This window comes from Weissella uvarum (genome assembly GCF_016908785.1).
Classification (GTDB): Bacteria; Bacillota; Bacilli; order Lactobacillales; family Lactobacillaceae; genus Weissella; species Weissella uvarum.
In genome coordinates this window covers 1-40843 of record NZ_JAFBEO010000009.1, presented here as the reverse complement: position 1 = coordinate 40843, position 40843 = coordinate 1, and the positions used below count along the sequence as shown (strand labels likewise).

Annotated in this window: 38 protein-coding genes, 2 tRNA genes and 1 riboswitch; of the genes, 34 read left to right on the top strand and 6 right to left on the bottom strand. The window is 40.6% G+C overall.

What is annotated here, in order from left to right:
* Positions 1-22: 22 nt before the first annotated feature.
* A tRNA-Glu gene (locus JOC36_RS08400) sits at positions 23-94 on the bottom strand.
* A 160-nt stretch (positions 95-254) separates the two neighbouring features.
* Between JOC36_RS08400 and JOC36_RS08395 the strand changes: the two genes are divergently transcribed.
* From JOC36_RS08395 to JOC36_RS08280, 24 genes are all read left to right on the top strand, one after another.
* Complete coding sequence (locus tag JOC36_RS08395; RefSeq protein ID WP_205146047.1) at positions 255-1751, top strand: helix-turn-helix domain-containing protein; 1497 nt, start codon at positions 255-257, stop codon at positions 1749-1751.
* Positions 1752-2058: 307 nt separating this feature from the next.
* Positions 2059-3264, top strand: a complete 1206-nt coding sequence (gene coaBC, locus JOC36_RS08390) for a bifunctional phosphopantothenoylcysteine decarboxylase/phosphopantothenate--cysteine ligase CoaBC (protein WP_205146046.1) — start codon at positions 2059-2061, stop codon at positions 3262-3264.
* A gap of 1 nt (position 3265) precedes the next feature.
* Positions 3266-4429 carry a hydroxymethylglutaryl-CoA synthase gene (locus tag JOC36_RS08385; protein WP_205146045.1) on the top strand — a complete coding sequence of 388 codons (1164 nt, stop codon included), beginning with the start codon at positions 3266-3268 and terminating at the stop codon, positions 4427-4429.
* A 118-nt stretch (positions 4430-4547) separates the two neighbouring features.
* Positions 4548-4991, top strand: coding sequence for a nucleoside 2-deoxyribosyltransferase (locus JOC36_RS08380; RefSeq protein ID WP_205146044.1), 444 nt, complete (start codon positions 4548-4550; stop codon positions 4989-4991).
* Between the two features lie 96 nt (positions 4992-5087).
* A complete protein-coding gene (locus tag JOC36_RS08375) occupies positions 5088-5975 on the top strand; it encodes an N-acetylmuramoyl-L-alanine amidase family protein (RefSeq protein ID WP_338061851.1) in 888 nt (295 codons plus the stop codon).
* A gap of 292 nt (positions 5976-6267) precedes the next feature.
* Positions 6268-7575, top strand: coding sequence for a histidine--tRNA ligase (hisS, locus tag JOC36_RS08370; protein WP_205146043.1), 1308 nt, complete (start codon positions 6268-6270; stop codon positions 7573-7575).
* A 3-nt stretch (positions 7576-7578) separates the two neighbouring features.
* The gene (gene aspS / locus JOC36_RS08365; protein WP_205146042.1) at positions 7579-9384 is read left to right on the top strand and encodes an aspartate--tRNA ligase; all 1806 of its coding nucleotides are present in this window, start codon (positions 7579-7581) and stop codon (positions 9382-9384) included.
* Positions 9385-9414: 30 nt separating this feature from the next.
* Positions 9415-10296: a YitT family protein gene (locus JOC36_RS08360; RefSeq protein ID WP_205146041.1), complete on the top strand. Its 882-nt coding sequence runs from the start codon at positions 9415-9417 to the stop codon at positions 10294-10296.
* 100 nt (positions 10297-10396) lie between these two features.
* The gene (gene rpsU, locus JOC36_RS08355; protein ID WP_042493485.1) at positions 10397-10582 is read left to right on the top strand and encodes a 30S ribosomal protein S21; all 186 of its coding nucleotides are present in this window, start codon (positions 10397-10399) and stop codon (positions 10580-10582) included.
* Positions 10583-10651: 69 nt separating this feature from the next.
* Positions 10652-11095, top strand: coding sequence for a GatB/YqeY domain-containing protein (locus JOC36_RS08350; RefSeq protein WP_205146040.1), 444 nt, complete (start codon positions 10652-10654; stop codon positions 11093-11095).
* An 86-nt stretch (positions 11096-11181) separates the two neighbouring features.
* A complete protein-coding gene (locus JOC36_RS08345; protein WP_239517572.1) occupies positions 11182-12159 on the top strand; it encodes a PhoH family protein in 978 nt (325 codons plus the stop codon).
* 13 nt (positions 12160-12172) lie between these two features.
* Positions 12173-12655 carry an rRNA maturation RNase YbeY gene (gene ybeY / locus JOC36_RS08340; protein WP_205146039.1) on the top strand — a complete coding sequence of 161 codons (483 nt, stop codon included), beginning with the start codon at positions 12173-12175 and terminating at the stop codon, positions 12653-12655.
* The gene (locus JOC36_RS08335; protein ID WP_420825624.1) at positions 12633-13034 is read left to right on the top strand and encodes a diacylglycerol kinase family protein; all 402 of its coding nucleotides are present in this window, start codon (positions 12633-12635) and stop codon (positions 13032-13034) included. The genes ybeY and JOC36_RS08335 overlap by 23 nt, the downstream gene beginning before the upstream one ends.
* Positions 13035-13064: 30 nt before the next feature.
* Positions 13065-13970, top strand: a complete 906-nt coding sequence (gene era / locus JOC36_RS08330) for a GTPase Era (RefSeq protein WP_205146037.1) — start codon at positions 13065-13067, stop codon at positions 13968-13970.
* Positions 13971-14053: 83 nt separating this feature from the next.
* On the top strand, positions 14054-14842 hold the full coding sequence (recO, locus tag JOC36_RS08325) for a DNA repair protein RecO (protein WP_205146036.1): 789 nt from the start codon (positions 14054-14056) through the stop codon (positions 14840-14842).
* 257 nt (positions 14843-15099) lie between these two features.
* Positions 15100-16026 (top strand): glycine--tRNA ligase subunit alpha, encoded by a 927-nt coding sequence (gene glyQ, locus JOC36_RS08320; protein ID WP_205146035.1) that lies wholly within the window; start codon positions 15100-15102, stop codon positions 16024-16026.
* Between the two features lies 1 nt (position 16027).
* Complete coding sequence (gene glyS, locus JOC36_RS08315; RefSeq protein WP_205146034.1) at positions 16028-18109, top strand: glycine--tRNA ligase subunit beta; 2082 nt, start codon at positions 16028-16030, stop codon at positions 18107-18109.
* 155 nt (positions 18110-18264) lie between these two features.
* Entirely contained in the window at positions 18265-19212 is a 948-nt protein-coding gene (locus tag JOC36_RS08310; RefSeq protein ID WP_205146033.1) for a TerC family protein, read from the top strand.
* 111 nt (positions 19213-19323) lie between these two features.
* Complete coding sequence (locus JOC36_RS08305) at positions 19324-20352, top strand: lactonase family protein (RefSeq protein ID WP_205146032.1); 1029 nt, start codon at positions 19324-19326, stop codon at positions 20350-20352.
* 13 nt (positions 20353-20365) lie between these two features.
* Positions 20366-21544: an AI-2E family transporter gene (locus tag JOC36_RS08300; protein ID WP_205146031.1), complete on the top strand. Its 1179-nt coding sequence runs from the start codon at positions 20366-20368 to the stop codon at positions 21542-21544.
* A gap of 98 nt (positions 21545-21642) precedes the next feature.
* Complete coding sequence (locus tag JOC36_RS08295; protein ID WP_205146030.1) at positions 21643-22158, top strand: tRNA (cytidine(34)-2'-O)-methyltransferase; 516 nt, start codon at positions 21643-21645, stop codon at positions 22156-22158.
* Positions 22159-22171: 13 nt separating this feature from the next.
* Positions 22172-24958 (top strand): DNA translocase FtsK, encoded by a 2787-nt coding sequence (locus JOC36_RS08290; RefSeq protein WP_205146029.1) that lies wholly within the window; start codon positions 22172-22174, stop codon positions 24956-24958.
* 83 nt (positions 24959-25041) lie between these two features.
* Entirely contained in the window at positions 25042-25941 is a 900-nt protein-coding gene (locus tag JOC36_RS08285; RefSeq protein ID WP_205146028.1) for an ABC transporter ATP-binding protein, read from the top strand.
* Positions 25941-27170: an ABC transporter permease gene (locus JOC36_RS08280; protein WP_205146027.1), complete on the top strand. Its 1230-nt coding sequence runs from the start codon at positions 25941-25943 to the stop codon at positions 27168-27170. The genes JOC36_RS08285 and JOC36_RS08280 overlap by 1 nt, the downstream gene beginning before the upstream one ends.
* 33 nt (positions 27171-27203) lie before the next feature.
* Here the strand turns inward: JOC36_RS08280 and JOC36_RS08805 are convergent, their stop codons facing one another.
* Positions 27204-27338 carry a hypothetical protein gene (locus JOC36_RS08805; RefSeq protein ID WP_275585888.1) on the bottom strand — a complete coding sequence of 45 codons (135 nt, stop codon included), beginning with the start codon at positions 27336-27338 and terminating at the stop codon, positions 27204-27206.
* Between the two features lie 139 nt (positions 27339-27477).
* Between JOC36_RS08805 and uvrC the strand changes: the two genes are divergently transcribed.
* Both uvrC and obgE read left to right on the top strand, forming a co-directional pair.
* Positions 27478-29262, top strand: coding sequence for an excinuclease ABC subunit UvrC (gene uvrC, locus JOC36_RS08275; RefSeq protein ID WP_205146026.1), 1785 nt, complete (start codon positions 27478-27480; stop codon positions 29260-29262).
* A gap of 103 nt (positions 29263-29365) precedes the next feature.
* Positions 29366-30676, top strand: a complete 1311-nt coding sequence (gene obgE, locus JOC36_RS08270) for a GTPase ObgE (RefSeq protein ID WP_205146025.1) — start codon at positions 29366-29368, stop codon at positions 30674-30676.
* A gap of 433 nt (positions 30677-31109) precedes the next feature.
* On the opposite strand, the gene JOC36_RS08265 is transcribed toward obgE, so the two are convergent.
* The 3 genes from JOC36_RS08265 to JOC36_RS08255 form a co-directional block, all read right to left on the bottom strand.
* Positions 31110-31490 (bottom strand): DUF805 domain-containing protein, encoded by a 381-nt coding sequence (locus JOC36_RS08265; protein ID WP_205146024.1) that lies wholly within the window; start codon positions 31488-31490, stop codon positions 31110-31112.
* Positions 31491-31544: 54 nt separating this feature from the next.
* Positions 31545-32108 (bottom strand): hypothetical protein, encoded by a 564-nt coding sequence (locus tag JOC36_RS08260; protein ID WP_205146023.1) that lies wholly within the window; start codon positions 32106-32108, stop codon positions 31545-31547.
* A 163-nt stretch (positions 32109-32271) separates the two neighbouring features.
* Positions 32272-32751, bottom strand: coding sequence for a hypothetical protein (locus JOC36_RS08255; protein ID WP_205146022.1), 480 nt, complete (start codon positions 32749-32751; stop codon positions 32272-32274).
* A gap of 284 nt (positions 32752-33035) precedes the next feature.
* On the opposite strand from JOC36_RS08255, the gene JOC36_RS08250 reads away from it, so the two are divergent.
* From JOC36_RS08250 to JOC36_RS08240, 3 genes are all read left to right on the top strand, one after another.
* Positions 33036-33536, top strand: coding sequence for a GNAT family N-acetyltransferase (locus JOC36_RS08250; RefSeq protein ID WP_205146021.1), 501 nt, complete (start codon positions 33036-33038; stop codon positions 33534-33536).
* Between the two features lie 115 nt (positions 33537-33651).
* Positions 33652-34335, top strand: a complete 684-nt coding sequence (locus tag JOC36_RS08245; RefSeq protein ID WP_205146020.1) for a YigZ family protein — start codon at positions 33652-33654, stop codon at positions 34333-34335.
* 13 nt (positions 34336-34348) lie between these two features.
* The gene (locus JOC36_RS08240; protein ID WP_205146019.1) at positions 34349-34996 is read left to right on the top strand and encodes a DUF1361 domain-containing protein; all 648 of its coding nucleotides are present in this window, start codon (positions 34349-34351) and stop codon (positions 34994-34996) included.
* Between the two features lie 36 nt (positions 34997-35032).
* Here the strand turns inward: JOC36_RS08240 and JOC36_RS08235 are convergent, their stop codons facing one another.
* Positions 35033-36253, bottom strand: a complete 1221-nt coding sequence (locus JOC36_RS08235; protein WP_205146018.1) for an MFS transporter — start codon at positions 36251-36253, stop codon at positions 35033-35035.
* A gap of 186 nt (positions 36254-36439) precedes the next feature.
* Positions 36440-36538: riboswitch (purine riboswitch) on the top strand.
* Between the two features lie 66 nt (positions 36539-36604).
* On the opposite strand from JOC36_RS08235, the gene guaB reads away from it, so the two are divergent.
* The 5 genes from guaB (at position 36605) to JOC36_RS08210 (ending at position 40720) form a co-directional block, all read left to right on the top strand.
* Positions 36605-37756, top strand: a complete 1152-nt coding sequence (gene guaB, locus JOC36_RS08230) for an IMP dehydrogenase (RefSeq protein ID WP_205146017.1) — start codon at positions 36605-36607, stop codon at positions 37754-37756.
* Between the two features lie 135 nt (positions 37757-37891).
* Positions 37892-38482 (top strand): Holliday junction branch migration protein RuvA, encoded by a 591-nt coding sequence (ruvA, locus tag JOC36_RS08225; protein ID WP_205146016.1) that lies wholly within the window; start codon positions 37892-37894, stop codon positions 38480-38482.
* A 12-nt stretch (positions 38483-38494) separates the two neighbouring features.
* A complete protein-coding gene (ruvB, locus tag JOC36_RS08220; protein WP_205146015.1) occupies positions 38495-39508 on the top strand; it encodes a Holliday junction branch migration DNA helicase RuvB in 1014 nt (337 codons plus the stop codon).
* The gene (queA, locus tag JOC36_RS08215; protein WP_205146014.1) at positions 39508-40575 is read left to right on the top strand and encodes a tRNA preQ1(34) S-adenosylmethionine ribosyltransferase-isomerase QueA; all 1068 of its coding nucleotides are present in this window, start codon (positions 39508-39510) and stop codon (positions 40573-40575) included. Before ruvB ends, queA begins: the two co-directional genes overlap by 1 nt.
* A 73-nt stretch (positions 40576-40648) precedes the next feature.
* Positions 40649-40720, top strand: a tRNA-Gly gene (locus JOC36_RS08210).
* Positions 40721-40843: the final 123 nt, after the last annotated feature.

Genomic DNA, 40843 nt, shown 5'->3' with positions numbered 1-40843 from the left:
CCAGAAAATAAAAATGATAAAATAGCTCATCAGGGAGTCGAACCCTGGATGCCGGTGTGAAAAACCGGAGTCTTAACCGCTTGACCAATGAGCCAAAAAATATTATAAATAACAACAAGAGATAATATACCAGATGGTTAACGTGTATGCAACCGTTTATTTAAGGTTTATTCATTTTAAATGGTGCTAGTTAGCGAAAGTTAGATGTTGGGGCTATTGGGATTATCTGAAAGAATCGATTTGGGGAAAATGTTGTGAACAAATTAAGATGGGTTTTAGACCGTCCAGAACAAGATATCGTAAAATTAAATGATTACCTATTGTCACGTCTGGATGATGTGGTGCCTGTGTCGACTGTGATGCATGATTTAGCTTGGTCGCGTTATCGTGTTTTGGTAACTTTAGATACGCTAATTAATGATCTTGGATTATTGCATGATGGCAGTCAAGCTAGGTCTAAGTTTGAATTGGATGGTAAGTTAATTAAAATTAATCATAGCGTTCAGATTAATACGCAAGCGTTAGAGTATTACTATCGTAAGCGTTCGATGACTTGGATACTGCTTTTGGAGATGTTAACTGAGCAAGTTGATTCGTATGAAGATTTTGCTGAACGGCATCATGTATCAGTTGCGACTGTGCGTTCTGCAAAACATAAAATACAGGATGCTTTTGCGAATCAAGAAATCGAAGTTAGTAAAAACAATCGCATTGTGGGAAATGAATTAGTAGTTCGAACCTTTTTTATGCAGTTGATTGGTTACTACCATGCTGATTTAGAAGTTTCAATCATTCAATCTACACCGCAGGCTGAACTTATTAACCAAAGTATGAAAGAAAAAATATCTGAAATTTATGGTTTGTCTGACAATATGGCAATCCAGTCGGGCATGAATTTACGCGTGTTGATTTGGTTGATCCGTGTACAAAACGGCCATTATTTGCACCAGCAAGATTTACCCAATATTTTGACACCAGTTGAAGAATGGCCTGATTATTATCAACGGCTTGCTGAAGAATTGACGGAAGTGATGCATGAATTCGCTGATTTGCCAGCATCAGCTTATCGAGTAGAAGTTGCTTCGGCAGTTATGATTTTCTTTACAACTGGGTTGGTGACTGAATTACCAAATAATATGTTTACGAAGCAAACACAGAAGCATTTGGAGAAGTTTCGCGAAACGGTTGCCAGTGAGTATCAGTCATTTTTTCAGCATCCCATCACGCAGAGTCGTTTAGATCAAATTGATCGGCAGGCCTTGAGTCCTAATTTGCGGGTGTTGTATTTTATGAAGGATCTTGTCCAAAATTCATTGGATTTAGGGGTGCTCGAACAAAATTTTCCAATTCATGCGCGCTTTACTGAACGGGTCATGGATCAGCTAGCCAAAGTATGGCATATCAATGATGCGGAAAAGTTCAAGCGGGTGCAGTTTGAGGATTATTTTAATACATTTATGCTTAATATTATCCCATCCGAAGCGTTACCACCGGTTAAGGTTGCCATTGGATTTGTGAATCATCCGCAAATGAAGGATTTAGTTTGTATGCAACTTGAACTAAATCGGACCGTGAATTTTGAATTTGTTGAGATTGGAGAGCCAGCAGATTTATATATTTCAGACATTGTATTTGACAAGGAAGCAAATATTCCAGGCTATACTTGGAACATTTATCCCGATAATTATACGTTGAACCATTTTATGCAAGATGCCCTGCAAATTGAATTACAACGTTTTGACGAAACATAGAATTTGTATAGTTCATGGCGTTTACGTGTTTTTTGCGTGATTTTTTTTAAAAAACAAAAAAATCACTGTGGCCTGTTAAGGCAGCCTCCGCTATGCTAGAAGACATCACATGCTTGTATTTTAAGCGGGGGACCAGAAAATGGGGTTTAGAATAAGGCCTGTGTACTTTGGGATGTCGTATTGAGTTAAATTGGAATTGTAAATTCCTTAGGACCACTGGATGGTCCTTTTTTTATTGTAGAAAAAACGCGTGGAAGCGCGGATAATGGTAAAATAGACTTTGAAAAACAAAAAAGGATAGGATGCCATGATAGCTGGAAAGAAAATTGTCTTAGTGGTAACAGGGGGCATTGCAGCCTATAAAGTTATTACATTAGCACGTTTATTAGGTAAAGCAGGTGCAGACGTGCGGGTGGCAATGACCTCGGTGGCGACCGAGTTTGTGACACCTAAAACGTTTAGTGTGTTAACCAAACATGAAGTGCTAGTTGATTTATTTGATGAGCCTAATCAAGCTGATATTAAACATATTGAATGGGCGGATTGGGCAGATCTAATAGTGGTGGCGCCGGCTACAGCCAACTTTATTGGTAAAATGGCGCAAGGGGTTGCGGACGATGCGGCGTCGAGCATGGTTATGGCGCGTCATAGTCCCATCGTAATTGCACCAGCCATGAATTCAAACATGTATCAGAATGAGGCTGTTCAACGTAATTTAAAGTTGCTCGCTGCGGACGGCGTCAAAATTATTGCCCCTGCAACTGGTCAATTAGCTGAAGGATATGCTGGAACCGGTCGTTTACCCGAACCAGAAAAACTATTTGATGAAATCACCATGTTCTTAGCGCAAAGAACGGGGCGCTTAGTTGGTAAGCGGGTTGTTGTAACAGCTGGGGGAACTCAGGAAGCGATTGATCCGGTTCGCTATATCGGAAATCATTCTTCAGGAAAGATGGGCTATGCGTTGGCTCAAGCGGCAGCAGAAGCGGGGGCTCAGGTTGAACTCATTTCGACGGTTGATTTACCTGTGCCACCAACTGTTAAGCTGATTCCGGTACAATCAGCGTCTGAAATGTTTAAAGCTTTAGATGAACGCTTTGAGATGCTTGATATTTTGTTTATGGCGGCCGCGGTTGCGGATTATCGGATTGCAAAACCCGCCGATCAAAAGCTCAAAAAGCACGCTGATCATACTGGATTAACTTTAGAATTAGTAGAAAACCCCGATATTTTGGCTACTTTGGGAGCAAAGAAAACGCACCAATATTTGGTGGGATTTGCTGCTGAAACTGAACATTTGATGGAACATGCAAACGCTAAATTAACTAAGAAACATGTTGATTTGTTAATCGCAAACAACGTGGCAACACCAGGTGTTGGTTTTGGTTCTGATCAAAATGAAGTGACCTTACTCTGGCCGGAGAGTGAACCAGAAAAATTACCTGTTGCGGATAAATTAACGCTTGCCCGCACAGTTATGGATAAAGTTATCACACAATTAAAGGAGCAATAACATGCAAGTTGGAATTGATAAAATGAGTTTTTTCTCGACTGATTACTATATTGATATGGTTGAGTTAGCCAAAGCGCGTCAAGCCGAACCAGATAAGTATTTGATTGGCATCGGGCAGACGGAACAAGCTGTGGTGCCAGCGACTCAAGATATTGTTACTATGGGGGCCAATGCTGCTGATCAAATGTTAACGGCTGCAGATCGCCAAGCGATTGAAGAAGTGATTGTGGCGACTGAATCGGGTGTTGATCAATCTAAATCGGCAGCGGTTTATTTACAACGTCTTTTAGGTATTAATCGTTATGCACGTACAATTGAAATGAAGCAAGCCTGTTATTCGGGAACGTATGCCTTAATGCAAGCACGTGACTATGTGACTTTGCATCCAGAGGCTAAAGTGCTGGTTGTGGCCTCAGATATCGCACGCTATGGCATCGCAACTGGTGGGGAAGTAACGCAAGGTGCTGGTGCCGTAGCGATGTTAGTAACAGCTAATCCAAAAATTGCAGTGATTAATCAAGACAATGTCTTCATGTCGGATGAAATTATGGACTTTTGGCGACCTAACTATTCAACAACTGCAGTTGTTGATGGAAAATTCTCGGCTAATGTCTATCGTGATTTCTTTAAGGAAGTCTGGGAGCGTTATCAAGAAAAAAATCATCAGACTTTAGCTGATTTTCATGCTTTAGTTTTCCACTTGCCATATACCAAAATGGGGCTTAAAGCTCTTCGGGATGTTTTGCCAGAAGCCGATGAAGATAAGCAAGCACAATTAATGGAGGCGTTTGAAGCCAGCCGTGTTTACAATAAGCGGATTGGAAACCTATATACAGGCTCGGCATACCTTAGTTTGATGTCGTTATTAGAAAACGATCCAACGTTACAAGCAGGGGATAAGCTTGGTCTATTTTCATATGGATCTGGTGCTGAAGGAGAGATGTTCTCGATGACCCTTCAAGCCAATTATCAAGATGGTTTAGTGGCTAATCAATTTGCTGACTTATTTAATCGACGTCAGAAGGTGTCAATCTCCGAATATGAGCAGATGTTTAATGATTTATTATTTGGATCGGAAGATCGAGAACTTGATACTTCAGCTGATGTAGCTAAGTTTGTCTTAGCAGGTCTTAAAGATCAAAAACGGCAATATATCGAACGATAAAACGCGAAATGTGGTTAAAGTTCACTTTTGAATCTAAATAGTGAATTATGTATTTGGTTAATTCGGATTTTTTGTGCTAGAATGAACTTATCACATTATATTTAAGGGGTTTTAATTCATGAAACATGTTTACTTAGCTGGTCCTTTTTTCGATGCAGAGCAAATTGAACGGATTGAGCGGATGGAAACGGCGTTAACAAACAATGACACAGTTGCTGATTTTTTTAGCCCGCGTTCAGAAAATTGTGAAGAGTTTGAAATGGGAACACCTGAGTGGGCTAAGGCGACTTTTAAAGTCGATCGTGATCATATTGATGGCGCTGATGTTGTCGTTGCCGTAATTGATTATGAAGGTGAATTTGTTGACCCAGGTACTGCTTGGGAAATCGGCTATGCCAATGCAACTGGTAAACCAGTGGTGCTGGTCAAAGAAAAGCCAAATGGTAGTGTTAATTTGATGATGGCTGTGCCAGCGCACGCTGTATTGTTGCATGTGTCGGATGTTGCACAATACGATTTCGATCAAATGCCAGAAATTCCATGGACTGGCGATATGTTCTAATTAGCTAAAAACACCGTTTAGGTGTTTTTTATTTGGCCTGAACTTGTTATGATTTGAATAGCAATTTAATAATCTAAAATAAAGAAGGATGCGCCGATGACATTGAAAAAAATTGGCCATATGATTCATGCGTGGCTCGTTAAATTTTGGGTGCCCTTATCAATTGTTGTTGCACTCGTAACTGTTGCGATTGGTACAACCATGGTTTTACTCCATCGTGAACAAGTTACCGTCAAAATTGAAAATATTCCAATTCACTCTAAAAAAGGTCCAACAGCGCCAACGGTCGGGGTGCTAAAACCAGGTGAGCATTTGCAAATTTTGCAACGAACTGGGGGCTGGTATCAGGTTCGACGGGAAAATGAGTCGAAAGCTTGGGTTGCTGGGTGGTTAGTTGAGCGCTCAAAACCACTCAATAAATTAACGCCATTATCGGAGTCAACAGTGGTGCTAGATCCTGGGCACGGTGGGTCTGATTCAGGGGCTTTATCGACCAATAACAAATATGAAAAAAATTACACATTAGCCTTAGCGAAACGTGTAAAAAAGCAATTGGAAAAACGTGGTACCCGTGTGATTATGACCCGCTCAACAGATAAGCTGGTGCCGTTGGCTGAAATTCCTGAAATTGCTGAGCGTAATCAAGCGGATTTGTTCATCTCATTCCATTTTGATTCAGCGCCAGAAGCTAATAGCGCCTCTGGATATACAACGTATTATTATCATAAAAAGAACCAGTCAAAGCGGTTGGCTCAAGCAATCAATCAAGCTATTAGTCCTAATATGCCTGATGATATGCATAATAAAGGCGTTGATTTTGGGGATTATTTGGTCTTGCGTGATAATTCTGTGCCAGCCATTTTAATGGAAAATGGTTATATTAACTCTGATCGGGATTTCAAACACATGCAATCAGCAAGTTATCAAAATAAGATTGCTAAAAGTATCCCAACAGGGTTAGAAAACTATCTCGAAACACGTTAGCTAGGGCTTGACTAGTTTAGTTGCCTAAGCGATAATAATTAAGATATATGAACCGATGACAGAGCAAATCTAATTTTGAAATTTTAAGCGAGTGAAAGTTGGTGCGAGTTTCACACTTTCGATTTAGAGGGACACTCTGTAGGTCGCATTGCGCGCGTTGATACCTCGTTACGGTATGTAAAGTTCCAAGCAAGGTGGTACCGTGCAGTAATTGCGCCCTTGATAGCAGTCAATTGAACTGCTATCAGGGGTGCTTTTTTTCGGTTAATTCATGAAGATGAGAGGAAAAAAGATGGCAAAACAAGGATTTCAAAAGCCTAAGGGCACTGCAGATTTATTACCCGGTGAGTCATATAAATGGCATTATGTAGAGGAAACAGCACGCTTGTTGTTTGCTGATTACCAATATCAAGAGATTCGAACACCAATCTTTGAAAATTTTGATGTATTTGCACGTTCGGCAGGAGATACTTCTGACGTTGTTACGAAAGAAATGTATGACTTTTATGACAAGGGTGATCGACACATCGCCTTACGTCCGGAAGGAACTGCTGGCGTAGTTCGTGCGTTTGTTGAGAATAAGTTATTTGGTCCAGAATTTAAAAAACCCTATAAGGCTTTTTATATTGGACCAATGTTCCGCTATGAACGTCCACAAGCAGGCCGGATGCGTCAGTTTCATCAAATTGGGGTTGAGGCGATTGGATCAGAGGACCCTGCTTTGGATGCAGAAACGATTGCAATGGCCGTTGATTTCTTCAACACATTAGGCATTTCGGACTTGAAGGTAACGATTAATTCATTGGGCGATGCAGAATCACGTGAGGCTTATCGTCAAGCGTTAATCGCCTATCTAACACCGCTTAAGGACGAACTCTCACATGATTCGCAAGTCCGTTTAGATCAAAATCCATTGCGCGTTTTGGACTCAAAGGATGCCCACGATCAAGAATTGGTTGCGAATGCGCCATCAATTTTGGACTTTTTAACACCTGATGCACAAGCACACTGGGAAAAGGTTCAAACATATTTGGATGCCTTAGGTGTTGATTATGAAATTGATGCCAATACCGTTCGTGGCTTGGATTATTATAATCATACAATTTTTGAAATTATGACCCAGAGTCCGGCTCTTGGTGACGGCTGGACAACTATTGCTGGTGGTGGCCGTTATGGTGGCTTGGTGGCTGAATTTGGTGGTCCAGAGTTACCAGGGGTTGGCTTTGGAATTGGTTTAGAACGCCTAATGCTTTTGCTAGAAAACGATAGTGCTATTTTGCCAAGTGAGCCAACGCTTGATGTTTATGTGGCTAACCAAGGTGAAGGTACGGACATTGTTGCGATGCAGATGCTACAGGCTGTCCGTTCATTCGGTTATAGTGCTGATCGTGATTTCCAAGCTCGGAAACTTAAGGGACAATTTAAGGCGGCTGATCGCGAACAAGCACATTATATGATTTTAATTGGGGAACGTGAATTAGAACAACAAGCAGCAACATTGAAAGATCTTCGGTCGGGTCAAGAACAACAAGTTAAGTTGACTGATTTGTACACTGCTTTGCCTGATTATTTAGAAGTTGCAACAGACGAAGAGGAGTAAGACATGAAGCGAACAAATTATGCAGGATTGATTGATGAACAATATGAGAACCAAACGGTTACTTTAGATGGTTGGGTCCAAAAGCGCCGTGATTTGGGTGGCTTAATTTTTATTGATTTACGTGACCGTGAGGGACTCGTGCAATTAGCTTTTTCAGATGAAATTTCAAAAGATGCTTTAGCCGTTGCTGAAACAGTGCGTTCAGAATATGTCATCGAAGTAGAAGGTGTGGTTAAGCGCCGTGCTGAAGGTGCGATTAACGAAAACCTGCATTCTGGAAAAATTGAAGTACAAGTTTCACATATCGAAGTATTGGCCGAAGCGAAGACAACGCCATTCTTGATTGAAGATGGGGTCGATGCATCTGATGAAACTCGTTTGAAGTATCGTTATCTTGATTTGCGCCGTCCGGAGATGCAAAAGAATTTACGCATTCGTTCAAAGATTACAGCAGCGACTCATGAATTTTTGGATGCTGCTGGATTTATCGATATTGAGACACCTTATCTAGCTAAATCAACGCCTGAAGGCGCTCGCGATTATTTGGTGCCATCACGGATTTATCCCGGAGCTTTTTATGCTTTGCCACAATCACCACAGTTGTTTAAGCAATTGTTGATGGGGGCTGGCTTTGATCGTTATTACCAAGTTGCGCGTGCGTTCCGTGATGAAGATTTGCGTGGTGATCGGCAACCAGAATTTACGCAACTTGATTTGGAAACGTCATTTATGAATCAAGAAGAGATTCGTGAATTAGTTGGTCAATGGGTTGCAGCTGTTATGAAAAAGACTGTGGACTATGATTTGAATCCAGAAGACATCCCAGTTTTAACTTGGGAAGAATCAATGCGTCGTTTTGGTACTGACAAACCTGATATGCGTTTTGGCATGGAATTACAAGATTTGTCTGAATTAATGGCTGATTCTGAATTTGGTGTATTTGCTAAAGCGATTGAAAACGGTGGCATGGTGAAAGCAATTGTCGTACCGGGTGGTGCTGATCATTATTCACGTAAGGAAATCGATAAACTTGCCCAATATGTGGAACGCTTTGGAGCAAAGGGCTTGGCTTGGTTAAAGGTCGCTGATGGCTCAGTGACAGGTTCAATTGCTAAGTTCTTGACTGAAAAATCAGACGCCTTGCTCCAAGCAACGGGGGCTAAAGATGGTGATTTGATTCTATTTGCAGCTGATCAAGAAAATGTTGTTAATCCAACGTTGGATGCGCTTCGCCGTATGACAGCTGAAGCGATGGATTTGGTTGATAACTCTAAGTGGGCCTTTGCTTGGATTATTGATTGGCCACTATTTGAATATCAACCTGAAGAAGATCGTTGGATTGCAGCACATCACCCATTCACAATGCCAAATGAAGAAGATTTGCCTTTGATGGCCACTACCGAAGGTGCCCACAAAGCCCATGCGCAATCATATGATTTGGTTTTGAATGGGTATGAACTGGGTTCTGGTTCAATTCGTATTCACCGGATGGACATTCAAAAACAGATGCTCTCGGCCTTAGGCTTTACGCCTGAATCAGCCGATGAAGCTTTTGGCTTCTTGCTTGAAGGAATGGAATATGGCTTCCCACCAATGGGTGGGATTGCCTTAGGTCTTGATCGCTTGGCAATGCTACTAGCTGGTCGTGATAATATTCGGGACGTGATTGCCTTCCCTAAGAATTCAAAGGCAACTGAGCCAATGACCGATGCGCCAACGCTTGTTTCTAAACAACAAGTTGAGGGTGACTTAGGTTTGACTGCGCCAGATTATGCTCATAATGATGCGCCTAATTTGGCAGAAGAGTAACTTTGAGCCAGCGAGAAAAGGGGCGCTAAAATGACGCAGATAATGCTATATTTTGATCGACATGAATATGCGGCGCGAATTGTTGCTGCGCTAGTTTATGCTTTAACCTCAGCGATTGCAATTAACTTTTTTTGGACACCAGGACACATCTATTCTTCAGGATTTACTGGTTTGGCGCAGATTTTAAATACTGTTGGTTCGCGTTATTTTCATTTGAATTTACCAATTGGATTGCTCTTGCTATTGCTCAACGTACCAGTTTTACTATTGGGGTATCGAAAATTGGGCTACCGTTTTACGATGTTTACGGCGATTGCATTAGTTTTGGCTGCACTCGCAATTCGGTTTGTGCCAACGCCGCCAACTAATTGGACGCATGATTCGTTGCTACTAGCCATTTTTGGTGGTGGAATTAATGGATTTGGGACTGGTTTTGCCTTGCGGACAGGACTTTCTACGGGAGGCCTTGATATTATCGGTATCGTGGTGCAAAAGAAGTGGGGCCTTCGCATGGGGGCAGTCAACTTAACCTTTAATTTCATTATTCTCTTAACTGCTGGCTATTTGTTCGGACCGGAATATGCCCTTTATACAGCAATTTCGCTAATTGTGAATGCCTATATGATTGACAATGTTTATACACGTCAACAAAAGCTACAAGTCATGATTGTGACGGAACATCCTGATAAGGTTATTGATATGTTACAACAGAATATTCGACGTGGAATCACGATTGTACATGATGTTGAAGGTGGCTACAATCATCATGAAAAAGAGATTCTCTTTACTGTGATTTCAGCCTATGAACGTTATGACTTTCGAGATGCGTTAGAACAAGCGGATCCAAAAGCGTGGTCATCAACTTGGCGGATTGAGCATACCATTGGTAGATTTTTCGAGCCAAAGCTATAAAATGTATTTGACTTGTTGAGTGATTCTGGTAAAATAAATTTGAACAAAGTGTGCGACATTAAAAGTTGAATTCTTCACACGTGAAGGGAGGGTAAACATTATGGCAAAGACTGTTGTTCGTAAGAATGAGTCTCTTGACGATGCTCTCCGTCGCTTTAAGCGTGGTGTATCAAAGGACGGTACTCTCCAAGAATACCGTAAGCGTGAGTATTACATCAAGCCATCAGTCCAACGTAAGTTGAAGGCTGAAGCTGCTCGTAAGCGCAAGAACAAGAAGGGACGCTAAAACGTTCTGGCCGGGCTACCTTTTTTTGGTGGTCCGGTTTTTGTTATATTAAAAAAGAGGTGACTTAAAATGAGTTTGACAGAACAATTAAATGCTGACATGAAAGTAGCCATGAAGGCGAAAGATAAAGAAACATTAAATGTGTTACGGATGCTTAAGTCTGATTTGGCGAATGAACAAATTAAATTAGGCCATGATTTAGACGAATCAGAAGAACTTGCGGTTGTGTCTCGTGAGATGAAACAGCATGTTGAAGAAAAAGAAGCTTATGAGGATGCTAGTCGCGCTGATTTGGCAGAAAGCTTGGCAGCTCAAATTGAAGTACTAAAGCGTTATATGCCTGAACAATTATCAGAAGACGAAGTACGTCAAATTGTTGAGGACACGATTAAAAAGGTTGGTGCCACAAGTAAAGCTGATTTAGGTAAGGTCATGGGAGCTTTGATGCCACAAGTCAAGGGAAAAGCTGATGGCAAATTAGTGAACCGCTTAGTTCAAGAACAATTGGGCTAATTTTTCCAAACCCGGGGATTCATCCCCGATACATAGACAATTAAGGTATAATAGAGATACGAATAAGCAGTAAAGAAGGTATATTTTTGACAAGTACAGTTGAAAAGCAGTATCAATTTGAAAATCCAGAACAAGAAATTGGGTTAGTGGGTCCTCAAGATGCCCATTTAAAATTAATTGAAGAAGGTCTTTCAGTTCAAATTACCGGAATGGGTTCACGTTTGAAACTTACAGGGGATGACCAAGCAGTTGACCAAGCATATGCAGTCATCGATGAATTGTGCTTTTTAATTAAAAAAGGTGTTCGAATTACACCAGCTGATATTGTCTCAGCTATGAATATGCTGCAACGCGGGACCTTAGCTTATTTTACGGATATGTATACTGAAACAGTGATTCGGGATGCAAAGGGCCGTTCAATTCGTGTTAAAAATTACAGTCAGCGTGAATATGTGAATGCGATTAAACATGCTGATGTGACCTTTGGGATTGGACCGGCCGGTACTGGGAAAACCTATTTAGCAGTTGCTATGGCGGTAGCGGCACTTAAACGGGGTGATGTTGAACGTTTGGTTATTACCCGACCAGCTGTTGAAGCTGGAGAAAGTCTAGGATTTTTACCTGGTGATTTAAAGGAAAAAGTCGATCCTTATTTGCGACCAATTTATGATGCTTTGTTTGCCATTCTTGGGAAAGAACATACGGAGCGTTTAATTGATCGGGAAGTTATTGAAATTGCGCCACTGGCTTACATGCGTGGCCGTACTCTGGATAATGCTTTTATTATCTTAGACGAGGCTCAAAATACGACGACGCAACAAATGAAAATGTTCTTGACCCGTTTGGGCTTTGGCTCAAAAATGGTTGTGAACGGGGATGCAACCCAAATTGATTTACCAAAGCAGACGCGTTCTGGACTCTTACAAGCACAAAAAATTTTAGCAGATGTGCCCCACATCCAAATGGTCACGTTTGATGCGGGTGATGTTGTTCGACACCCTGTGGTGGCTTCAATTGTTGCAGCTTATGATCGTGCTGATGCGCATGCGAATGATGAAAAATAATGAGGTGAAATAAATGGATTTAGCATTGATTGATGAATCAAAGCCTGGACTATCAGAAGAACACTTGCAATTAGTACATGATGTGCTTAATTATGCCGGTAAGGCTTTGGATTTGCCAGATAATACTGAAATGTCGGTGACTTTTGTCAATAATGATGAGATTCAACGATATAATCGAGAATATCGGGGCCTTGATAAACCAACGGACGTTATTTCATTTGCGATTGAGGATGACGACGATGATTTGCCTTTGATGTTAGATGAAGAAATGCAAGCTGAAATACCTAAAAATATTGGTGATTTGATTGTTTCCGTTGATAAAATCGGCGAACAAGCTGAATATCTGGAGCATTCATGGGAACGAGAATTAGGATTTTTGGTCGTGCATGGATTCTTGCATTTGAATGGTTATGATCATATGCGTAGTGAAGCTGATGAAAAAGAAATGTTTGATTTGCAACGAAAGATTCTAGATGACTATGGACTCACGCGATAAAACAAATTCAGACCATCAAGTCACTAAAAATCGCCATTTTTTGCAAGCATTGCGCCACGCCGTTGATGGAATCAAAGAAGTGCTAACGCATGAACGAAATATGCGCTTTCATTTTTTTGCTGCGGTTGTGGTCGTAATTGCGGGCTTGTTTTTGGGAATTGGTCGGTCTGATTGGATTTGGATAACGATTGCGATTGCTATGGTGATTATGGCAGAATTTGTTAACACGATGGTGGAAGCGATTGTTGATTTAATCGTGGGGACGACATATGCCCCCTTAGCGAAAGTGGCCAAGGACGTTGCAGCCGGTGGTGTGTTAGTTGCGGTAGGCACAGCGGTTATCATTGGTTGTTTAATTTTTTACCCCTATATATTTTAATATGAGAAAGTAAGATGAGGATCTAAAAGCATGACAGAAGAATTTAAATCTGGCTTCGTGGCAATTGTTGGCCGTCCAAATGTTGGAAAGTCAACGTTGTTGAATAAAATGATTGGCGAAAAAATTGCCATCATGTCGCCTAAAGCACAAACAACCCGAAACAAAATTCAGGGAATTTATACGACGGATGAAGGCCAGATTGTGTTCATTGATACACCAGGGATTCACAAACCTCAAAATGGGCTTGGTGATTTTATGATGAAGACAGCCAACTCTGCGTTGCATGAATCTGATATGATTTGGTTTGTGGTCAATGCGGATGAACCTAGAGGTGCAGGGGATGATTTTATTATTAACCGCTTGAAGGATGTTGATACGCCAATCTATTTGGTAATTAATAAGGTTGATTTGGTTCAGCCAGAGACGCTTTTGCCAATGATTTCTGATTATCAAGACCAACTTGATTTTGCGGAGATTTTCCCGATTTCAGCTCGTCAAGGTGATAACGTTCAAGCATTGATTGATACTACTATGGATCAGTTACAACCGGGTCCACAATATTATCCTGAAGATCAAATTACCGATCATCCAGAACGCTTTATCATGGGTGAATTGATTCGTGAAAAAGTCTTACAATTGACACGACAAGAGGTACCACATTCTGTCGCTGTCGTGATTGATAATATTGAACGAGAAGGTAATGAAAAATTACATGTACAGGCCACAATTGTGGTTGAACGTCCGAGCCAAAAGAACATCATTATTGGTAAGGGTGGTAGCATGATTAAAGAAATTGGTACTCGAGCTCGTAAGGATATTGAACGGCTCTTGGGTAGCAAGGTTTACCTAGAACTATGGGTAAAGGTTGAAGAGCGTTGGCGTGATAAACCGCAAGCTTTGCAGTCATATGGATATAAAGAAGATGCCGATGTTTAAAATCTTCGGCTAGAAGAGAAATCGTTGACCTCGTCTGCGATTTCTTTTTTGATTGGATTACCTGGGTGGAAGGAGGTATCATTTTGGCAGATATTTTTAATGGACTCGTTATTTATCAACGGCCCCATAAAGAAACTGATTTGATGGTTAAGATTTTAACGCGTGAATTTGGTAAACGGATGTTTTATGTGCGTCATGGTAAGGCGAAACATTATCAATACGCTGCGGACATTCAACCGCTTACTTCGGCGAAATATGAAGGAACGATTAATAAATCGGGACTCAGCTTCATCAATGACGTCAAAGAAAGTCACCTGCCGCGTATTTTTTTGGAAGATGTTGAAAAGAATGCTTATATGACCTATATTTTGGGATTGATTGATGCCGCTTATGTCGACAATCAGCCCATTCCACAATGGTTTGATTTAGCGCAAACCGCTGAAGATAAAATGGTAGCGGGTTTTGACGCACAGGCATTGGCAAATTATTTTGAAATTCATTTATTACCTGATTTTGGAATTCAGTTAGAATGGCAAGCCTGCGTTGTTTGTGGCCAAACAACGGGGCCAATGGATTTTTCTGAAAAATACCATGGTGTTTTATGCCAGAATCATTGGTCAGTTGATGAATATCGGATGCAAATGGATCCTAAAGCATTGCATGTTTTGCAACAACTTGCGCGCGTCGAGCTAAAGCAAATCCATTCCCTTGATTTAAAGCCTGCAACTAAGCGTGAAATGGCCCGTTTGTTGGACAAGCTTTATGAAGAACAGGTAGGGGTACAATTACGAGCTAAAGGCTTTATTCATGATTTACATAAATGGGATCAACGCCTGGCCCAACGCAAAGATAAAAGTCAGCGAACTGATTGACCTTTAAAAGCGGTGCGAGTAAAATACTAGTATAGCGATGAAGACAGAATAAATTTAATGAATTGTTCAGCAAGTTACCGTTGATGTGAGGGTAATCAAGAGAGTTAAATTGGGCGCTGTTGGAGCGACAAAACAATTAAAACGAAGCTGCCGAATTTGATTCGGAAGTAGGGTGGAACCGCGAGTTAATCGTCCCTACATCAATTGCCTAGGTAATTGGTGTAGGGTTTTTTAATGCAGAAAAGAGAGGAAATGGCATGACAGAGAAATTGAGTGTGCAAGACATTATTTTGACTTTGCAGAAGTTTTGGGCTGATCAAGGAGCAATGCTCATGGAAGCCTATGATACTGAAAAGGGTGCTGGAACAATGAGCCCCTATACATTTTTACGTGCAAATGGGCCAGAGCCATGGCATGCCGCCTATGTTGAACCTTCACGTCGTCCGGCGGATGGTCGTTATGGGGACAACCCAAACCGGCTCTATCAACACCACCAATTTCAAGTGGTGATGAAGCCATCGCCTGATAATATTCAAGAACTTTACTTGGATTCATTAAAAGCACTTGGGATTGATCCATTGGAGCATGATATTCGTTTCGTCGAGGATAACTGGGAAAACCCATCAATGGGTGCTGCCGGTATTGGTTGGGAAATTTGGTTAGATGGGATGGAAGTTACCCAATTTACTTATTTCCAACAAGTTGGTGGAATCCAAGTTGATGCAGTAACTTCAGAAATCACCTATGGTTTGGAACGCTTGGCTTCATATATCCAAGATGTGCCAACGGTATATGACCTTGAGTGGGGAAATGGTGTTTCTTACGGCGACATCTTTAAGGAACCAGAATTTGAACATTCAACTTACTCATTTGATGAATCTGATTCAGACATGCTTTTGCGTCACTTTAATGAATATGAAGCCGAAGCACAGCGCGCTTTGGCAGCAAACTTAGTACACCCTGCCTATGATTATATTTTAAAGGCATCACATACCTTTAACTTGTTAGACGCCCGTGGTGTTGTATCTGTTACAGAACGGGCCAAATACTTGAGTCGTATTCGTAAGATGGCGCATCAGGTTGCCGAAGAATTCATTGCCGAGCGCAAGAAGTTAGGCTTCCCATTGTTGAAGGATGAAAAGCTACGCGAAAAGTATTTACCAGCAGATGAGGAGGTTAAGTAAAATGGCTAATTATTTACTAGAAATTGGTTTAGAAGAAGTCCCAGCTCATTTGGTGACGCCCGCTGTTGAACAATTAGTGCAACGGATGGATGATTTTTTAAATGACCATCGCTTGCAACATGGTGCGATTAAACCTTATTCAACACCACGTCGTTTGAGTGTTTTGGTGGAAGATATTGCTGAAAAAGCTGATGATCTGCAAGAAGAAAAGAAGGGGCCGGCTAAGAAAGCAGCCTTGGACGCAGATGGTAATTTCACGAAGGCTGCTCAAGGTTTTGCTCGTGGTCAAGGACTTACGACAGATGACATTACTTTTAAAGAATTCAATGGTAATGAATATGTCTATGTGACAAAATTTGAAGAAGGTCAACCTGCTAGCGAAGTGCTTAAGGGTGTCCATGAAGTGGTTGAAAACATGACTTTCCCAACGACAATGCGTTGGGGTCGGCATACCTTTGAATATGTTCGTCCTATCCGTTGGATGGTGTCATTGTTAGATGATACAGTTGTACCATTCAATGTTTTAGATGTTACAGCTGGTCGGACATCACGTGGTCATCGCTTCTTAGGCCATGATGTCGAAATTGCGAATGCTACGGACTATGTCGATACATTAGCAAGCGTTTACGTTCAAGCAGATGCACAAGCACGTAAAAATGCAATTAAGGATCAAATTAGTGCCATCGCAAGTCAAAATGGTTGGCAAGTTGTACCAGATGAAGATTTGTTAGAAGAAGTTAATAACCTGGTTGAATATCCAACAGCTTTTGCGGGTAACTTTGATGAAAAGTATTTGTCATTGCCAGATGAAGTTTTGATTACCTCAATGAAAGAGCATCAGCGTTTCTTCCACGTGACGAACCAAGATGGTCAACTTTTGCCACACTTCATTTCAGTACGCAATGGAAATGATCAACATTTGGATAACGTGATTGCTGGAAATGAAAAGGTTTTGGTGGCCCGGCTTGAAGATGCAATGTTCTTCTATGAAGAAGATCAAAAGCATGATATCGATTACTACAACGATAAATTAAAGCATGTATCATTCCATGCGAAGCTTGGTTCAGTGTATGACCATACGCGTCGTGCCAAAGCGATTGCCCATCTGATTGCAGATAAGCTTAAGTTTAATAACGATCAACAAGCTTTGCTTGATCGCGCTGGCTCAATTTATAAGTTTGACTTGATGACGGGCATGATCGGTGAATTTGACGAATTACAAGGTGTTATGGGTGAAAAGTATGCCCTTATCTTTGGAGAAAACCCACAGGTTGCCCAAGCAATTCGGGAGCATTACATGCCAATTAGCGCTGGTGGCGAATTACCAGCGAGCGACTTGGGTAAGGTCTTAGCCTTGGCAGATAAGTTAGATACGATGCTTTCATTCTTTGCGGCTGGTATGATTCCATCAGGTTCAAATGACCCATATGCTTTACGTCGTGCCGCCTCAGGTGTTGTCGCAATTTTGGCTGATAACGATTGGAATCTTGATATTGATGCCATCTTAAACGAATTTATTGCGCAAATGGCTGCGCATAATGATACGTTAGGGCTACCGGATGTGGTCGCTGCTAATTTGACTGGTAGCGTTGCTTCAGTTGTTGATTTCTTAACCGACCGTGTTGTTAAGGAAATGCAAGACCAAGGTATTCGTCATGATGTGATTAATGCTGTTACGCAAAACAACTTTACAAGCACTACCCAAATGTTTAAGTCAGCTAAAGCTTTGTTGGCACATCAAAATGATGCTGACTTCCGTGATGGGGTTGAAGGTTTGACTCGAATTATGCGTTTGACAACCAAGAATCAAACGAATGCAGTGGTTGATCCAAAGTTGTTTGAAAATGATGCAGAAAAGGCTTTGTATGAAGCAAGTCAACCAATTGCCGATTTGCAAGATACGGATGATGTTTTGTCAGCATTACTCAACTTGGCACCACAAATCGATGCTTACTTTGACCAAACGATGGTCATGGTTGAGGATGATGCAATCAAGCAAAACCGCATTGCAACCTTGCAAGGCGTTGCACAACAAGCAGAGCGTGTCGCTAATTTCATGGAATTAGATGTAAAAAGTAATTAATACAAAAAACTAGCTCTGCGGAACTAGTTTTTTTGTCATATAATTGTTAATTGGCCTTAAAGTTATTGTTTCATCATTTAAAGAAAATTAGGTATAATAACCTAGTTAGGAATAATTGTGGAGATTCCTTGTGTCAAAGATAAAGGATATATAAATTGTCAGTAAGTATTGGATATTGGATTGGTTTTTTTGTTTTTGTGGTGATTATGCTCGCCCTAGATTTGGGCGTCTTTCACAAAGGAAATGAAGAGCCAAGCGTAAAATCATCATTACTTTGGAGTGCCTTTTGGATTGCATTAGCTTTCATTTTTGCTGGTGGGGTTTGGTATCTTGGCGGTCGTGATCATGCGGTAGATTTCATTACCGCCTACTTGTTAGAAAAATCGTTGAGTATTGATAATCTCTTCATTTTCATTTTGGTGTTCAGTTATTTCAAAATTGCACCAAAATATCAGCATCGAATTCTATTCTGGGGTGTCTTTGGGGCCCTAGTGATGCGGGTAATCTTCATTTTCGGAGGAGCCGCATTATTACATCAATTCGAATGGTTAATGTATTTGTTCGGAGCTTTCTTGGTTTATACCGGAATCAAAATGTTCTTTGAAAAAGATGAAGATCAAGATTTGAACGATAGTGCCATGATTAAGTTTTTCCGAAAGATTTTGCCGTTGAAAGAAAATGCGACTGAGCCACACTTTATTGTCAAAGAAAATGGTAAAAAGTATGCGACACAGTTTTTGTTAGCATTGCTCTTTATTGAAGCTTCCGATTTACTTTTTGCGGTAGATTCAATTCCAGCCGTCTTAGCAGTTACTCAAGATACGTTTATTGTTGTCACGTCGAACATTTTTGCGATTATGGGATTGCGTTCACTGTATTTTGCCCTTGCAAGTATTTTGCCAATGTTTAGGTATATTAAATATGCCTTGGCGGGTATTTTAGCGTTCATCGGTTTGAAGATGATTGTCAACGAAGGTAGCAAGATGTTAGGGAGCTCATTTGCCATTTCAAATATGTTATCACTTGCAGTGATTGTCACCTTCTTGACGGTGGCAATTGTCGCTTCGGTGGTTGTGTCACGTCGTGAAGCCAAGCAATCGTAAATGATGTTTAGAAAGAGCCTAAGTAGTTTAGGCTCTTTTTTGTGCAATAAAATTAAAAAAGATTATGCTATAATGTAAATTATTGAACAAAGAAGAAATGAGGACTGAGAGATGTCAAAAAAGGTGTTATTCGGAAGTTATACTAAGCGTGTTTCTAAAGGAATTTATCAAGCTGACTTTGATGAGACAACTGGTAAGTTAAGTGGAATGACGGCAATTGCTGAAATTGGCTCACCAACTTACTTAGCTTTGAGTAAGGCCAATCATCTTTATGCCGTCGATAAAAAGGACCAAGAAGGCGGAATCGCTGTCTATGACTATACGCCAGGCGGTGTTAGTCTAAAGCAAGAAGTCTTAACCGAAGGTGCTTCACCAGCTTATGTGGCGGTCGATGAGGATCGGCAATTGCTTTATACGGCAAACTACCATAAAGGAACCGTCGAAGTTTACAAAATCGCAGCAGATGGGCAAATTACATTGACTGATTTATTCCAAGGTAGTGGCTCTGGGCCACGCCCAGAACAAGGTAGTTCACATATGCATTTTGCTAATCTAACACCTGATCAACGCTTAGTCGCGGTTGATTTAGGGGCTGATAAGGTGTATACCTTTGATGTATCTTATGAAGGTAAACTTACACAGGTTGCAGTGTTTGAGACGACCGCTGGGTTTGGACCACGACATATTCGTTTTAGTCCAGATGGACAAACTGCATATTTGTTAGGAGAATTGGCTTCTGAGTTATCTGTATTGCACTACAATCAAGCAGATGGAACATTTGTGCTTTTGCAAACAGTTGCCACGCAACCTGACGATTGGGATGCGCACAACGGGGCAGCTGCGATTTACTTATTAGCTGATGGTAAATTTATTTATACCTCAAATCGTGGCCACAATTCATTGGCGGTCTTTGCAGTGAACGCAGATGGAAAGATTGCTGAGCGTATCCAATTGATACCAACAGAAGGTGATTTTCCACGTGATTTCGCACTTGCACCAGATGAAAAATATGTCATTGCGACGAATCAAAATACCGACAATGCAACTGTCTATCGCCGGGATGTCCAGACTGGGCTTTTGACTTTACAAGAAAAAGATATTGCGGTACCTGAACCAGTTCGGGTAATGTTTGTCGATTAATACAGGAGAAATAATGGAAAAAAACGTCAAACGACAAAAGTCGTGGTTTTATCAATGGTTTTTGAATAATAAAACGGTAACGGCCCTTTTGGTGATCTTATTGCTTTTGGCCGTAGTCTTCATGGTTTCAAAGGTTAGTTTTATCTTTGAACCCCTCAAAGTGATTTTTGCTGCAGTGGGGGCACCGATGATTATTGCTGGAATCTTTTATTACTTTATGAATCCAACAGTAGATTTTTTAGAACGCAAGTTAAATATTAAACGAACTTGGATTATTTCAGTCATGTTTTTGCTCTTACTCGGGTTAATTGTCTGGGGACTTGCCGTCTTTATTCCATGGCTAGGTAGTCAGATTAGTGATTTCATCAAGCAAATTCCAGGTTACTGGGCGATTATCACAAAGTTTGGTGATGAAATCTTGCGTGGTGATAAATATCCGCAATTAAATAGTATTGTGAATGATGTGAACAATGATTTGAGTAATTGGTTCAAGAATTCATCGACTGAATATGCTAAAAAGGGTGTAAGCAGCGTTTCAAATATTGTTAGCACGATTGCTAAAATTGGGGTGAGCCTGGTGACTTTCCCTGTGATTCTGTTCTACATGCTTAAAGATGGTCATCGCATGCCAGACTACTTAACGAGTTTGGTACCAACAAAGGTGCAAAGCTCATTCAAAGCGACGTTGCATGATATTAATAAGCAAATCTCAAACTATATTCGTGGACAATTGTCAGTGGCATTTGCGGTAATGATTATGTTTGGAATCGGCTTTACAATTATTGGGTTGCCATATGGTTGGTTATTAGCCGTAATGGCAGGGTGCTTTAACTTAATCCCATATATCGGATCATTCTTGGCAATGTTACCAGCTCTAGTTGTTGCCATTTCAGTGTCGCCACTCATGTTGGTTTATACCATTATCGTCTTTGTGATTGAACAAGCTTTGGAAGGTCATGTCATTTCACCAAAGCTGTTGGGAGATTCATTACAAATTTACCCAGTGACAGTCTTAGTTGTTTTGCTTTCAGCCGGAAACTTGTTCGGACTTCCAGGAGTGATTTTGGGAATTCCGGGCTATGCGGTCCTAAAAGTTCTCGTAACTAAGTTGTATCATTGGTGGCGGCATGCTTCAGGTTTGTTTGATGACGAACAAGCCGAAGCAACTAAGCAAACTCAGGATGCCCATTAATGGCACTTAACAGTTTAATTAAGATTTAGAGTTATAGCACGAACGCTAATAGAGTTCGTGCTATAATTTTTGTTTAGATATTATTATAGGAGCAAGTCATGAGTACAAATCATATTGTCTTGTTTGAGCCATTGATGCCAGCCAATACTGGTAACATTGCCCGGACAGCGACCGGAACAAATACAAAATTACACTTGATTGAGCCATTAGGGTTCGATTTAGATGATAAGCACGTTAAACGTGCAGGGTTAGATTATTGGGATTCAGTCGAGTTGACGGTTCATCCTAATTTACCTGCTTTTATGGATACTTTGACGGCAACTGACGAATTATTTTTAATTTCTAAGTTTGCTCCACGATCATATCACCAGGTGGATTATACGAACCCTGATCATGATTATTATTTTATGTTTGGTAAGGAGACGACAGGATTGCCAGAGACTTTCATGCGTAAGCACGCTGACCAAGCTTTACGAATTCCCCAAAATGATAACCATATTCGTTCGTTAAACTTAGCAAATACGGCAGCCATCGTGATTTACGAAGCTTTACGCCAACAAGATTTTGCTAATTTAGATTTAACGTTTGATTATGACTACGATAAATTAAAGTAATAAAGGAGGCATTATGGCTGAAAGCAAAAATAAACGCCCAGCCAAAAAGCAGCAAACTCCCAAATCAAAAAAGGCAACGAAGACGACGCCAAAGAAACAACCCAAGAAAAATACGCAGCCACGTAAAAAAACATCAAGTAAGAAGAAGCCTTCTTGGTTAGCCCAACATTGGAAACAATTGGCAGCCTTGGTTGGTGTGTTGATGTCCTTAATAGCGATCAGCCATTTGGGCTTATTAGGTAAGCTATTAGCGAATATGATGCGTTGGATGATTGGTGGCACATATCAAGTCTTCTTATTGGTACTGATTGTGCCATTATTAGTTGTTGTTGCCTACAACCAATGGCCCCGTAAGTTTACACGGAATCAATACATTGGTTTTGGGATGTTTTATGCCGGGCTCTGTTTGGCGGGATCAATTCTATTGTTCTCAAAAATGAATGTTCATATTGATTTAATGAGTCATATCAATACTTTCATTCAACAAGATATTAATAATCGTGCTGTTTCAACGCCAGTTGGCGGCGGGATGCTCGGGGCAGCGTTATACCAATTAATGTATGTCTTGATGGGAAACTTTGGTTCATGGTTGTTAGCAATTCTATGTATGCTTGGTGGGGGTGTGATGTTATTCAACATTCCACTCAAAGAAGTATTTGATAACTTCTTCAACTTAGCAGAAGGAACTGGTGATTATGTTCAAGTAAAGGCTAATAATGTCCACGAAACAGTGAGCGAAAAGGTCACAGATTATAAAACACGTCAAAAGCATGCCATGAATGATGTCTTTCAAGATGATCCCTTTGGTGCGATGAACGAACAACAGACTCGTCAAGCTGAACAAGCAGGGTTACCTGATGCCACTTTGGCACATCTGACACCAGAAGAGCCTGTGGATGATGATCAAGCTAAGGACGTTGAGCCAGAAGTGACAAGTACAGAATTTAAGATGCCAGAAATTGTAGCACCAGCGCCACATGAAAAAGAACCAGATGTACAAATGGCTCAAGCACCTAGTCCAACTGAGGTGGCACCATTGCCAAGCGATGAGGATGAGCCACCAGTTACATTAGCCGAAAGTGATTTTAATGCGGATGAGGTTGTTCAAAACTTTGACCAACCGGTTGAACCAGTAACGTATGGTGATGAAGCGGCAGCAGAACAAACTGATGAACCATTAACGCACGCTGATATTCTTGGTCAAGCGGTACCACAAGCGGCATCAACGCAAAATGCAGGTGCGGTGGGACATGTTGAACCGAAAACGACTAGCGAACCAGTAGCAGATGTTGATGCAAGTGGTCTCGGCACGGTTATTGATGATGCTCATTACCAGTTGCCATCAACTGATCTCTTAACTGAAGTTGGTTCAACTGACCAAACGGCAGAGCGGGATGCTTTAAATGAGAAGGCTCGGATTTTACATGAGACTTTGAAGAGCTTCCATATCAATGCAACGGTTGAAAAGGTTGTCTTAGGTCCAACGGTGACACAATATGAAATTAAACCGGCGGTGGGTGTGAAAGTTTCCAAAATTCAGAATTTAGCTGATGATTTAGCCTTATCGCTCTCGGCTAAGTCATTGCGGATTGAGGCACCAATTCCAGGTAAAAATGTGGTCGGAATTGAAGTAGCCAATGATCAGCAAGCCACGGTTGGCTTTAAGGATATGGTTGAGGAAGCTGGTATTGATACTAAGCATCCATTGACGGTACCAATTGGGCGAGGCGTGACAAGTGGTGTCGTTAAGATGGATTTGACCAAGATGCCCCATTTGCTAATTGCTGGATCGACTGGATCAGGTAAGTCGGTGGCAATTAACGGTATTTTGGCTTCAATTTTGCTTCAAGCTAAACCAAGTCAAGTGCGTTTGATGTTGGTTGATCCAAAGAAGGTGGAACTATCAGTTTATAATGATATTCCACATTTGATTACACCAGTGGTCTCTGATCCAAAGAAGGCCGCCTTAGGTTTGAAGAAGGTTGTGGCTGAAATGGATCGACGCTTTAAGTTGCTAGCTGATGAAGGGGTTCGAAACATTGACGGTTATAACCGTTATGTTGAAAAGCAAAATGCTAAGGATCCTTCAACTCAGTTACAAACGATGCCATATTTGGTTGTTGTGATTGATGAATTGGCTGATTTGATGATGACTTCATCGGTTTCCAGTGATGTTGAAAATGCGATTGTCCGAATTGCTCAACTAGGACGTGCGGCTGGAATCCATATGATTGTTGCCACTCAACGTCCATCAGTTGATATTATTACTGGTTTGATTAAGGCCAATGTGCCATCACGAATGGCCTTTGCGGTTTCATCTGGTGTGGATTCACGGACGATTTTGGATCAAAATGGGGCTGAAAAGCTCTTAGGTCGTGGAGATATGTTGTTTGCGCCAATCGGTGCCAGCGGCCCACAACGAGTTCAAGGAGCCTTTATCTCTGATGAAGATGTTGAAAATCTAACTGACTTCATCAAGGAACAAGGAGAAGCGCAATACGATGAAAGTATGGCCGTTTCAGATGCAGAAGTTCAATCGATGGAAAGTGGCGGTGACGGTTCTGGTAATGAATTAGATGAATTGTGGGATGATGTGCTGGAGTTTGTCCTCCGTGCGGGTGGCGCTTCAACATCATCAATTCAACGTCATTTTAAAATTGGCTATAATCGAGCTGGTCGGATTATTGATGATATGTCTGACCGAGGCTTAGTTGGTCCACAAAATGGTTCAAAACCACGTGAAATTAATTTTACGGCTGAAATGTTACCGTCGCTAAAACGTTCAGCTCAAGCAAAATAAACAGATAACGGATGATGTTGGGCTTTCAACACCGTCCGTTTTTGCTATAATTTGATTAACTACAGGAATCGAGACGATGACGAATGATTGAATTAACAAATTTAACGAAACAATTTGGTGACAAAACAGCAGTACAGTCACTTAATATGCAAGTTCAACCTGGGGAAGTCATGGGGTTGATTGGACAAAACGGTGCGGGCAAGACGACGACTTTTCGGATGATTTTAGATTTTATTCAACCAACTGAGGGGACTGTCCGTTGGAATGAAGAGCCAATTGATAGCCAAAAACGACAAAAATTAGGCTTTTTACCAGAAGAACGTGGACTTTATCAGAAAGAAACTGTTGAAAATCAAGTGCTTTATTTTGCAGAACTCCATGGGATGAAGCGAGTTGATGCACGTATCGCTTTACAAGATTGGATGAAACGCTTGAATGTGGTTGGAAAAATGTCTGATAAGGTACAGTCATTATCCAAAGGAAATGCCCAAAAGATTCAATTGATTGCGACGGTTATTTTTCAACCAGATTTTTTGATTTTAGATGAACCATTTTCAGGACTTGACCCAGTTAATACTGAATTAATGATGGAAGAAATTTTGAATTTGAAAGCACAAGGCGCCATGATTATTTTTAGTTCGCACAATATGGCAGGGGTTGAAAAATTGTCAGATCAAATTACGATGTTGCGGCATGGTGAAACCGTCTTGCAGGGACGTCCAAGCGAAATTCGCAATCAATTTGGACGCACGAATATTTATTTGGAAGCGCCAGTTAGTGATGAAGCCTTATTAGCAATTCCGGGTGTAGAAAAACTTGAGCAACAAGGCGCTGGGCGCCATTTGCAATTGCGAGATGAACAAGCGGGACGCCAAGTTTTTGAAGTTGCAACGGCGGACGGATACATTCCTGTCTTTGCACAAGAGCCACCAACCTTGGACGCTATTTTCCGAGAAGAAGTTGCAGCGGGGGAACGACAATAATGCAAATGAAACAGTTATTGATTGTCATGCGACAGACATTTTTGTCGCGACTAAAGACAGCTGGATATTGGTTACTCGTACTGACACCAGTTTTGATTGTAGCAGCCATTGCTGGGGTTGTATTTTTAATGCAAGCGACGCAAAACAATACACCCGCCCAAGTTGGAGTAGTGCAATCGAAAACCTTGTCGCGTGATTTAGATCAAGATAAAGCCTTGCATGTTAAAGCAATCTATTATCTCAATGCAACTCAGGCTAAAAAAGCATTAGATAAGGATCAATTGGATGCGATGTTAACGGAAAAGCAAGGTAATTTTGTGTTAACCAAACGTGCCGATGGTCAAACTTTGAATCAAGCAACCTTGAAGAACGTTTTAGCCAAATATAATACCACACGCCGTGCCCAGCAACTGCACTTAAAAGAGCGTGATGTTGATACATTAACCCAGAGTCCAAAAATTCAGACACATGTACAAAGCAAGAAAGGTGTAAATCAAAACGGAGACAATAGTACCGCTAATTATACGTTCGCAGTTGCTTTGGGAATTTTAATTTTCATGTTCTTAACGTCTTATGTTGGGATGATTGCCCAAGAAATTGCTAACGAGAAGTCTTCACGAATTATGGAAATCTTATTAGCTGCCACATCCCCAGGGGTGCAATTCTTCGGTAAAATTGGTGGAATTGGTTTATTAGCTGCTTTGCATGGGCTGATTTATGTGGTGCTAGGCTTAGTAGTTAGTGTTTATCTACCGAAAATTCCACAGTTGCAACAAGTTAATCAGGTCTTACAGGGCATTGATTGGAATTTTGCTTTGATGACCTTACTGATTGTGTTTGTGTCTATTTTGCTGTATATGGTCTTAACGGCGATTGTTGCCGCAATGGTAAATGATTTAAGTCAGGTCCAGCAGGCGGTAGCACCGGTGACTTACTTATCCATGTTTGGCTACGTTTTGACGTTCTTGATTAATGGTCAGCCCCACAATGTCTTTTTAAATGTTGTGTCCTATTTGCCATTCTTCTCGCAAACATTGATGCCAGCTCGATTAGGGTTACAGTACGCTTCCATGCCAGAAGCCTGGATCGCCCTTGGCTTAGAGGTCGTGGCCCTTTATCTTTTAGCAAAATACGGTTTACGGGTATATAAGCAAAACGTCTTAACTTATCGTGAAGGTAATATTACGAAAATTGCTTGGATGAGCTTGAAAGGGCTCTTCAAGTCATAAAAAAAGATGCACTTCATTGAAGTGCATCTTTTTTTAATCTTTGTCTTTATCAGTATTCTTTTTATTCAAGAAATCTTTTGCGCTATCATCTGAATCCAAATCAGGAATTGTAAAAGTTTCTTCCATGTTTTTACCAAGTTCGTCTTGGCGGCGTGTAAGTAATCCCATCGTCGTTCACCTACCTTTTAAATTCATATTGCTATAAGTGTAGCATTTTTGTCCTGGTTTTTAAACCGGTAAGATGTTTAGTTAAACCGAATATGGTGTATAATAGTATCAGCACTTTTCGTGAAAGGAGGTCAATGACATGGCTTCAGAACATATTGAGCAAAAGCTCGCCTTATTACCAGATTTGCCAGGTTCATATCAAATGAAAGATATTAATGGCAAAATTATCTATGTTGGTAAGGCTAAAAATTTAAAAAATCGTGTTCGTTCGTACTTTAAGAGTGAACATACTGGAAAAACGGCTGAATTGGTGAAGAATATTGCTGATTTTGACTATATTGTCACGAGCTCAGAAAAAGAATCACTCTTACTTGAAATTACGTTGATTCAAAAATATCAGCCATACTATAATATCCGTTTGAAGCGGGGGACGGGTTACCCTTACATTAAGATTACGAACGAACGTGATCCGCAAATTAAGCTGGCTAGTGAAGTTGAAAAAGACGGGGCTCATTATTTTGGGCCTTACCCAAATGTTTATGCGGCTGAAGAAACCGTGCATTTTTTACAGAAGGTTTATCCATTACGCCGTTGTAATGGTTATCAAGGCCGGCCATGCTTGTATGCGAATATGGGACAGTGTCTGGGAGCTTGTTATCGTGAAGTACCCAAAGCTGAATATGATGAGCAAATTAAGCATATTCAATCATTTTTGAATGGCGATACCAAAAAAGTTACCCAGCAATTACAGGCTAAAATGCAAACGGCCTCTGAAAATTTGGAATTTGAACGAGCCGCTGATTTAAGAGATCAGTTAAAGTTTATTCGAACAACCGTTGAGAAACAAAAAATTATTTCAAATGATGGGACCCCACGTGATTTAATTAATTTTTATATGGATAAGGGGTGGCTTTCTGTACAAGTCTTCTTTATTCGTCAATCACGCTTAATGAAGCGTGAAAAACGATTATTTGCAATTGTTGATGATGTGAGTGAAGAGTTAACGAGTTTTATTTTGCAGTTTTATAACCGTAAAAATGCGATTTTGCCTAAGGAATTATTGGTTCCGGATATTGTTGATAAACAAGCGATTTCAGATGTGCTAGGTGTGACAGTACGCACGCCAAAGCGTGGTGAAAAGAAAGCCTTAATGGATCTGGCCGAAAAAAATGCCAAGATTGAATTAGATGAAAAATTCCGTTTGTTGCAGATGAACGAACAAAAAACCAGTGGTGCCATGCAAGAAATTGCCGATGCACTAGGTATTCCAAGTATTCATCGCATTGAAGCATTTGACCATTCGCATACCAGCGGGGAAGAAATGGTTTCGGCCATGGTTGTCTTTGAGGATGGTGTTCCTAATAAAAAGTTATATCGTAAGTATAAGACTAAGACGGTTGAACATGCGGATGAGCGTGCAGAAACGATGGAAGTTATTCGACGGCGTTACACCCGTCTACTGAAAGAAGGCGCAGAACTCCCTGATTTGATTCTGATGGACGGAGGCGAAATTCAGTTGAATGCTGCCAAAGAAGTTGTGGAAGATGAATTAGGTTTAGATATTCCAGTTGCAGCCATGGTAAAAAATGAGCACCATAAGACGGCTGATTTGTTAAAAGAAGAGGGTGCACCACATGTCCATTTAGATCCAAAATCACAGGGATTCTTTTTGTTGCAACGGATTCAAGATGAAGTACATCGCTTTGCAATTACTTTCCACCGGCAATTGCGTTCAAAGAATTCTTTGGCTTCGAAGTTGGATGAAATTAACGGAGTTGGTCCAAAGACGCGTCAAAAATTGCTCACGAAGTATGGCTCACTGAAGAAAATAGCTGAGGCACCAGATGATGAGTTAAAGGAATTAGGTATTTCGGACAAAGTGATTCAAAATATCAAAATTTCACTCCAAGCGCGACAGAATTAAGCAAATTCCGGCTGTTTGCTAGCAATCGGTTCGGTTTTAATTTATACTGAAGATTACGTTTTATTATCGGATAGTGTTAAAAAAGAAAGTGAGGTCATAAACGATGGCGTTTGTCGACCAAGTAAAAATTAATGTTAAAGCTGGTAAGGGCGGCGATGGGGTTGTCTCTTTCCGGCATGAAAAATATATTGATATGGGTGGACCTTATGGTGGCGATGGTGGCCACGGCGGTTCAATCATTTTAAAAGTTGATTCAGGTTTGCGGACTTTAATGGATTTTCGTTATAAGTCACATTTTAAAGCGACACCTGGACAGAATGGTGCCACAAAGGGGATGACGGGTCGTTCGGCCGATGACCTAGTGATTAAAGTGCCTGAAGGAACAACCGTTACCAATACTGACACGGGGCAAATTGTTGCCGATTTAACTGAGCCAGGTGAAGAATTAGTTGTTGCCAAGGGTGGCCGTGGTGGTCGTGGAAATATTCACTTCGCCACTTCTAAAAACCCTGCACCAGAAATCGCCGAAAATGGAGAACCAGGTCAAGAATTTAACTTGCAGTTGGAGCTTCGTGTTTTGGCTGATGTGGGCTTGGTTGGTTTCCCATCTGTTGGAAAGTCAACGTTGTTGTCTGTTGCAACAGCAGCGAAGCCTAAAGTCGCTGCTTATCACTTTACGACTTTGGTACCTAACTTAGGGATGGTGCAATTGGATGACGGCCGTGACTTTGTAATGGCCGACTTACCTGGATTGATTGAAGGCGCTTCTGATGGTGTTGGGCTAGGAATTCAATTCTTGCGCCACGTTGAGCGGACTCGGGTTATTTTGCATATGATTGATATGTCTGGTGTTGACCCAGAAAATGATCCATACGAGGCTTATAAAGCGATTAATGCTGAATTGGCTGCATATGATCCCGCCCTTTTAGAACGTCCACAGATTATTGTGCCAACGAAGATGGATATGCCAGATGCACCAACTGCGCTTGAAATGTTTAAAGAACAATTGGCTGCTGACCCAGAAGTCCCTGATAATTTAGAAATTATGCCAATTTCATCATTGAACCGTGATGGGGTTCAAGACTTGTTGCGTCGTACGGCCGACTTGTTGGATGTCACACCACAGTTCATTTCAAAGGATATGGAACCTGAGACTGATCAAGCCATGTATGAGTTTGAAGACCCAGATGCTCCAGCCTTTGAAATTGAGCATGTCGATGATGATTTCTGGATTATCACAGGTGATGAAATTGAAGACATCATGCGTCGGACCAATACAGCCTTCACGGAATCATTAATGCGTTTTGCGCGTGTAATGCGTAAGATGGGAGTTGATGATGCCTTGCGTGAAGCTGGGGCCAAGAATGGCGATACCGTTCAAATTTTGGACTTCCAGTTTGAATACGAAGAATAATGAATAAAACCGTTGGGATTAAAGGCAATTGCCTAAACCCAACGGTTTTTTGTATTTTTTAATGTTAGTAAAATTTGAAATCAAACAAGTTGTGGCTTCTGAAGTGATAAAAATAGTTATAAATCAAAAATTTGGCTCGTCAATATAATGCGACTTTTTGTCAGTTTACACATGTGATAATAATATTGTTGAAAAAAGTTAATTCAATCCTAGCTATGCACAGTCAACCATCAGGTAATCTAGAAAATCATGTTACTGAAAATGTGGTGTATTATATGAACAAGAATGTATTTAATTAGTTTGATTATAAGCGTTTTAAATTGATGTGAGCTATGTCTTGAGTTAAGGTTGTAGCATAGCATGAAAATAATGACATAAGAAAAAAGCGTAACCAACGTGATGTTGGTTACGCTTTTTAATTTTGAATGCCGATTTAGTAGCGTTCATTTTCATGCCAACGATTACGCTTTGTTGGCAAAATCATCAAGATGAACCACCAAATTGTTCCAATGATTGGAATGATTTGGATTAGGATCCACCAGGCTGAATGGTCAGAATCATGTAAGCGTCGGAACTTCAATGATAGAGTTGCTAACCAAACGAGAAAATTGATTAGCATGGCCATCAATTGAACAGCTAAATCACCAGCAGTGTGGACATCAGAAATGGGATGGCCCATGAGGTTTGAAATTAGCCAGACTAAAATGTTTCCTAAGAGATAATTGATGATGATTGGCCACCAATATGACTTACGATTAGCGGTTCCTGAAAAATTAAAAATATTATGCCAAAATGCAGAATAAGCTTCTACCATATCAGAATACCTCCCAGCTTTTATCGTGGATCAGTTTTGCACGTAATGGGCAGATTAATGTCGGACTTGCTTCCATTCACTTGCAGAAATGAGATGTTGATCGACATTGAGGAACATCGGACGCTTGCGTCGCGTTGTCATAAATTTGATCTGTTTAACTTCAACTTTTTCAGGAATCGTATTTACCTCAAAAAAGCGGAATTTTGATTCATAAGGTTTTAAATTAAAAATTGGTAATTCGGTTTTTAAGGTTTTACCTGCTTCCTCATTGATTTTAACCGTTTCACCATCAATGAATCCATTGAATCGATTGTTTGAAGTTTGACCAAAATCTGGGAAATGGCGGTTAGTAACGGGATATTCCTTATCATCATCCCCAATAAAAGATACCTGGTAAATACCAGTTGGACGGGAAGAGTGATTATTGATATTTACAGCAAATTTTGAATCATTCTTTGCAGCAGTTCCCATTGTTTTTTCATAACTTCTGAGTAAGATTGGGACTGAGATTCGAAAACGTCGATCACGAAAGCGTAGATATGCTACGAATGAAGCAACTACCAGTGATAAGACGGAGATATGTAAAGGTGTTACGAATACAGCTAGGTCTTTTAACAAAATATTATTCCTCGATATGCATTTATATTTAATTGGCTTCCATTATAGCATTGTGCTAAGTTGCGAATAAAGAGTTTTAGACGAAATAGCGGGTGATAGGCGCTTTAAAGGCAATAAAAAAAAGCGGTTTTGAGACATGCTTAGGTCGTTATGCCAGTTGGCATTAGATGTTTTCATCTTTACTAATCACACCGGTATCTGATTTATCACCAGTTTTGCTGGCAAACTTGATTTCGATGGTGCCTTTTTCTACACCGTAATCATTGGTGTTATCACCTGTGGAATCGCTGTTATTGGTATTAGCTTTATCATCGCGCCATTTAACATCGTAATAAACTGGCTCGTCCTTATCTTTGGCTTTTGTGTAATCAATACGATCTGGTGATGAAATTTCAGCGGGTTCCCCAAAAAGTTTTTTCGCTTGTTCTAGCGAGGTACCACCACGACCGTATTTATTAGAACTAATTTTAATTTTCTTATAATTAGTTTGTGTGATACCCTGGCGATTTTGGTAGACATAGAATCCAGCCATAATGATAATGAAAAAAGTTAAGAGGGCAATGACCCAAAACCAAACTTGTTTATAAAATGATTTATTTACCGCCTGCTCGTGATTGGGAGCATTAAGATTTTGATCAACCATTCTGAAAGCCTCCTGCGGGGTATAATATGAGACAATCATTTTCAAATTGATCGATTATGAAAACGCTTCTCATATTATTTAATATGTATTGATAATATTCTCTTGTTAAAACATAGTCAACAGAATAGTTAAGGAAATTGGTATATTACATGTTTATGAGCTTAATTGTTAGAATTTTGAAACAATGTAAAAAAACAAACATATATCATTAGATAGATAATTAATATTTTAATGTAAAATGATTTATAGAAATTAATTAAATGAAAGAGGTTAGGAACTATAAAATGGAAGTTCAATTAGCCAATCAGCAAATGGCACAAGCGATTAAACAAGTCGTTAAAAAGGCATTTTTAACTTCTGAACACGGTTATCAGGGAGAGGCAGAATTAGTGGAGGATTTACGCGATAGTACAACGCCCACATTTGAGCGAGTTGTCATATGGAATCAACATTTGGTGGGCCATATGTTACTAAGTGAAGCAAATGTGGCAGAAAGTAAAGGGTTAGTATTAGCACCGCTAAGCGTATTACCAGCTTTTCAGCGTCATGGAGTTGGGAAAGCATTAATGGCGAGTGCTGAGGAAATCGCAAAAGACTACGATTATGCCTTTATCAGTATTCTTGGAGATTCGCAATATTATGGGCGCTTTGGGTATCAACCGGCAAAAAATTTTGAGATTAAAGCGCCAATGGATGTCCCGGATGAAGCCTTCTTGATTAAACGCTTTACGCAAACAGTACAACAGCCTGGGATTTTGGAATATGCACCGGCGTTTGGAATTTAATTAGCAGTTGCATTGCTGCCAATCCACTAGTTGTACTAACAACTGTGCTATAATGTGATTTCGGTTAGTCGAATTGACGCAATAGATTGCGTGAAAGAAGGAAGGTGTCGTCAAAATGACAGAAGAAAATGAAACATTGAATTTAACGATTGCCCAACCAACCGCACGTTATGAACAAGAAATCAAAAAGTCACGATTTATTTTGGATATTGCGCGCGTATCGAATGAAGAAGTAGCGCAAGCATTTGTTGAAAAGATTCGTAAACAAGAACATAAAGCAACGCACAATGTGTGGACGTATGTGTTAGGCCCAACGGACTTAATCCAACGTTATTCTGATGATGGTGAACCAGCTGGAACGGCAGGGGTGCCAATGCTGGAAGTCTTAAAAAATAATCAATTACATGATGTGGTTGCCGTAGTGACTCGCTATTTTGGAGGCATTAAATTAGGTGCTGGCGGTCTTATTCGGGCCTACGCTGGAACTGTTGCAGATGGCATTGCTCAGATTGGCTTAGTCAATCAAGTCTTACAACAAGAAGTATGTATCACGGTCGGGTATGCCCAGTATGAAAGTTTGAAATATTGGCTTGAACAGGCTGAATATCAAATCTTAGATACACAATATGGGGCTGATGTGACTTTAATTGTCGGTGTGAACAAAAGTAATATCACAGAATTTGAAGCCCAAGTGACCGATACGATGGCCGGGCAAGCCAGCTTTAGTTTAGGTGAAGAGCGGATTGTCGAAGTGCCTTATAGCCGATCAGTTTCAGCCCAAACATCATCATTGAAGTGATAAGGAGGATGGGATGGAACAGGAATTTACATCTGCTAGGTGGGTCAAGCTAGGAATTTTAAATGGTATGGTGGTGTTAGTCATGTTAGCGGTAGCCGTTTTACCAACGCCTAATAAATTTCTGATATGGAATTTATTCTTGGCGACGCTTCCACTTGACTTGGGATACGTAGTCGCATATTTAAAGGCTCAGCATATGCATCATGGTTGGGTAATGGGGTTAGCTTTGTTGTGGCTGCTATTTTATCCTAATGCCTTGTATATGATTACGGATTATATCCATTTACCAGAGTCTGGTTTGTCGATTATTAATCCTTATACGGTTTGGAACTTTGGATTATTGTCAGTCGCCATATTGCTAGGCGTATTATTTGCGATTGAAAGTGGCTATCAGATGCGATTTACTCTCGTGAAACAACGAAGTTGGTGGTCATCAGCAATATTTTATACCGGATTGTCTATCTTAACTGCTTTAGGCGTTTATTTAGGTCGATACCTACGTTTAAATTCATGGGAAGTGTTCACAAGTCCTGGAATTGTCTTGCGCGCAATTGCTCAAGTTATTTTTAGGGATTTGTCATTTACGTGTTTGTTTGTTGGTGTCTTTGTGCTTTTGCAATTAATTCTTTTCGCAACGTATCATGCTTTGAAACGTCCATAAAAAAAGCTTACTCTATTTGGGAGTAAGCTCTTTTTTTTATTCTCGAAGACTTTTTGTATTACTGATGAACCACATGGCATTAATGGCGACAAGAATGGCACTTGCGATGAAGACGCCACGATAACCAAAATTAGTGGCAACAACTGATCCAAGCAAAGGACCTAAAACCGAACCCATTGATTGAAAGGATTGGTTATAGGAAAAAATCCGGCTAGTAATGTCGGTTGGCGTTGTTTTAGTTAGTAAGGTCTGAACGGCTGGCATCATGGTTGAATTTGAAATTCCCATGATAAAGCGTAGGATGATTAATTGCCAAATGGTGGTAACGAACGCCATCGGAAGTAGGGCCGTGAAGCCAATGATAAATCCTAGAATAATCATTTTATCAGTTCCGAAGCGATCACCGAGGACGCCAAATTTCTGTGCGGCCAATAACGTTGCAATTCCAGGCATAGCCGTGACAACTCCAGCAAGGAAAGTAGTTGAGATTGAGGTTGTATTAAGTTGACGAACAAATAGGGCAATGAAAGGGCTAATTGAAAAGTTAGCCATTTGGATAATCATGGTTGTCGTGAACAGACCAAAAGTTAAATGCGCATTGGGCAATGATTTGACCACTGTTCGAAACGAGGGGGCTTCTGCACGTTCGACTGGAACAAATTCTTCTTTAACAAAGACTAAGGTTAACAAGAAGACTAAGCCGAAAATAATAGCTGTGATAAAAAATGAGACGCGATATGAAAAGAAGCTAGCTAATGTGCCACCAAGAAATGGTCCGAGCAGTTGACCTGATGTCGTACCAGTGACGAAGACGCCCATGGCATAGCCTGATCGTTCCTTGGGGGTTTGTGTGGCAATCATGGCGTTCGCATTCGAAACGAAGCCACCTAAGACACCTTGGATTCCACGGAGCAAGATTAATTGCCATACATTCGTGACTGCCCCCATCAGTGCAAAAACAATCGCCATCCCAAATGAAGCACGTAGCAGCATCAGCTTACGACCTTTAGCATCTGCTAATTTTCCCCAAAAAGGAGAAAAAATAGCTGTTGTTAGATAGGAAATGGAAAAGGTCAATGAACTGTAAAGGGACAATTCTTTGGCTGTAAAATGACCTAATGTGTCAACGTAAAGTGACATAAAGGGCAGGACTTCACTAAACCCAATCCCCATCATGAAGACGCCAAACCACAGGACATAAAGATTGCGTTGCCATGTTGGAAATGTATTTAACTGTGCTTTAATTTTTTGAATCATCGCAGTAACCATCCTTTCTATATTTTAAATTGAGCTGCATCTTATTTTAGATGCAATTTGTGAGAAAACTTTTTCAATTATAGAACTTTATGAATCTGAATGCGAATTTACCTGTGTCATAAATTAAAGGTTGAAAAAATTTTTAGAGCGTGTAATATATTCAAAAAGACTTATATAAAGTAGCTTTAAAAAAGCTTTTTGTTTGCAGATTTAGTTGCTAGAAAATGGCTAGCAAGTTTCTACCGCCTTCCAAAAATGGCGACAATCCGCAAATGCAATTTCCTTGCATTTGTGGATCAGTGTATCCAGAAATGCTTTTTTTATTGTTATTTGATAAAAATGGAGGAAATCATGACTTTTTCAAGTGCAAATAAAGTAGCCAAGCTCGGCCTAACCTTTGACGACGTATTGTTGGTGCCAGCTGAATCCCATGTCCTACCAAATGATGTTGATTTATCAGTTGATTTAACACCAACACTTAAGTTAAACATTCCAATCCTATCAGCTGCGATGGATACGGTAACTGAATCACGTTTGGCAGTTCGGATGGCGCAATTGGGTGGTTTAGGTGTTGTTCATAAGAATATGTTGATTGAACAACAAGCAGCTGAAGTGGCAAAAGTGAAGCATGCCGATGTAGATTATGGAAACTATCCACAAGCGGCTACGGATGCGACGGGCCATTTGATTGTTGCTGGTGCTGTTGGGGTTACTTCAGATTCGCTTACTCGCGTAGCTGCGCTAGTTGATGCGGGTGTCGATGCTGTTGTTCTTGATTCGGCGCATGGACATTCAGAAGGTATTTTACGGAAGGTGCAAGAAATTCGCGCAGCATATCCTGATTTGAATATTATTGCTGGTAATATTGCAACTGCTGAAGGTGCTCAAGCTTTGTATGACGCTGGTGTAGATGTTGTCAAAGTTGGAATTGGCCCTGGTTCAATTTGTACCACACGTGTGGTTGCTGGGGTCGGTGTACCACAGTTAACTGCTGTTATGGATGCAGCAGAAGTCGCTGCCAAGGTTGGTAAGACGATTATTGCTGATGGTGGTCTAAAGCAATCTGGTGACATTGTGAAAGCGATTGCTGCCGGTGGAAATGCAGTCATGGTTGGTTCAATGTTAGCTGGAACTGATGAAGCACCTGGAGAAGTCTTCACAGACGAATTAACTGGTAAGCAATTTAAATCATACCGTGGGATGGGTTCAATTGTTGCCATGGAAAATGGTTCAAAGGATCGTTATTTCCAAGGTGAGGTAAATGAAGCAAAGAAAATGGTTCCTGAAGGTATTGAAGGTCGGACTGCTTACAAGGGCACTTTGACAGATGTGATTTTCCAAATTATTGGGGGATTACGTTCAGGAATGGGCTACACCGGTTCTGCGACAATAAAGGACTTAATTGAGAATGGCCAGTTTGTACAAATCACAAATGCTGGCTTGATTGAAAGTCACCCACACGACGTACAAATCGCCAAGGTTGCCCCAAATTACGGAAATTAAAATAGTTAAGCTACTAGTTTCATTTTAAACCAGTAGCTTTTTTTATTGCCACTTTCCTAGCAAAACGAGCTTCGATTAAACCTAATATCTGCTATAATGTGATATTAGACATTTAAAGGACGAGGGGAGACGTGCATGTTTGAGTATTTGAAGGGCACGATAACGGCAATCATGCCAAGTTATATCGTTGTCGATGTGATGGGTGTTGGTTACCGAGTTGTGACCGCAAATCCCTTTGCATTCACGCAAGGTCAGGAAGCAACCGTTTATATTGAACAAATTGTTCGCGATAATGAACAAACACTCTATGGCTTTGTGACATTAGATGAGAAAGTACTATTTCAAAAATTATTGGCTGTTTCAGGAATTGGACCTAAATCGGCCTTAGCCATTTTGGCCAATAGTGATCATTCAGGTTTGGTCCAGGCAATCATTAATAACGACGTTTCATTTTTGACAAAGTTTCCAGGAATTGGGAAAAAGACTGCGCAACAAATTATTTTGGATCTTCAAAATAAATTGGATGAACTACCATTCCAAACGGATGCGGCAACAGAGGTGGCCAGTGTAACATTGCCAACAAGTGAGCTAGATGAAGCAATGCAAGCTTTGGCGGCATTGGGATACACTAAAAAAGATTTGAAACAAGTTGAAAAGCAACTTAAAAACGAGCAATTGGCCGATACAGCAGCTTATGTTAGTGCTGGCTTAAAGTTATTGCAATAAGAGGAATAAAGAATGACGGAAGATATTTTGCACGATGCCTCGGCAGATGCAGGGGAAGAATCCTTAGAATTATCATTGCGTCCGCAAAGCTTGCAACAATATATTGGACAAGCACCATTAAAGGAGCGCCTGTCAGTGTATATTCGGGCTGCTCGCGAGCGTCAAGAAGCATTGGATCATGTTCTGTTGTATGGACCACCTGGTTTAGGAAAGACGACTTTGGCGATGGTGATTGCCAATGAAATGCAAGTTAATATAAGGACGACGACTGGTCCAGCAATTGAAAAAGGCGGCGACTTACTTGCATTGTTGAATGAATTGGAACCTGGTGATATTTTGTTTATTGACGAAATTCATCGGTTACCTAAACCAGTAGAGGAAATGCTTTATTCAGCAATGGAAGACTATTATGTTGATATTATTGTTGGAGAAGGGCCATCGGCTCATCCGGTGCATTTTCCATTACCACCTTTCACTTTGATTGGGGCTACTACCCGCGCGGGAATGTTGTCACAACCTTTGCGTGATCGGTTTGGGATAGTGGAACATATGGCGTATTACACAGCAAAAGAGTTGGCAACGATTATTGATCGTTCTGCTGCTGTTTTTGGAACATCAATTTCTGAAAATGGTGCCTTTGAATTAGCGCGTCGGTCACGTGGAACGCCCCGAATTGCCAATCGCCTATTAAAGCGTGTTAGGGATTTTGCGATGGTAAACGACGATCAAGAAATTACTGATACGACTGTTGATTATGCGTTGAAATTATTAAAGGTCGATAAAATGGGCTTGGATCAAATTGATCATAAAATTTTGCATATGATGATTGATTTTTATCAAGGTGGTCCGGTCGGGGTCAATACAATTGCTGCTAATATTGGTGAAGAAGTTGAGACTATTGAATCAATGTATGAGCCATATTTATTACAAATCGGTTTCCTACAAAGAACACCGCGCGGTCGACAAGTCACCCCAGCTGCATATGAACATTTACATATTCCATATCCAGATAAGGAGAAAAAATAATGAGTGAAGAAGTACCAAATGAAGAAGTGCCAAATTATACTTTAGATGATTTTGATTACGATTTACCTGAAGAATTAATTGCGCAAACACCACTAGAAAAAAGAGATACATCTCGATTATTAGTCTTAAATGCAGATACTGGTGAAACAGAGGATAAGCATTTTTACGACATTATTGATTACTTAAACCCAGGGGATGCCCTTGTCATGAATAATTCACGTGTGTTACCAGCACGCTTGTATGGTGTCCGTCCTGATACAGGAGGCCACGTTGAAGTATTGCTTTTACGCCAAGATCATGGGGATGTTTGGGAAACATTGATTAAACCTGCTCGTAAGTACCGGGTTGGTCAAAAAATTGATTTTGGTGATGGAAAACTTGAAGGTGTTGTGACAGAGGAGCTTGAACATGGTGGTCGGATGGTCGAATTCCACTATGATGGTATTTTCTTAGAGATTTTGGAGCAACTTGGTGAGATGCCATTGCCACCATATATTAAAGAAAAGCTGGATGACCAAGAACGTTATCAAACAGTTTATTCAAAGGTGAATGGTTCAGCAGCGACACCAACGGCTGGTTTACACTGGACACCAGAACTCTTGCAAAAAGTGGCAGATAAAGGTGTGAAGATTGTGGAACTTACTTTGCACGTTGGCCTAGGTACTTTCCGCCCAGTTGAAGAGGAAAATTTGGATGAGCATAAGATGCATTCTGAATTCTATCAATTATCACAAGAGGCTGCTGATACTTTGAATGAAGTGCGTGCAAATGGTGGACGCATTGTTGCGACTGGAACAACTTCAATTCGAACCCTTGAGACTATTGGAACAAAGTTTGATGGAAAGTTACAAGCTGATTCAGGGTGGACAGACATCTTTATTCGTCCGGGTTATAAGTGGACAGTTGTGGATGCATTTATTACCAACTTCCATTTGCCAAAATCAACTCTGGTCATGTTAGTTGCTGCCTTTACCGGTCGTGAAAATATTTTGAACGCTTATCAACATGCAATTAAAGAAGGGTACCGTTTCTTCTCCTTCGGTGATGCAATGTTTGTTCATCGTTAATATGAAAATAAGTGTTGACATGCCTTTGATTTAGCGCTATATTATTACTTGTCGTTTGGCGGCAAGTGATATTGCGGATGTAGTACAATGGCTAGTGCTCCAGCCTTCCAAGCTGGGAATGCGGGTTCGATTCCCGTCGTCCGCTTTTTAATTTTGTCTTATAACGAAATTAAAAGTAGATCATTGAAAACTGAATATCGTTTCGATATTAACAAATGTGTAGGGTCACCAACATAGTTGGTGCAAAACATTTGCGAAGTCAATTCGC

Excerpts from the sequence above, each read along its gene's own strand:
- coaBC (WP_205146046.1), top strand. The coding sequence starts at position 2,059 with ATGATAGCTGGAAAGAAAATTGTCTTAGTGGTAACAGGGGGCATTGCA.
- JOC36_RS08385 (WP_205146045.1), top strand. The coding sequence starts at position 3,266 with ATGCAAGTTGGAATTGATAAAATGAGTTTTTTCTCGACTGATTACTAT.
- JOC36_RS08380 (WP_205146044.1), top strand. The coding sequence starts at position 4,548 with ATGAAACATGTTTACTTAGCTGGTCCTTTTTTCGATGCAGAGCAAATT.
- JOC36_RS08375 (WP_338061851.1), top strand. The coding sequence starts at position 5,088 with ATGACATTGAAAAAAATTGGCCATATGATTCATGCGTGGCTCGTTAAA.
- hisS (WP_205146043.1), top strand. The coding sequence starts at position 6,268 with ATGGCAAAACAAGGATTTCAAAAGCCTAAGGGCACTGCAGATTTATTA.
- aspS (WP_205146042.1), top strand. The coding sequence starts at position 7,579 with ATGAAGCGAACAAATTATGCAGGATTGATTGATGAACAATATGAGAAC.
- JOC36_RS08360 (WP_205146041.1), top strand. The coding sequence starts at position 9,415 with ATGACGCAGATAATGCTATATTTTGATCGACATGAATATGCGGCGCGA.
- rpsU (WP_042493485.1), top strand. The coding sequence starts at position 10,397 with ATGGCAAAGACTGTTGTTCGTAAGAATGAGTCTCTTGACGATGCTCTC.
- JOC36_RS08350 (WP_205146040.1), top strand. The coding sequence starts at position 10,652 with ATGAGTTTGACAGAACAATTAAATGCTGACATGAAAGTAGCCATGAAG.
- ybeY (WP_205146039.1), top strand. The coding sequence starts at position 12,173 with ATGGATTTAGCATTGATTGATGAATCAAAGCCTGGACTATCAGAAGAA.
- JOC36_RS08335 (WP_420825624.1), top strand. The coding sequence starts at position 12,633 with ATGACTATGGACTCACGCGATAAAACAAATTCAGACCATCAAGTCACT.
- era (WP_205146037.1), top strand. The coding sequence starts at position 13,065 with ATGACAGAAGAATTTAAATCTGGCTTCGTGGCAATTGTTGGCCGTCCA.
- glyQ (WP_205146035.1), top strand. The coding sequence starts at position 15,100 with ATGACAGAGAAATTGAGTGTGCAAGACATTATTTTGACTTTGCAGAAG.
- glyS (WP_205146034.1), top strand. The coding sequence starts at position 16,028 with ATGGCTAATTATTTACTAGAAATTGGTTTAGAAGAAGTCCCAGCTCAT.
- JOC36_RS08305 (WP_205146032.1), top strand. The coding sequence starts at position 19,324 with ATGTCAAAAAAGGTGTTATTCGGAAGTTATACTAAGCGTGTTTCTAAA.
- JOC36_RS08300 (WP_205146031.1), top strand. The coding sequence starts at position 20,366 with ATGGAAAAAAACGTCAAACGACAAAAGTCGTGGTTTTATCAATGGTTT.
- JOC36_RS08295 (WP_205146030.1), top strand. The coding sequence starts at position 21,643 with ATGAGTACAAATCATATTGTCTTGTTTGAGCCATTGATGCCAGCCAAT.
- JOC36_RS08290 (WP_205146029.1), top strand. The coding sequence starts at position 22,172 with ATGGCTGAAAGCAAAAATAAACGCCCAGCCAAAAAGCAGCAAACTCCC.
- JOC36_RS08285 (WP_205146028.1), top strand. The coding sequence starts at position 25,042 with ATGATTGAATTAACAAATTTAACGAAACAATTTGGTGACAAAACAGCA.
- JOC36_RS08280 (WP_205146027.1), top strand. The coding sequence starts at position 25,941 with ATGCAAATGAAACAGTTATTGATTGTCATGCGACAGACATTTTTGTCG.
- JOC36_RS08805 (WP_275585888.1), bottom strand. The coding sequence starts at position 27,338 with ATGGGATTACTTACACGCCGCCAAGACGAACTTGGTAAAAACATGGAA.
- uvrC (WP_205146026.1), top strand. The coding sequence starts at position 27,478 with ATGGCTTCAGAACATATTGAGCAAAAGCTCGCCTTATTACCAGATTTG.
- obgE (WP_205146025.1), top strand. The coding sequence starts at position 29,366 with ATGGCGTTTGTCGACCAAGTAAAAATTAATGTTAAAGCTGGTAAGGGC.
- JOC36_RS08265 (WP_205146024.1), bottom strand. The coding sequence starts at position 31,490 with ATGGTAGAAGCTTATTCTGCATTTTGGCATAATATTTTTAATTTTTCA.
- JOC36_RS08255 (WP_205146022.1), bottom strand. The coding sequence starts at position 32,751 with ATGGTTGATCAAAATCTTAATGCTCCCAATCACGAGCAGGCGGTAAAT.
- JOC36_RS08250 (WP_205146021.1), top strand. The coding sequence starts at position 33,036 with ATGGAAGTTCAATTAGCCAATCAGCAAATGGCACAAGCGATTAAACAA.
- JOC36_RS08245 (WP_205146020.1), top strand. The coding sequence starts at position 33,652 with ATGACAGAAGAAAATGAAACATTGAATTTAACGATTGCCCAACCAACC.
- JOC36_RS08240 (WP_205146019.1), top strand. The coding sequence starts at position 34,349 with ATGGAACAGGAATTTACATCTGCTAGGTGGGTCAAGCTAGGAATTTTA.
- JOC36_RS08235 (WP_205146018.1), bottom strand. The coding sequence starts at position 36,253 with ATGATTCAAAAAATTAAAGCACAGTTAAATACATTTCCAACATGGCAA.
- guaB (WP_205146017.1), top strand. The coding sequence starts at position 36,605 with ATGACTTTTTCAAGTGCAAATAAAGTAGCCAAGCTCGGCCTAACCTTT.
- ruvA (WP_205146016.1), top strand. The coding sequence starts at position 37,892 with ATGTTTGAGTATTTGAAGGGCACGATAACGGCAATCATGCCAAGTTAT.
- ruvB (WP_205146015.1), top strand. The coding sequence starts at position 38,495 with ATGACGGAAGATATTTTGCACGATGCCTCGGCAGATGCAGGGGAAGAA.
- queA (WP_205146014.1), top strand. The coding sequence starts at position 39,508 with ATGAGTGAAGAAGTACCAAATGAAGAAGTGCCAAATTATACTTTAGAT.